General features: G+C 57.9%; 58 protein-coding genes (2 of these 58 running past the window's edge). 38 read left to right on the forward strand and 20 right to left on the reverse strand.

From position 1 onward, the window contains the following. The 5 genes from lpxK to ACTRWH_RS10610 all read right to left on the reverse strand — a co-directional run. Positions 1 to 921: the 5' portion of a tetraacyldisaccharide 4'-kinase gene (gene lpxK / locus ACTRWH_RS10590; protein ID WP_151982475.1), read on the reverse strand. Its footprint begins 90 nt before the window's first position; the window shows 921 of its 1,011 coding nt (coding positions 1-921); the start codon lies at positions 919 to 921; its stop codon lies off the left edge, out of view. After that, on the reverse strand, positions 918 to 2,693 hold the full coding sequence (msbA, locus tag ACTRWH_RS10595) for a lipid A export permease/ATP-binding protein MsbA (RefSeq protein WP_127401503.1): 1,776 nt from the start codon (positions 2,691 to 2,693) through the stop codon (positions 918 to 920). Before msbA ends, lpxK begins: the two co-directional genes overlap by 4 nt. Beyond that, positions 2,686 to 3,111 carry an ExbD/TolR family protein gene (locus ACTRWH_RS10600; protein WP_036205324.1) on the reverse strand — a complete coding sequence of 142 codons (426 nt, stop codon included), beginning with the start codon at positions 3,109 to 3,111 and terminating at the stop codon, positions 2,686 to 2,688. The genes msbA and ACTRWH_RS10600 overlap by 8 nt, the downstream gene beginning before the upstream one ends. A 5-nt stretch (positions 3,112 to 3,116) precedes the next feature. Next, positions 3,117 to 3,743, reverse strand: a complete 627-nt coding sequence (locus ACTRWH_RS10605; RefSeq protein WP_007155358.1) for a MotA/TolQ/ExbB proton channel family protein — start codon at positions 3,741 to 3,743, stop codon at positions 3,117 to 3,119. A gap of 92 nt (positions 3,744 to 3,835) precedes the next feature. Next, positions 3,836 to 6,217: a DNA internalization-related competence protein ComEC/Rec2 gene (locus ACTRWH_RS10610; protein ID WP_462826393.1), complete on the reverse strand. Its 2,382-nt coding sequence runs from the start codon at positions 6,215 to 6,217 to the stop codon at positions 3,836 to 3,838. Between the two features lie 95 nt (positions 6,218 to 6,312). On the opposite strand from ACTRWH_RS10610, the gene ACTRWH_RS10615 reads away from it, so the two are divergent. Then, the gene (locus tag ACTRWH_RS10615) at positions 6,313 to 6,885 is read left to right on the forward strand and encodes a DUF2062 domain-containing protein (RefSeq protein WP_036205322.1); all 573 of its coding nucleotides are present in this window, start codon (positions 6,313 to 6,315) and stop codon (positions 6,883 to 6,885) included. Here ACTRWH_RS10615 and ACTRWH_RS10620 read toward each other — a convergent pair. Further along, positions 6,873 to 7,583, reverse strand: coding sequence for an ABC transporter ATP-binding protein (locus tag ACTRWH_RS10620; RefSeq protein ID WP_036205321.1), 711 nt, complete (start codon positions 7,581 to 7,583; stop codon positions 6,873 to 6,875). The two genes, ACTRWH_RS10615 and ACTRWH_RS10620, sit on opposite strands and share 13 nt — an antisense overlap. Then, positions 7,576 to 8,817, reverse strand: coding sequence for a lipoprotein-releasing ABC transporter permease subunit (locus ACTRWH_RS10625; RefSeq protein WP_036205320.1), 1,242 nt, complete (start codon positions 8,815 to 8,817; stop codon positions 7,576 to 7,578). Before ACTRWH_RS10625 ends, ACTRWH_RS10620 begins: the two co-directional genes overlap by 8 nt. A gap of 114 nt (positions 8,818 to 8,931) precedes the next feature. On the opposite strand from ACTRWH_RS10625, the gene ACTRWH_RS10630 reads away from it, so the two are divergent. From ACTRWH_RS10630 to infA, 9 genes are all read left to right on the forward strand, one after another. After that, a complete protein-coding gene (locus tag ACTRWH_RS10630; RefSeq protein ID WP_036205319.1) occupies positions 8,932 to 9,519 on the forward strand; it encodes a PilZ domain-containing protein in 588 nt (195 codons plus the stop codon). A 156-nt stretch (positions 9,520 to 9,675) separates the two neighbouring features. Beyond that, a complete protein-coding gene (locus ACTRWH_RS10635) occupies positions 9,676 to 9,984 on the forward strand; it encodes a hypothetical protein (RefSeq protein WP_041334275.1) in 309 nt (102 codons plus the stop codon). A gap of 92 nt (positions 9,985 to 10,076) precedes the next feature. Then, entirely contained in the window at positions 10,077 to 11,111 is a 1,035-nt protein-coding gene (locus ACTRWH_RS10640; protein ID WP_136633107.1) for an agmatine deiminase family protein, read from the forward strand. Further along, a complete protein-coding gene (locus ACTRWH_RS10645; RefSeq protein ID WP_085680211.1) occupies positions 11,108 to 12,031 on the forward strand; it encodes a carbon-nitrogen hydrolase in 924 nt (307 codons plus the stop codon). The genes ACTRWH_RS10640 and ACTRWH_RS10645 overlap by 4 nt, the downstream gene beginning before the upstream one ends. Positions 12,032 to 12,038: 7 nt before the next feature. Continuing rightward, positions 12,039 to 12,950, forward strand: a complete 912-nt coding sequence (locus tag ACTRWH_RS10650) for an AAA family ATPase (protein WP_036205316.1) — start codon at positions 12,039 to 12,041, stop codon at positions 12,948 to 12,950. A gap of 164 nt (positions 12,951 to 13,114) precedes the next feature. Next, positions 13,115 to 14,065 (forward strand): thioredoxin-disulfide reductase, encoded by a 951-nt coding sequence (trxB, locus tag ACTRWH_RS10655; RefSeq protein WP_462826394.1) that lies wholly within the window; start codon positions 13,115 to 13,117, stop codon positions 14,063 to 14,065. 201 nt (positions 14,066 to 14,266) lie between these two features. Continuing rightward, the gene (gene aat / locus ACTRWH_RS10660; protein ID WP_036205314.1) at positions 14,267 to 14,980 is read left to right on the forward strand and encodes a leucyl/phenylalanyl-tRNA--protein transferase; all 714 of its coding nucleotides are present in this window, start codon (positions 14,267 to 14,269) and stop codon (positions 14,978 to 14,980) included. Then, a complete protein-coding gene (locus ACTRWH_RS10665) occupies positions 14,981 to 15,694 on the forward strand; it encodes an arginyltransferase (protein ID WP_041334264.1) in 714 nt (237 codons plus the stop codon). Between the two features lie 78 nt (positions 15,695 to 15,772). Beyond that, positions 15,773 to 15,991 carry a translation initiation factor IF-1 gene (gene infA, locus ACTRWH_RS10670; protein ID WP_007153725.1) on the forward strand — a complete coding sequence of 73 codons (219 nt, stop codon included), beginning with the start codon at positions 15,773 to 15,775 and terminating at the stop codon, positions 15,989 to 15,991. Between the two features lie 69 nt (positions 15,992 to 16,060). Here the strand turns inward: infA and ACTRWH_RS10675 are convergent, their stop codons facing one another. The 3 genes from ACTRWH_RS10675 to clpS form a co-directional block, all read right to left on the reverse strand. Continuing rightward, positions 16,061 to 17,092 (reverse strand): putative solute-binding protein, encoded by a 1,032-nt coding sequence (locus ACTRWH_RS10675; RefSeq protein ID WP_051946689.1) that lies wholly within the window; start codon positions 17,090 to 17,092, stop codon positions 16,061 to 16,063. Between the two features lie 231 nt (positions 17,093 to 17,323). Further along, positions 17,324 to 19,594, reverse strand: a complete 2,271-nt coding sequence (gene clpA / locus ACTRWH_RS10680; protein ID WP_036205311.1) for an ATP-dependent Clp protease ATP-binding subunit ClpA — start codon at positions 19,592 to 19,594, stop codon at positions 17,324 to 17,326. An 18-nt stretch (positions 19,595 to 19,612) separates the two neighbouring features. Beyond that, complete coding sequence (gene clpS / locus ACTRWH_RS10685) at positions 19,613 to 19,972, reverse strand: ATP-dependent Clp protease adapter ClpS (RefSeq protein ID WP_036205304.1); 360 nt, start codon at positions 19,970 to 19,972, stop codon at positions 19,613 to 19,615. Positions 19,973 to 20,288: 316 nt separating this feature from the next. Here clpS and ACTRWH_RS10690 point away from each other — a divergent pair, with 316 nt between their 5' ends. The 8 genes from ACTRWH_RS10690 to ACTRWH_RS10725 all read left to right on the forward strand — a co-directional run bounded on the left by ACTRWH_RS10690 (position 20,289) and on the right by ACTRWH_RS10725 (position 27,342). After that, on the forward strand, positions 20,289 to 20,612 hold the full coding sequence (locus ACTRWH_RS10690; protein ID WP_041336669.1) for a cold shock domain-containing protein: 324 nt from the start codon (positions 20,289 to 20,291) through the stop codon (positions 20,610 to 20,612). Between the two features lie 194 nt (positions 20,613 to 20,806). Beyond that, entirely contained in the window at positions 20,807 to 21,448 is a 642-nt protein-coding gene (locus tag ACTRWH_RS10695) for a pseudouridine synthase (protein WP_085681995.1), read from the forward strand. Beyond that, a complete protein-coding gene (locus ACTRWH_RS10700; RefSeq protein ID WP_041334261.1) occupies positions 21,445 to 21,894 on the forward strand; it encodes an NUDIX hydrolase in 450 nt (149 codons plus the stop codon). Before ACTRWH_RS10695 ends, ACTRWH_RS10700 begins: the two co-directional genes overlap by 4 nt. A 48-nt stretch (positions 21,895 to 21,942) precedes the next feature. Beyond that, complete coding sequence (mnmA, locus tag ACTRWH_RS10705) at positions 21,943 to 23,103, forward strand: tRNA 2-thiouridine(34) synthase MnmA (protein ID WP_075196225.1); 1,161 nt, start codon at positions 21,943 to 21,945, stop codon at positions 23,101 to 23,103. Further along, on the forward strand, positions 23,100 to 23,744 hold the full coding sequence (hflD, locus tag ACTRWH_RS10710) for a high frequency lysogenization protein HflD (protein ID WP_036205300.1): 645 nt from the start codon (positions 23,100 to 23,102) through the stop codon (positions 23,742 to 23,744). The genes mnmA and hflD overlap by 4 nt, the downstream gene beginning before the upstream one ends. Before the next feature lie 80 nt (positions 23,745 to 23,824). Beyond that, complete coding sequence (purB, locus tag ACTRWH_RS10715) at positions 23,825 to 25,192, forward strand: adenylosuccinate lyase (RefSeq protein ID WP_041334256.1); 1,368 nt, start codon at positions 23,825 to 23,827, stop codon at positions 25,190 to 25,192. A gap of 3 nt (positions 25,193 to 25,195) precedes the next feature. Further along, a complete protein-coding gene (locus ACTRWH_RS10720) occupies positions 25,196 to 26,347 on the forward strand; it encodes a cupin domain-containing protein (RefSeq protein WP_075196226.1) in 1,152 nt (383 codons plus the stop codon). Between the two features lie 29 nt (positions 26,348 to 26,376). After that, entirely contained in the window at positions 26,377 to 27,342 is a 966-nt protein-coding gene (locus ACTRWH_RS10725) for a GNAT family N-acetyltransferase (protein ID WP_041334251.1), read from the forward strand. Here ACTRWH_RS10725 and ACTRWH_RS10730 read toward each other — a convergent pair. Next, a complete protein-coding gene (locus ACTRWH_RS10730) occupies positions 27,331 to 28,341 on the reverse strand; it encodes a LysR family transcriptional regulator (RefSeq protein WP_085680205.1) in 1,011 nt (336 codons plus the stop codon). The two genes, ACTRWH_RS10725 and ACTRWH_RS10730, sit on opposite strands and share 12 nt — an antisense overlap. A gap of 232 nt (positions 28,342 to 28,573) precedes the next feature. Between ACTRWH_RS10730 and ACTRWH_RS10735 the strand changes: the two genes are divergently transcribed. Then, positions 28,574 to 29,347: a hypothetical protein gene (locus tag ACTRWH_RS10735; RefSeq protein WP_041336667.1), complete on the forward strand. Its 774-nt coding sequence runs from the start codon at positions 28,574 to 28,576 to the stop codon at positions 29,345 to 29,347. Positions 29,348 to 29,469: 122 nt separating this feature from the next. Next, positions 29,470 to 31,740: a hybrid sensor histidine kinase/response regulator gene (locus ACTRWH_RS10740; RefSeq protein ID WP_256713629.1), complete on the forward strand. Its 2,271-nt coding sequence runs from the start codon at positions 29,470 to 29,472 to the stop codon at positions 31,738 to 31,740. Here the strand turns inward: ACTRWH_RS10740 and ACTRWH_RS10745 are convergent. Continuing rightward, positions 31,700 to 32,170, reverse strand: coding sequence for a transcriptional regulator, SarA/Rot family (locus ACTRWH_RS10745; protein WP_462826395.1), 471 nt, complete (start codon positions 32,168 to 32,170; stop codon positions 31,700 to 31,702). The two genes, ACTRWH_RS10740 and ACTRWH_RS10745, sit on opposite strands and share 41 nt — an antisense overlap. 3 nt (positions 32,171 to 32,173) lie before the next feature. Then, positions 32,174 to 32,659: a glutathione peroxidase gene (locus ACTRWH_RS10750; RefSeq protein WP_075196229.1), complete on the reverse strand. Its 486-nt coding sequence runs from the start codon at positions 32,657 to 32,659 to the stop codon at positions 32,174 to 32,176. A gap of 240 nt (positions 32,660 to 32,899) precedes the next feature. Here ACTRWH_RS10750 and ACTRWH_RS10755 point away from each other — a divergent pair, with 240 nt between their 5' ends. The 3 genes from ACTRWH_RS10755 to htpX all read left to right on the forward strand — a co-directional run bounded on the left by ACTRWH_RS10755 (position 32,900) and on the right by htpX (position 35,565). Beyond that, positions 32,900 to 34,114, forward strand: coding sequence for a pyridoxal phosphate-dependent aminotransferase (locus ACTRWH_RS10755; protein WP_036205287.1), 1,215 nt, complete (start codon positions 32,900 to 32,902; stop codon positions 34,112 to 34,114). A gap of 10 nt (positions 34,115 to 34,124) precedes the next feature. Beyond that, complete coding sequence (locus ACTRWH_RS10760) at positions 34,125 to 34,586, forward strand: hypothetical protein (RefSeq protein WP_075196230.1); 462 nt, start codon at positions 34,125 to 34,127, stop codon at positions 34,584 to 34,586. 97 nt (positions 34,587 to 34,683) lie between these two features. Then, on the forward strand, positions 34,684 to 35,565 hold the full coding sequence (htpX, locus tag ACTRWH_RS10765; RefSeq protein ID WP_091641347.1) for a protease HtpX: 882 nt from the start codon (positions 34,684 to 34,686) through the stop codon (positions 35,563 to 35,565). A 30-nt stretch (positions 35,566 to 35,595) separates the two neighbouring features. Here htpX and pdxB read toward each other — a convergent pair whose 3' ends face one another. The 3 genes from pdxB to ACTRWH_RS10780 are packed head-to-tail and all read right to left on the reverse strand — an operon-like array spanning position 35,596 to position 38,641. Then, on the reverse strand, positions 35,596 to 36,750 hold the full coding sequence (pdxB, locus tag ACTRWH_RS10770) for a 4-phosphoerythronate dehydrogenase PdxB (protein ID WP_075196232.1): 1,155 nt from the start codon (positions 36,748 to 36,750) through the stop codon (positions 35,596 to 35,598). A 19-nt stretch (positions 36,751 to 36,769) separates the two neighbouring features. Then, complete coding sequence (locus tag ACTRWH_RS10775) at positions 36,770 to 38,056, reverse strand: DEAD/DEAH box helicase (RefSeq protein WP_041334245.1); 1,287 nt, start codon at positions 38,054 to 38,056, stop codon at positions 36,770 to 36,772. 6 nt (positions 38,057 to 38,062) lie between these two features. Then, the gene (locus tag ACTRWH_RS10780; RefSeq protein WP_041336666.1) at positions 38,063 to 38,641 is read right to left on the reverse strand and encodes an elongation factor P hydroxylase; all 579 of its coding nucleotides are present in this window, start codon (positions 38,639 to 38,641) and stop codon (positions 38,063 to 38,065) included. Positions 38,642 to 38,791: 150 nt separating this feature from the next. On the opposite strand from ACTRWH_RS10780, the gene dsbD reads away from it, so the two are divergent. Then, on the forward strand, positions 38,792 to 40,705 hold the full coding sequence (gene dsbD / locus ACTRWH_RS10785; RefSeq protein WP_075196233.1) for a protein-disulfide reductase DsbD: 1,914 nt from the start codon (positions 38,792 to 38,794) through the stop codon (positions 40,703 to 40,705). Between the two features lie 10 nt (positions 40,706 to 40,715). Here dsbD and tusA read toward each other — a convergent pair whose 3' ends face one another. Next, positions 40,716 to 40,955 carry a sulfurtransferase TusA gene (gene tusA, locus ACTRWH_RS10790; RefSeq protein WP_041334240.1) on the reverse strand — a complete coding sequence of 80 codons (240 nt, stop codon included), beginning with the start codon at positions 40,953 to 40,955 and terminating at the stop codon, positions 40,716 to 40,718. An 89-nt stretch (positions 40,956 to 41,044) separates the two neighbouring features. Here tusA and ACTRWH_RS10795 point away from each other — a divergent pair, with 89 nt between their 5' ends. Continuing rightward, positions 41,045 to 41,329, forward strand: a complete 285-nt coding sequence (locus ACTRWH_RS10795; protein WP_041334237.1) for an antibiotic biosynthesis monooxygenase family protein — start codon at positions 41,045 to 41,047, stop codon at positions 41,327 to 41,329. A 20-nt stretch (positions 41,330 to 41,349) separates the two neighbouring features. Here ACTRWH_RS10795 and rlmM read toward each other — a convergent pair whose 3' ends face one another. Further along, positions 41,350 to 42,426 (reverse strand): 23S rRNA (cytidine(2498)-2'-O)-methyltransferase RlmM, encoded by a 1,077-nt coding sequence (gene rlmM, locus ACTRWH_RS10800; protein WP_199480592.1) that lies wholly within the window; start codon positions 42,424 to 42,426, stop codon positions 41,350 to 41,352. Positions 42,427 to 42,538: 112 nt separating this feature from the next. Between rlmM and ACTRWH_RS10805 the strand changes: the two genes are divergently transcribed. Next, positions 42,539 to 44,380 (forward strand): sensor domain-containing diguanylate cyclase, encoded by a 1,842-nt coding sequence (locus tag ACTRWH_RS10805; protein ID WP_199480591.1) that lies wholly within the window; start codon positions 42,539 to 42,541, stop codon positions 44,378 to 44,380. A 1-nt stretch (position 44,381) separates the two neighbouring features. On the opposite strand, the gene ACTRWH_RS10810 is transcribed toward ACTRWH_RS10805, so the two are convergent. Beyond that, positions 44,382 to 45,044 carry an alpha/beta family hydrolase gene (locus ACTRWH_RS10810; protein WP_052479672.1) on the reverse strand — a complete coding sequence of 221 codons (663 nt, stop codon included), beginning with the start codon at positions 45,042 to 45,044 and terminating at the stop codon, positions 44,382 to 44,384. 228 nt (positions 45,045 to 45,272) lie between these two features. Between ACTRWH_RS10810 and ccoN the strand changes: the two genes are divergently transcribed. The 9 genes from ccoN to ACTRWH_RS10855 all read left to right on the forward strand — a co-directional run bounded on the left by ccoN (position 45,273) and on the right by ACTRWH_RS10855 (position 53,943). After that, positions 45,273 to 46,703, forward strand: coding sequence for a cytochrome-c oxidase, cbb3-type subunit I (gene ccoN, locus ACTRWH_RS10815; protein WP_007153696.1), 1,431 nt, complete (start codon positions 45,273 to 45,275; stop codon positions 46,701 to 46,703). Positions 46,704 to 46,718: 15 nt separating this feature from the next. Then, the gene (ccoO, locus tag ACTRWH_RS10820) at positions 46,719 to 47,327 is read left to right on the forward strand and encodes a cytochrome-c oxidase, cbb3-type subunit II (protein ID WP_007153695.1); all 609 of its coding nucleotides are present in this window, start codon (positions 46,719 to 46,721) and stop codon (positions 47,325 to 47,327) included. Between the two features lie 5 nt (positions 47,328 to 47,332). Continuing rightward, complete coding sequence (locus ACTRWH_RS10825) at positions 47,333 to 47,518, forward strand: CcoQ/FixQ family Cbb3-type cytochrome c oxidase assembly chaperone (protein ID WP_036205261.1); 186 nt, start codon at positions 47,333 to 47,335, stop codon at positions 47,516 to 47,518. Continuing rightward, positions 47,515 to 48,405, forward strand: coding sequence for a cytochrome-c oxidase, cbb3-type subunit III (gene ccoP, locus ACTRWH_RS10830; RefSeq protein WP_041334233.1), 891 nt, complete (start codon positions 47,515 to 47,517; stop codon positions 48,403 to 48,405). The genes ACTRWH_RS10825 and ccoP overlap by 4 nt, the downstream gene beginning before the upstream one ends. A 132-nt stretch (positions 48,406 to 48,537) precedes the next feature. Next, positions 48,538 to 49,971 carry a cytochrome c oxidase accessory protein CcoG gene (ccoG, locus tag ACTRWH_RS10835; protein ID WP_075196237.1) on the forward strand — a complete coding sequence of 478 codons (1,434 nt, stop codon included), beginning with the start codon at positions 48,538 to 48,540 and terminating at the stop codon, positions 49,969 to 49,971. A 44-nt stretch (positions 49,972 to 50,015) separates the two neighbouring features. After that, positions 50,016 to 50,531, forward strand: a complete 516-nt coding sequence (locus ACTRWH_RS10840; RefSeq protein ID WP_075196238.1) for a FixH family protein — start codon at positions 50,016 to 50,018, stop codon at positions 50,529 to 50,531. Next, positions 50,528 to 52,975, forward strand: a complete 2,448-nt coding sequence (locus ACTRWH_RS10845) for a heavy metal translocating P-type ATPase metal-binding domain-containing protein (protein ID WP_462826396.1) — start codon at positions 50,528 to 50,530, stop codon at positions 52,973 to 52,975. Before ACTRWH_RS10840 ends, ACTRWH_RS10845 begins: the two co-directional genes overlap by 4 nt. A gap of 42 nt (positions 52,976 to 53,017) precedes the next feature. After that, positions 53,018 to 53,245, forward strand: a complete 228-nt coding sequence (gene ccoS / locus ACTRWH_RS10850; protein WP_041334231.1) for a cbb3-type cytochrome oxidase assembly protein CcoS — start codon at positions 53,018 to 53,020, stop codon at positions 53,243 to 53,245. Next, entirely contained in the window at positions 53,245 to 53,943 is a 699-nt protein-coding gene (locus ACTRWH_RS10855; RefSeq protein WP_085680187.1) for a sulfite exporter TauE/SafE family protein, read from the forward strand. Before ccoS ends, ACTRWH_RS10855 begins: the two co-directional genes overlap by 1 nt. Before the next feature lie 29 nt (positions 53,944 to 53,972). On the opposite strand, the gene ttcA is transcribed toward ACTRWH_RS10855, so the two are convergent. Then, complete coding sequence (ttcA, locus tag ACTRWH_RS10860; RefSeq protein WP_126812329.1) at positions 53,973 to 54,884, reverse strand: tRNA 2-thiocytidine(32) synthetase TtcA; 912 nt, start codon at positions 54,882 to 54,884, stop codon at positions 53,973 to 53,975. 74 nt (positions 54,885 to 54,958) lie between these two features. Here ttcA and ACTRWH_RS10865 point away from each other — a divergent pair, with 74 nt between their 5' ends. The 3 genes in view from ACTRWH_RS10865 to ACTRWH_RS10875 are tightly spaced (at most 46 nt apart) and all read left to right on the forward strand, a layout consistent with a single transcriptional unit that may run on beyond the window. After that, positions 54,959 to 55,603: a TetR family transcriptional regulator gene (locus ACTRWH_RS10865; protein ID WP_462826397.1), complete on the forward strand. Its 645-nt coding sequence runs from the start codon at positions 54,959 to 54,961 to the stop codon at positions 55,601 to 55,603. Between the two features lie 27 nt (positions 55,604 to 55,630). Then, entirely contained in the window at positions 55,631 to 56,293 is a 663-nt protein-coding gene (locus tag ACTRWH_RS10870) for a DNA-J related domain-containing protein (protein ID WP_462826398.1), read from the forward strand. A 46-nt stretch (positions 56,294 to 56,339) separates the two neighbouring features. Continuing rightward, a protein-coding gene (locus ACTRWH_RS10875) for a polysaccharide deacetylase family protein (protein ID WP_085681993.1) crosses the window boundary here: on the forward strand, positions 56,340 to 56,467 show its 5' portion. The gene runs 895 nt beyond the window's last position; the window shows 128 of its 1,023 coding nt (coding positions 1-128); its start codon is at positions 56,340 to 56,342; its stop codon lies off the right edge, out of view.

Consider the following 56,467-nt stretch of genomic DNA (forward strand, 5'->3'; position numbering starts at 1 on the left):
AGACAGGACCCAGGTGTTGTCAGGGGCGATCCCGCGGCACTTGACCGCATCCTTGGCGGTCATCACCAGCCATTCACCGTCTTCGGAGTGCAGGTCGGCGGGCGTAAAAGGATGATGGTCCGGCAAGGCAAGAGGCCTGACCTGAGCCCCCAGCGCCATCAGTGTATCGAAAAACCGGCTGGGATTACCGATCCCTGCCACTGCCCTCACGCGCCGGCCTTCCAGGCATTCCGGAGACAGCACTTCCCCGGTCACAAGGTTGCGCAGCTCAGTAGGGGCCAGGGTCATGGTGAACTGGCGCTCATGCTCGAGCTCGTCGAGATGGCCGCCATTGGTGATCACGAAGTCGACGGATTCGAGCCGCGCCAGAGGTTCACGCAACGGCCCCACGGGAATCAGGGCGCCGTTGCCGACACCACGGGCCGCATCGAAGACGGCAAGTTCAATATCCCGGGGAAGCCGATAATGCTGGAGCCCGTCGTCGCACACCAGAATGGTACCCAGCCCTTGCTCCAGTGCCCATAAGGCACCCCGTCTGCGATCCGGGTCCACCACAACCGGGCATCCCGATTGCGCGGCCAGCATTACCGGCTCGTCACCGGCGATCCTGGCGTCGGTGTCAGCGTTGACCAACAGCGGATAGCGATCAGACTTGCCACCGTAGCCACGGCTCAGGATCACTGGCTGCCACCCCTGGTCCTTCAGCAGGCTGGTGAGAGCGGCCGTCAGCGGGGATTTTCCTGTGCCCCCGGCGGTGATATTGCCCACCACCACCACGGGAACCGGAATGCGTTCGTTCATCGCCTGCCAGGCCCGGCGGCGACGGTTTTCAGAAATGGTGCGGTAGAGCCAGACCAGCGGATACAACGGCCACAGGGGGCGCCTACCGCTGTACCATACCCGTTCCACCAGCGTGGTCATGCCTGCTCGCTGAACTGCATCTGGTGGAGCTGGGCGTAGGCGCCGCCCTCGGCCAGCAATTCATCATGGCGACCGGACTCGACAATTCTGCCGCCATCCATCACCAGGATGCGATCCGCCTTTTCAATGGTTGATAGCCGGTGGGCAATGACCAACGTTGTACGACCCTGCATGACGGTTTCCAGTGCATCCTGTATGTGCCGTTCCGATTCCGTATCGAGGGCCGATGTTGCCTCGTCCAGGATCAGCACCGGTGCGTTTTTCAGCAGGGCCCTTGCAATGGCCAGTCGCTGGCGCTGGCCGCCGGAAAGCATCACGCCGTTGTCACCAATCATGGTATCCAGACCTTCCGGCATACGCTCGATGAACTCCAGCGCATGGGCCTTGGCCGCTGCATCAGTGATTTGCTCGCGACTGCAGTGGCGGAGTGCGCCATAGGCAATGTTGGCCGCAATGGTGTCGTTGAAAAGAACCACGTTCTGGGTCACCAGCGCAATCTGTGAACGCAGGGCTTCCAGGCTGAATTCTTTCAGGGAGTGGCCGTCCAGACGGACATCCCCACCGGTGTACTCGTAGAAACGAGGCAAAAGACTGACCAGTGTCGACTTGCCACTGCCCGAACGCCCGACCAGGGCAACACTCTGACCGGCGGGTATGTTCAGGGAAATATCCTTGAGAACGTCGTCCAACTGGTCACGATAGCGGAAGGACACGCTTTCAAATTCAATGTTGCCGTTAACCCGTTCCGGCGCGTAGGTGCCCGGATCGTGTTCCGGTTCCTCGTCCATGGTTCCGAAGACGTCGTGGGCAGCGGCAACGCCACGCTGGATCTTGGCATGTACGGACGTTACCTGGCGAATGGGCTTGGCCATGGTTGTTGCGGCGGTAATGAAGGCCACAAGCTGGCCGGTACTCATTTCGCCACGGATCTCCGGCGCCAGCATGGTCCACACCAGTGCCGCGATGGCAATCGCCACCAGCACCTGGATAACCGGGATGCTGATGGCCTGGGTGGAAGCCATCTTCAGGCTCTGCTCCAGGTTTTTCTCACTGACCTTGCGGAAGCGGTCGCGCTCATAGTGCTCGCCGCCAAAGGTACGGACCACCCGATAGCCACTGATGGACTCGGAAGCCGCATGGGTAATATCGCCCATCGACCCCTGGATACGTTTGCTGATTTTGCGGAAGCGCTTACTCGCGTAGCTGACCACCAGGGCAATCAACGGCCCCACGGCCAGGAATACGAGGGTCAACTTCCAGTTGGTGTAAATCATAAAGCCCAGCAGACCCAGGATGGTAAGCCCTTCCCTGAGGGTGATGGTCACGGCGTTGGTCGTGGCATCTGCCACCTGCTCAACATTGTATGTGATCTTCGAAACCAGACGGCCGGAAGCGTTCTCATCGAAATAGCGGGACGGCAGGCTCAGCAAACGGTCGAAGACTTGCTGGCGCAGAGCGTTAATAACCTGCCGCCCAACGTAACTGATGAAATACTGGCTCATGAAGGTGCCGACACCGCGAAAGGCAAACACACCGACAATCAGCAACGTCAGCAGAATCCGGTTCTTGTCGGTGGGGTTTTCCAGTGCCGTGATGACGTATTCCATCGCCGCAGCCATACCGGTGGAGGCCGCTGCGTAGATGATATTGCCAACCACGGCGAGCGAGAACGCCAGCCAGAAAGGCTTTACGTAAGCCAACAGGCGTTTGTAGGTTCCCCAGTTGGATGCCGGCTGGTGTGACTCTTCGGCTGTCGACGTGGCGTCACTCACTGCCTTCCGCCTCTCGTTCGGTGGTGATGCTGAGTTTGGCAAAACCAAGACGACCCGCCACATCCATGGCACGCACGACGAACTCGTGAGGGGTACGGGCATCCGCGGTGATGATGAACGGCAGAGACGTGTTGTCCTGTGCCAGTTCACTAACCGCCCTTTCCAGGGTTTCCCGACGATTATTCACCAGGGTTCGGTCGTTGAGGATGTACTGGCCCTCGGCGTTGATGACCACATCAATCAACTCCGCCTCGGATTCCGACCGCTCACCGTTGGCTTCCGGCAATTCGATATTGAGGTGGCTCTCACGGGTAAACGTGGTGGACACCATAAAGAATATCAGCAGCAGGAAGACCACATCGATCAGTGGCGTCAGGTCTACCCCGACTTCCTGACTTCTCTGACGCTTGAACTTCACAGTGTTCAGGCTCCTTCCACGTCAATTTCGCGGTCGCCATGCACCACTTCCACAAGCTTGATGGCTTCCTGCTCCATGCCGACAACCAACTCATCGACACGTCGAATAAAGTAACGGTGGCAGATCAGTGCTGGTATGGCCACGCTCAGGCCCGAAGCCGTCGTTATCAGTGCTTCCGAAATACCCCCGGCCAGATTACCGGCATCGCCTACACCGGCGAGCTGGATCTCTGCAAACACCTTGATCATGCCGATCACGGTCCCGAGCAGGCCCAGGAGAGGCGTAATGGTCGCAACGGTCCCGAGGGGGTTCAGGAAACGTTCCAGTTCATGAATGACCTGACTCGCCTCGTGCTCAATGCTTTCCTTCATGATCTCGCGACCATGTTTGGCATTCATCAACCCGCCGGCCAGGATCCGCCCCAGGGGAGACGACCCCTGCAGTGCCTTGAGCTTGCGCCCGTTAAGCTCCTTTTTCTTGATCCACCGCCACAGTTCGTTGATGGTGTGCTGAGGCGTTACCCTGGACGGTCTGAGCGTCCAGAAGCGCTCTAGAATGATGGCAAGGGCAAGAATAGAACAGGCAAGAATCGGCACCATGAGGATGCCACCGGCTTTCAAAAGCTCGAACACGCTTGGTCTCCCTGATTGTTTACAAGCCGCGCTACTTTAGCATAGCTGCCGGTGTAGGCCACACCCGGAATGTCACGGTTTTTACACTCTGTTCAGGGAGTTTCGGGTTTACGAATCCAGAACGGGGTCGCGGCCCTTGCCTTTGTGGTTATCACTCCACCCGGCTCCAGAACCAGCCTGATCGCGCCGGAGGTAGCGGTATTGGCGATATCGCTGCCAACGGACTGATACCGTTCAACCACGTCTGCATGGGGATGACCGAAACGGTGCCGGTAGCCAGCACTGACTACGGCGAGATTCGGAGCCATCCAGGCGACCCAAGGTTCCGATGAGGACGTTTTGCTGCCATGGTGGGGTGCCAGCACAACCCGATAGCGGTCGGTATCATTCCGATAATGGTCGGCCCGGGCCATAAACTCCTCTTCCACCCGGCGGGTTATGTCGCCAGGCAACACCACCTCAACGGGCGGGACAACCGACGATACTGTCAGCACACAGGACGCGTCATTACCCTCAACCCTGCCCCGGCTTTGCCAGAGTTCCAGTTCCAGATCGCCCATCTTGACATCCACCTGGCCAGAACAGGGCTCAACCTTTACGCCTACGGGCAACTTGTCGGCAACTCTCCCGGGTTCGCCGGTAACAATCCGCCCGACTTTGAATCGGTCGAACAGCAATGGCAGCCCTCCGGCGTGATCACCATCGCCGTGGCTGATTACCAGGGTATCAATGCGGCGTACGCCCAGAGCATTCAGATTGGGAATCAGAACCGACTCCACCGACGAGTAGACTCCCTCCAGTGCCGGGCCAGTGTCGTAGAGCAGCACCCGGTCCCGCTCGCGAAGCAGGACGGATAGCCCCTGTCCGACATCCCATACCCAGATTTCAGGGTGGGCGACCGTCTCGTTCGTCCCCTCCATCCCCTCGCCCCGAAACACGATCATGGCAATCCATAACGACGTGACACAGGCAGCCGCCTTCCGAAACCCGTTGAAAGGGACCAGCAGAGCCATCAGAACCACCAAGGAAAATCCCGCAACCTGCAATGGGGCGGGCACCGTCAGCACAAGATCAACGTTCGCGAGCCAGGAAAGCCCCTGCCACAGAACCCCAAAAACGGCATCCAGCACGCCAATCACCAGGGCATCCGCAGAGGGGAGCAATACCAGTACAAAAGCTCCCACGACCAATAACGGCATGACCACCAGCGATACCCAGGGAATGGCAAACAGGTTGGCTACCAGACCGAGCACAGGCTGAGGCTGCCCCAGGGTGGATAATATCGGCCAGAGCCCGGCAAAGACGGCCACTTGGGCCAGCAATAGCCCCGTGAGCCAAGCAGTCCTGCCAACACGGAGGGCAAACAGCAACACCAGAACCATCACGGCGCCAAAAGAAAGCCAGAACCCCTGGTCCAGGGGCGAAAACGAATCACTTAACAACACCAGGGCCAGCGCGGTCAGCAGCCCCGTAAAAACCCCGGTTTGCCGAGCGCCAAGGAGAACCCACCCGGCGATGATGACCATAATAAGCGCCCGCCTGGTGGGCACGGAGAACCCGGCCACAAGCGCATACCCGATGCTCGCGCTGGCGACCACAAGGAAAACCAGCATTCTTAGTGCCGCAGGCGATACTCGACGTTCAGGAAGACAAAGCAGCAGGCGGCGGCACAGGAAGCCTGCCCCAGCGGCAATCAACCCCAGATGCAGACCCGAAATAGCAACCAGGTGAATGGTTCCGGTAGCTTTCAGAACGTCCCAGTGTTCGGGCTGCATATGCCCGCGGTAGCCCATCATCAGGGACGTTATTAATGGGAAATGGCGCGCATCAGACAGCCTGCCCGAGACAGCGTCCACCAGTTCTCCCCGCCAGCGGTGATACCGGCAACGAAACGGGCACTCAAGGTGGTCTGAGCGGGAAAGCTCGCGGACTGTGCCGGTGGCACCAAACCCCTTCCGATACAGCCAGGATTCGTAGCGGAACCCCTCCGGATTCACGGCACCGTGGGGGCGCTTGAGCGCAACCGTGAGTATCAGCCGATGACCGGGCCTGGTCGTGGCCTCATCGCCGTACCAGGCGAGTCGCAACCGATCCGGCAAATCCTCATCGGAAAAGGTACTGTCGCCTTCGGGCAGATGCCATTGAGTCACGCAAAAGGCGAAACGGACGCTACCGAAGCTGCCTTCGGATGGGACATCACAAAGATACCCCGAGACGTCCAGCTCCAGGCCTTCCAGTGTCGTCGGTAGCACCGACTGCTGCCGGCCGTCCGCTTGCAGCGCCGCCCAGGCCAGGCCAACAATCCCACCAGCAAGCAGGACTGTGACCGCCCTGAACAGCGGAGACCTGGCGAGAAGTATCGCGACAAACGGGATAGGTGTCGCGGAAATCAGCCAGTGCAAAGGTGGCAAGACCGCCAAGCTATACAGTAAGATAACGCCGCAGGCGAAGCCCACGAGGCCGACCCTGGCCATAAAACTTCCGGACAATCCTTGTCCTCCTGATAGTTGGTCAATTCCGGGAGCCGCCATACCCCGGAACCATTATCCCGAGCAGGCAGAACTTCCCAATGCCAAAGAAGTTCATGAAACGCTATCTACCAACGCCGGAACGGGTGCGCTCGATCGAGTCGCTGCACTTCCTCGGAGATATCCTTCATGAACCCAACTTGTGGCACATCAATCGCCACAGCGTCGCCAGGGCGTTCCTGGTCGGTATTTTCCTGACATTTATACCGATGCCGTTCCAGATGGTTGCCGCTGCCTTCTTCGCCATCTGGTTCAACGCCAACCTGCCGCTTTCGGTAGTGCTCGTCTGGATCAGCAATCCGGTGACCATGCCACCGATGTTCTACTTCAATTACAAGATTGGAGCCTGGATACTGGACAGACCGGTACTGAACTTCGAGATCCAGTTGTCCTGGTCGTGGCTCAGCGGCCGCCTGATGGATATCGGCATCCCTCTCTACCTGGGCTCGGTACTGGTGGCCACCTGCTCGGCCTGCCTTGCCTATCTGGTCATTCAATTCCTGTGGCGGCGCAAGGTCCGCAGCGACTGGCGGGAGCGCCAGCTACTTCGAATACGCCACCGCCGGGCCACCCGCAAGTCCAAGCCGGGCGCCGACGCCCATCAAAGCTCCTGAAACAGTTCACCCTGCTCCAGCCGAAGCACCCGCCCCAGGCTCCTGGCCATGGCCATATCGTGGGTGACCAACACGAACGCAATGCCAATCTGGTCCCTGAGCGACTCGATAAGCTCGCGGACGCTTTCCCCGGTCTGCTCATCCAGATTGCCAGTGGGCTCATCCATCAAGACGCACTCGGGCTCGTTCACCAGGGCGCGGGCAATCGCCACCCGCTGACGCTCACCACCAGACAGTTCTCCGGGTTTATGCCCCAGACGCGCGCCTAACCCGACACGTTCGAGAATGGCGGTTGCCTGTTCCGAGGCCTGGCGAACGCCACGGCCACCCAACGCACCCGGCATCATGACGTTTTCCAGGGCCGAAAATTCCGGCAACAGATGATGGAACTGGTAAACAAACCCCAAGTGACGATTGCGAAAACGCGCCCGGCCGGATTCGCTCATCCGGTGAATATCCTGCCCGCAGATATCAATATGACCCGAAGAAGGTTTATCCAGCCCCCCGAGCAGGTTTAGCAGCGTGGTTTTGCCAGCACCACTGCTGCCAACAATGCCTACCGATTCGCCGGCCGATACCTGAAGCGAAATGTCCGAGAAAATCGTCAGCTTTCCCGGCCCTTCGTTATAGGTTCTGGTTACTTTTTCGCAGTTGATCACCAATGACCTGTCATCGTTCATGGTTGCTGAATCACTCATATCGCAGGGCCTCTGCCGGGTCGACGCGGGATGCTCTCCACGCTGGATAGATCGTTGCCAACAGACTCATGGCGAGGCCGGCACCACTGATGATCCACACGTCCTGCCATTGCAGCTGGGACGGCAGATAACTGATGAAATAGACGTCAGCACTCAGGAACTGATGTCCCATGAACGCCTCCAGCCAGGCAATAAACCCGCTGATGTTGTAGGCACCCAGAATGCCCAGCGCTGTGCCCACCAGGGTGCCGGTAATGCCAATCACCGCGCCCTGAACCATGAAGATCCGCATCACTCGCCCGGGTGTTGCGCCCATCGTGCGCAGGATAGCGATATCAGCTGTCTTGTCGGTAACCACCATCACCAGTGTCGACACAATGTTGAACGCGGCCACCGCGACGATGAACATCAGCAGCAGGCCGATCATGGTCTTCTCCATGCGGATGGCCTGGAACAGATTGCCATGGGTTCGGGTCCAGTCAGATATGAAGTGGCGACCGCTCAGCTGGCGCGCAACTTCTTCTGCCACTTTCGGAGCCTGAAACAGATCGTCCACCAGAAGGCGCACGCCCTGGGCTTTGCCGTCGGTGCGTATGAGCTTTGATGCATCATCCATATGAATCAGGGTGTAGTTGCCATCCAGTTCCGCCCCGACGCTGAATACGCCCTTGACCGTGAATCGCTTCAGTCGCGGCAATACCCCGGCTGGAGTTACCGATGCTTCCGGCAACACCACGGTGACCCGATCACCCAATTGCAGGCGCAGGCTGGCGGCCATCTGCCGGCCAATAATGATGCCAAACTCTCCGGACTTCAGATCGTCCAGCCCGCCTTCGATCATATGGTTTTCAATGATGGAAACGCTCCGCTCCTGCTCTGGCAGTACACCATTGAGCATGACGCCGCGAACGTCACCGCCACCCGTGACCATGCCCTGCCCCTGAATAAAGGGCGCTGCAGCGATCACCGATGGGTGTTGCTCTACTTTCCGGTCCACTTCCTGCCAGTCATCAAGATCAGGGTTACCCTGGATCACAGCGTGAGGCACCATGCCCAGAATCCGCTGCTTGAGCTCACGGTCAAAGCCATTCATCACCGACAACACGATGATGAGGACAGCCACGCCCAGCATCAGGCCAATCATGGAGGTCAGGGAAATGAACGAAATGAAGTGATTACGTCGTTTGGCCGCGGTGTACCGCAAGCCGACATACAGTGATAAGGGTCTGAACATTGGGAGGAGCCTGTCGCTGCCTTCTGGTCTGTCGAAAATCCTGCGGCGATACGGACCGTCAGGAAGCTGCTAAACTGCTATCAGGAAACAATAATACCGCGTTATGGAGCCCAGATGTCTGAAACGACACCCGACAATAACCCGGCGAATAATCCTTCTGATCGCAGGGACTACTTTCGCATCAGTGACCATATTGGCCTGGAAATCCGAACGCTGGGTCCTGGTGAAGCTAATCGGGAAAACCCCTTTAACGGCAATCACATGGAGAGCCTGCGTTCGGAATTCAGACGCCTGGACCAGGATGTCAGGGCACAGCTCGCCAACCTGGCAGAACGTGACCGCCTGCTGACCTCGCTGATCAAGTCTCTGAACGGGAAGCTGGATACGTTGGCGCGCATTATGGCCTTTGAGCAAAATCCGTTGCAACCTGGGGACTGGCAGGACGTCACACTCAGTGAAGGCGGGCTGTCGTTCCACAGCTCCACCAACCGTTTTTCCGCCGGTGACCAACTGGCCCTGAGAATGACGCTGCCACCGGAGCTGTTTCAACCAGTGGCGACTGCCAGAGTCATCGACGTTGTACCTGACAAAAGCGGCGGTGGCAGGGTTCATACGGAATTTACCGACATTCAGGACAGCGACCGACAGCAAATCGCCCGCCACGTGATGCGATGGCAGATCCGCCAGCGACAGAAAGAGTAAACGGTCCACAAATCATCGAATTCGGGCTGACTTTTGTTAGTCTTTGGTGGATATTACGTTTTATCAATGTCTGGCGAGTACCATCCACGGCACTTTCCAGATTTTCCAGGCAACCCCGTTCAATCGGATACGACGATCCCAGGGAGTAAGTCACTGATGAAAAACCGCACCATAAAAGCCGTTTGCGCCGCCGCAGCCCTCTCAGGACTGGCGGTAGCCCCGCTTGCCACCGCGGTGGCGGAAGAGGTTCGGGTTCCAGTGATGTCGCAGGCTGAGCGCGGCGCACAGGAAAACCTTCCACGTACTGGCATGAGTCAGTCCGGCGTTCGCAACGGCTGGGGCAACCCGATCCGCACCTCCGGGCCTGTGGGCAACCCACCCATATCACAATGGCACTACGCGGATTTTGTCGTGTACTTTGAAGCCGATCGGGTGATCCATGCGGTGCTGAAGCCCAGCCGCTAAAAAATCCTCTGCATATCCTGACGCAACCCCGCTCGTTCGTTAGAATGGCGGCTTTTGGATAAGGTGTTCACAACTTGACTTCCAGACCTGTGATGCCCGCCGAGTGGGCACCCCAAAGTGCCATCATGCTTACCTGGCCCCACCCCGGAACGGACTGGAGCGACATCCTTGCCGATGTCGAGCCGGTGTTTATGGAGATCGCGCAGACCGTCTTGCGCTTTCAGCACGTATTACTCAGCTGTGAGCATGTTTTCCGTTTGCAGGAGCTGGAAAGGGAACTTAATCAGTTCGCTCAGGAGAACGGTTTGCCCGGCCGCGTTGCGGCCGTTCCTGCCCCGGCCAACGATACCTGGGCACGCGACCACGGGCCCCTAGCCATTAGCCGTGGCGAGGGCCACGAATTACTGGATTTCAGGTTCAATGCCTGGGGCGGAAAATTCCCTTGGGAAAAGGACAATGCCCTGAACAGCCACCTGTCGAATTTTGGCAGCTTTGGCACGACACCGCTGATACCGGTCGACTTCGTTCTCGAGGGAGGCTCTATCGAATCCGATGGTAAAGGCACCTTGCTGACCACCAGCGAATGCCTGTTGACGCCATCCCGCAATCCGTCCATGGATCGAGCCGGTATTGAACACCTGCTGTCGGAAACACTGGGCGCCGAGCGCATCCTCTGGCTGAACCACGGCTACCTTGCCGGTGACGACACTGACAGCCATATCGACACCCTGGCGCGCTTTTGCGCCCCCGACCATATCTGTTACGTGGCCTGCCCGGACGTCAGCGACGAGCACTACAGCGCCCTGGCGGCCATGGAGGAGGAGCTGCAGCAATTCCACCAGGCTGACGGCCACCCCTACCGCCTGACCCCGCTGCCCTGGCCCGATGCCATCCATGACGAAGACGGCGAGCGCCTTCCCGCAACCTATGCCAATTTCCTGGTTATCAACGGCGCTGTGCTGGTACCGGTTTACGGGGTGCCTCAGGATGAAGACGCCGTGGCCACCCTGTCGAACGTTTTCCCTGAGCGGGAAGTGATTCCGGTGAACTGCCGACCACTGATCACACAGGGAGGCAGCCTGCATTGCGTCACCATGCAGATACCGGCAGGGGTTGTAGGCGCATGACTCAGGTTCCTCAATCCGCCGATCTGGCCATTGCCGCCATTCAGCAGCAATGCAGCGCTGACAAGGATACCAGCCTGGCAACCAGCGAACGTCTGATCCGCCAGGCGGCTACGGACGGCGCCCAGCTCGTCGTCCTGCAGGAATTGCACGCCACGCTTTACTTTTGCCAGACCGAAGACACCTCGGTATTCGAACTCGCCGAGCCGATTCCCGGCCCGACCAGTCGTCGGCTATCCGCTCTGGCGGCGGAACTTGGCATCGTTCTCGTCGGGTCTATCTTTGAACGGAGAATGAACGGCGTCTACCACAACACGGCCGTCGTTTTTGAGCGGGATGGAAACATCGCCGGCCTCTACCGCAAGATGCATATTCCCGACGATCCCGGCTTCTACGAAAAGTTTTATTTCACCCCGGGCGACGCCAGCTTCAACGACGGCCGCAACGGCTTCACCCCCATTGACACCTCCGTGGGTCGGCTGGGTGTGCTGGTGTGTTGGGACCAGTGGTATCCAGAAGCCGCTCGCCTAATGGCCCTGGCCGGCGCAGAGGTATTGATCTATCCCACGGCCATTGGCTGGGACGTCACCGACGACCCGGAGGAACAAGCGCGCCAGTTGGATGCCTGGGTAACCGTTCAACGCGGCCATGCGGTTGCGAACAACCTTCCGGTCATCGCGCCAAACCGAGTCGGCACGGAACCAGACCCTTCAGGCAACTCTGACGGCATTCGTTTCTGGGGCAACAGCTTCATCTGCGGACCCCAGGGAGAATTCCTGGCCCGTGCCGACGACAAGTCGGAAACCCTACTGTCCGCCACCATTAATCGCTCTCGCAGTGAATCGATTCGTCGCATCTGGCCGTATTTCAGGGATCGGCGCATCGACGCCTACGGTGACATTCTCAAGCGGGTAAGGGACTAAACACTTCATGAAAAAACTGACCGACACGGTTATCCGCGAGTTAAACAGCATACTGCTGGGCAAGGATCACCAGGTACGGCTTTCACTCTGCGGCTTGCTGGCCAAGGGCCACCTGCTGATTGAAGACATTCCGGGAATGGGCAAAACCACCCTGTCCCACGCACTGGCCAAGGTCATGGGCCTGACCTACCAGCGCATCCAGTTTACCAATGATCTGTTACCGGCTGACGTGCTTGGCTTCTCCATGTACGACAAACAGGCGGGCAGCCTGGTGTTCCATCCCGGACCGATCTTCGCGCAGGTTGTGCTGGCTGATGAAATCAACCGCGCGTCTCCCAGAACCCAGAGTGCATTGCTGGAAGCCATGGAGGAACGGCAGGTTTCGATCGAAGGCGAAACCCGCCCCCTGCCCCACCCGTTCTTCGTTATCGCCACACAGAACCCCATCGAGCAGGGAGGCACCTACCCGTTACCGGAATCCCAGCTTGACCGGTTTCTGATGCGCATACGGCTGGGCTACCCCGACCCGCGCGCCGAACGGGAACTGCTGGAAGGTGAAGACCGCCGGGTCATGACCGACAGACTGCAATCACTGCTTTCTTCGGAAAACCTGCAAACCCTCCAGGACGCCGTCAACCGGGTGTCCACCAGCCCCGCACTGCTGGACTACGTACAACGCCTGCTGGAACAGAGCCGGCGCATGCCCGGCCTGCTGTACGGACTATCGCCCCGGGCGGGTCTCGGCCTGGTCCGCGCCGCACGGGCATGGGCCCTGATGGATGGGCGCCACCATGTCTTACCGGACGACATCCAGGCGGTCTTTCCGGCGGTCGCCGAACACCGCCTGGAACAGGGCGAGTCCGGAAAGAGCGCGGAGAGAGTAAGGCAACTTCTGACCTCCGTCTCTGTCATTGAATAGATAGCATCACTTAATGGAATGAATTGGGCAAAACAACTGGAAACCAATCCTGTTCATGTTAGCCTTTTGCCCTTTTCCTCCGGGCCAGCCCCCGGACCAACGTACCGATTACGTGAAAACGCGGCCAGCGCAACACGTCCAGATTCGTTAGCGAGAGAACCACAATGAGCGAAACCAAGCACTCCAGACTGATCATCCTAGGCTCCGGCCCCGCCGGCTACACCGCTGCCGTCTATGCCGCCCGTGCCAACCTGAAACCCACGCTGATCACCGGTATCGAAGTGGGCGGACAGCTGACCACCACCACCGACGTGGACAACTGGCCGGGCGACAACGATGGCGTACAGGGCCCTGAGCTGATGCAACGTATGCTCAAACACGCGGAGCGCTTCGAGACCCAGGTGGTCTACGACACCATCAACGAAGCCGACCTGCGTATCCGTCCCTTCCGCCTCAAGGGTGACAGCGGCGAATACACCTGCGATGCATTGATCATCGCCACTGGCGCCTCCGCCATGTACCTGGGCCTGGACTCGGAAGAAAAATTCAAGGGCCAGGGCGTCTCCGCCTGCGCCACCTGCGACGGTTTCTTCTACAAAAAACAGAAAGTCGCCGTCATCGGCGGCGGCAACACCGCCGTCGAAGAAGCGCTGTACCTCTCCAACATCGCCGACGAAGTCACCCTGGTACACCGCCGCGACAGCCTGCGTGCTGAAAAAATCCTGCAGGACAAACTGTTCGAAAAAGCCGAAAACGGCAACGTCAACATCATCTGGGACCACACCCTGGACGAAGTCCTCGGCGACGGCACCGGCGTCACCGGCATGCGCATCAAAAGCACCAAGGGCGAATCCACCCAGGAAATGGACCTGGCCGGCGTCTTCATCGCCATCGGCCACAAACCCAACACCGACCTGTTCCAGGGCCAACTGGATATGGAAAACGGCTACATCAAAATCCGCTCCGGCCTGGAAGGCATGGCCACTCAGAGCAGCATCCCCGGCGTCTTCGCCGCCGGCGACGTAGCCGACCACGTCTACCGCCAGGCCGTGACATCTGCAGGCTTCGGCTGCATGGCAGCACTTGACGCCGAAAAGTTTCTGGACCAAGACTGAGTTTAACCGAGAAACTTATTCGGAAGTGGTTCAGGGCAGGCACCTCCGAGGCCTGAAAGGCGAGTGGTTACGGATGTCTGAAACTGTGCGGAGCCATGGATGGCGGAGCCCAAGCGCCACACGGACGTGCTCGAGCGTGTTTCAAACATCCGTGACCACTCGCCGACTCCACCAACACTCGAGTACTAACTCCGGACCGAGATGACGTCACTACCCTGGCTAGACCCCGACCAACTCTGGTTCCCCCCCGCCGAACAGGCCCTGGACGACCCCGACGGATTGCTGGCACTGGGCGGTGACCTATCCACCGAGCGGCTCAAACTCGCCTACCGCAACGGCATCTTCCCCTGGTTCAGCGACGACCAGCCCATACTCTGGTGGTCCCCCAGCCCCAGATGCGTCCTTTTCCCGGAAGAGATCCACATCTCCAGAAGCCTCCGGCGCACCCTCAACCGCGGCTATTTCACCATCACCGCCGACCAGGCTTTCCCCCGCATCATCCGCCTCTGCGCCAACACCCGTGCCGAAGGCACCTGGATCACCCAGGATATGATTGACAGTTATGGCCAGCTTCACAAACAGGGGGTAGCCCACTCCATAGAAGTATGGAATCCAAAGGGAGAACTGGCCGGGGGAATGTACGGCCTGGCCATTGGCCGCTGCTTTTTTGGTGAGTCCATGTTTTCACTGGAAACCAACGCCTCGAAAGTATTGATGGTCCATCTGGCCAATCAACTCCGGGATTGGGGCTATCAGATTATGGATTGCCAGGTGGAAAGCGGCCATCTGTTGCGAATGGGTGCGCGAAGTATCCCACGCAGCGAATTTTTATCTATACTCAGGACATGCGTCGACAGTAGTCCGGACCACAGCGACTGGGGCTTCCGGTGGCAGTGGCCCGGCCCGGAGGTGTGAATGAGCAATCTCAGGACCCTGGTGTTTTTTGCCACGCCGGCCCACGACTGCAGTTACCTGCCAGATCGCGAAGCAACCACCATGTTCGTCGACCCGAGGGCCCATGTGGACAAGCGGCTGTACAGCCAACTGACCGCCCTGGGCTTCCGTCGAAGTGGCTCGCATTACTATCGCCCCCACTGCGAAAGCTGCAATGCCTGTGTTCCTGTCAGGCTCAAGGTGGAAGAGTTCCAGCCTGACCGCAGCCAACGCAGGGTCATGAAAAAGAACGCCGATCTTAGTTGCCGCATGGTCAAGGCAACCTTTTCGGAACGGTATTACAGCCTCTACGCCCATTACATTGAACAACGGCACTCTGACGGCGACATGTACCCACCCTCCCGTGAACAGTTCATGTCGTTCCTGGTGGAAGGCGCCACCGATTCCTGGTTTGTCGAAATCATGGACGGAGACAACCTGGTGGGCCTGGCCGCCGTGGACATGCTGGACGAAGGCCTGTCCGCCATCTATACCGTATTTGATCCTGCCTACGAAAGCCGAAGCCTGGGCACCTTTGCGGTGCTTTGGCAGATAGAGGAAGCAAAACGGCTGGGGCTTCCGCACCTGTATCTGGGGTATTGGATCGAAGAATGTCGGAAAATGAACTATAAAACACGATTCCGCCCGATCGAAGCGCTTCGGGACGGGCAATGGCACACCATGGAAGTGAACTGATTTTGCCAAATGGCGGCAAATCAGGCAGAATTGCGCAATTTAAAATCACAGCAAGCCAATTTACGAGGTTTTTACTGAATGGCGAAGTCCGATGCTATTGAAATGGAAGGCGTTATTGTTGATACGCTTCCAAACACCATGTTCCGGGTTGAACTCGAAAACGGCCATATTGTGACCGCTCACATTTCTGGCAAGATGCGCAAGAACTATATCCGTATTCTGACAGGCGACAAGGTCAAGGTAGAACTGACCCCCTACGACCTGAGCAAAGGACGCATCGTGTACCGCGCCCGCTGATAGCTGTATGAGACTTGAAAGCCCCGAATATCGGGGCTTTTTATTTTCAGGCCTTTCCATGCCAGGCCGCTACTCCCGATTGTCCGCCGAGCATTCCATCGCGCCTGGATTGGTATAACACCGCACCTTCCGCAGTATCGTCATCATGTCGTCATGGTACACACCCGCAGCCAGCATGCCCGAGTCTTCCGTGGACTGCTGCATATCAATCCTCACGCTGCGCAACATTTCCTGGTAACCCCGGACGGCTTCGGGTGAAATCTTGACCCAGCGCTCCTCGGGAATCGACCGTTCGTACTGCCTCACAATGCGCATGGCCTCGGGGTAGAGCCTGGACATGATCCGCCGTGACTTCCTGACAAAAGCGTCGTCGAACTCATCCGCCCGGGCGATCAACTGAACGGTTACCTGCCCTACCGGATAATCGACAATACCACCTTTGCTGCCCATGCCCCGGAACATCTCCAGCACCTCGTAGGCTGCCGCCGGCGCATAACTGATATCAGCCTCGCCGGAATTGAACAGGCTGGCAAAGTCGGAAATTTTTGCCGCAACCGGCACCGCGCCAACATACTCAACCATATGACGGGCATCGTGGTGCCCCTCGAACACCGTGATGCGCTTTCCCTCCAGAGCCTCCACGTGGTCAATCGCCCGGTCGTTCACGAACAGGTAAGCCGCTCCCATCGGCGTCACACCCAACACCTCGTAACCATTCTGCTCAAGATGACGGTCAACCCTGGGGCTGGCCAGAATATGGAGCAGCACTTTCAGGTCTTCATAATAGGGAATCGCCCCGATGGCACTGATGGAGCCTGAAAAATCGTTGAATTTACGGGCGCCCATATCGGTCACCGCCACAATGTCGCAACGCCCGGCTCTTAGATCTGCGACGGCCTGATCTTCATCGGTGTAGGGACGCATGTTAAGGCCTACGCCGGCCAATGCGGCCTTGCGGTGGTAATCCTGCAACGTACGGTAGACAAATCCACTTGCTCCGGCGACATCAAATACACAGAACTCACGGCGCTCACTCGCGCCGGCATTGCTCCAGCCGGAAAGCCCGAGCACAACCAGCAAAAGCATGGATAACGCTTTCATTTCCCGGTTCTCCTTATCATTGTTGTTTCACGGAAACACAGACCACGGCGCGTACGCGTCAGGTAATCTGACTGTCAGACAACAATTTGACAGAGAAGCGGAGCAATTGGATTGACGACAATGTCAGGGCTGGCCCTTCAACAGAGTCAATTGATGGTCGGCCAGTGACAAAAAAGGCCATGCTGTTTCCAGCATGGCCTTTCCAAGAGGAGAAGAATCGCTCAGGGCTGCTTACACAGCCTCAGCCGGTTCGTCCTCGTACTCGAACTCCAGTTCACCATCCTTGAGGTGAATGTGGACATCACCACCATGCTCCGACAGCCGGCCGAACAGGATCTGTTCCGCCAGGGGCCGCTTGATCTTGTCCTGGATCAGGCGAGCCATCGGGCGTGCCCCCATGGTGACATCGTAGCCCTTCTCGGCCAGCCATTCCTTCGCGGCGTCGTCAACGTGGAGCACCACGTGCTTCTCGTCCAACTGCGCCTGCAATTCCGTGAGGAACTTGTCCACCACGTGGGTGATGGTGGCCGGCTGGAGATCACCGAACTGGATAATGCCATCCAGGCGGTTGCGGAACTCCGGCGTAAAGGTCTTGGATATGATTTCCATACCATCCGTGCTGTGGTCCTGCTCGCTGAAGCCAATGGAACGGCGGGCCATGCTTTCAGCACCGGCGTTGGTGGTCATCACCAGGATCACATGACGGAAATCCGCCTTACGACCGTTGTTATCCGTGAGCGTACCGTGATCCATCACCTGCAGAAGCAGGTTAAAGACCTCCGGATGAGCCTTCTCGATCTCATCCAGCAACAGCACACAATGCGGATGCTTGCTCACGGATTCCGTCAGCAGACCACCCTGGTCATACCCGACATAGCCCGGAGGCGCACCGATCAACCTGGACACGGTATGCCGCTCCATGTACTCGGACATGTCGAAGCGCACCAGCTCGATACCCAACACCTTGGCCAGTTGCTTGGTGACTTCGGTTTTGCCCACACCCGTGGGGCCGGCAAACAGGAAGGCACCTTCCGGCTTCTCCGGCGCCTTCAGGCCGGCACGGGCCAGCTTGATGGCGGTGGACAATGACTCGATAGCCGGATCCTGCCCGAAGACCACCATCTTGAGATCCCGCTCCAGATTGCGCAGCAGGTCCTTGTCGCTGGTGGATACGTTCTTCGGCGGGATGCGGGCGATATTGGCCACCACATCCTCGATTTCCGACACGTCGATTGTCTTCTTGCGTTTGGCCACCGCCAGCAGACGCTGATGGGCACCGGCTTCGTCGATTACGTCAATCGCCTTGTCCGGCAGGTGGCGATCGGTGATGTAGCGTTCAGACAGCTCAGCCGCCACACGCAGTGCCTGATCGGTGTACTTCAGGTCATGGTGCTTCTCGAAATGGGACTTCAGCCCCTTGAGGATCTGGTAGGTATCCTCAACGCTGGGTTCGTTCACATCAATCTTCTGGAAGCGGCGAGCCAGCGCGCTGTCCTTCTCGAAAATGCCACGGAATTCCTGGAAGGTGGTGGAGCCAATGCACCGGATTTCCCCTGAGCTCAGCATGGGCTTGAGCAGGTTGGAGGCATCCATCACACCGCCGGATGCGGAACCGGCACCGATGATGGTATGGATTTCATCGATGAACAGAATCGCGTGCTTCTCTTTCTTCAATTCTGCAAGCAGCCCCTTCAGCCGCTTCTCGAAATCACCCCGGTACTTGGTGCCAGCCAGCAGGGCACCGAGATCAAGTGAATAGACCACCGCGTCAGAAATGATCTCCGGCACCTGGCTATCCACAATGCGCTTGGCAAGGCCTTCGGCAATCGCGGTCTTGCCCACACCCGCTTCGCCCACCAGCAGCGGATTGTTCTTGCGACGGCGAACCAGTATCTGAACCACCCGCTCGACTTCGTGTTCACGTCCGATCAGCGGGTCAATGCGGCCCTGGCGGGCCTGGTCATTCAGGTTGGTTGCGTAGCTTTCCAGCGGACGTGATGCACCGCCTTCTTCTGCGGCTTCATCATGAGACGCCTGATCGTGACCCTCCTGATCTTCGGCACCCTGAACGCGAGAGATGCCATGGGAAACAAAATTCACCACGTCAATGCGGGCGATGCTCTGTTTCTTGAGCACATACACCGCCTGGCTCTCCTGCTCACTGAAGATGGCCACCAGCACATTGGCACCGGTTACCTCCTTCTTGCCAGAGGATTGTACGTGAAATACAGCACGTTGTAGCACGCGCTGGAATCCGAGCGTGGGTTGTGTTTCCCGCTCGCTGTCGTTGCTGGGGATCAGTGGTGTGGTTGAATCCACAAACTCTACGAGTTCTTCCTGAAGCCGGGCCAGGTCTGCACCGCATGCTTTCAGGACGCCCACTGCCGATTCGTTGTCGAGCAAGGCCAGCAAAAGGTGCTCGACGGTCATGAATTCATGACGCTTGTCGCGGGCACTTTTGAAAGCCGCATTCAATGTAATTTCAAGATCTTTGCTCAGCATGGGCCACCCCAAGGTCTATCAGTCCGCACGTTCAATCTCGCAAAGGAGCGGATGTTCGCATTCCGAGGAATACTGGTTCACCTGTGCCGCCTTTGTTTCCGCGATGTCCCGGGTATATACCCCGCATACAGCCTTTCCCTGCGTATGGACGAGCAGCATCACCTGCGTCGCCTTTTCTTCGTTCATTCCGAAGAACTTCATCAACACATCCACTACAAAGTCCATGGGTGTGTAGTCATCGTTCAGAAGCAGAACCCTGAAGCGCGCGGGGCGCTTGAGGGCGGGCTTCTCGGGAGCAACACTGACATCGTCCTGACGTCCTGGCTGTTCGTCCTCCCCCTGATTTAATACTAGTAGAGAATTCTGGATAGTCCGCATGATTCTTTACCGGAAATCGGTGCCTCTGCTTAAAGATGGTTGTCTGCCGCCCGGTTTTCAAGGTACCTCCGGTAACCGGACGTGCGCTGGTTATCAATCTCGCCATGATACAGGCTCCGGCCCCGGTTCAACCATACATTCCGGCTATAACTGCTATTGACTCTGAGCGAATATTGGTCAACAGTACGATAGCAATGTAAAATATTGTAAATTGGCGTAAGAAGCCTATAACAGGCTGCAATCCGTGCAAGGCAAAACGCTCGGCAATAACATCAATAACAAAGACACTGACAGTGAAAGAACAGGGGAGTTCATCATGCCAAGAGGCAAAGTAAAGTGGTTTAACAATGCCAAGGGTTATGGCTTCATTATCGAGGAAGGCTGCAGTGACGATCTGTTTGCTCACTTCTCTTCAGTGCAAATGGAAGGTTACAAAACCTTAAAGGCCGGCCAGGCCGTCACCTTCGATAAAAAGCCCAGCGACAAGGGGATCCACGCGGTCAACATCGTTCCGGAGGAGCAGCCACAGAAGCAGAGTTCCCAAGAGAACGCTTCTGAGAAAACGTCCGGCAGTGACGACGACGTGGAACAGAATCAGGACAGTGGATACCAGGATCAGCCCCGCGCGGCAAACGCTTGACGGCTGACGCCACCACTGCCCAGGCAGATAACACCGGCCCACAATGACCGGCCAGTTAGCCTGTGTCCGGACGTTCGGTCGTTCCGCAACCAGATGGGGCGACCGGGCCCTCCTCCCCAACCCCCTCTCTCCCTACTTCTGGCATAATGCGCCTGTTCAAATTCGATTCCCTAAATCAAGGTTCATTTGCCACCATGGCAACGCTGATTCTGTTCAACAAACCGTTCCGGGTGCTTTGCCAGTTCACCGACGAGAAAGGCGGCACGGATGGCACCCTCCGCGCCACCCTTGCCGACTGGCTCAAGATCCCCGCTGTCTACCCTGCCGGGCGGCTTGACTATGATTCGGAAGGTCTCTTGCTGCTAACGGACAACGGGCAACTGCAGCATCAAATTGCCTCTCCCCGGCTGAAAATGCCAAAGACATATTGGGTTCAGGTTGAAGGCGAGATCAGCGAAACGGCACTGAAGAAACTGCGCGAAGGCGTGGAACTCAAAGACGGTAAGACTCGCCCAGCCGAAGTTACGACGATGGCTCCGCCGGAGATCTGGCCCAGAAACCCGCCAGTACGCTACAGAGCATCGATCCCCACGAGCTGGGTGAAGATCACCATCACCGAAGGTAAAAATCGGCAGGTCCGTCGCATGACGGCGGCAGTCGGCTTCCCTACCCTACGATTGGTTCGCTATGGTATTGGAGACTGGACCCTGGACGGGCTTTCGCCCGGCGAATACAGGGCAACATCCGTACATGCGCCTTCGCCCCCGCCTGGAACCGCGGCGCGGAAGGCGGCGAAACCCCGCAAATACGCACCCCGGAGGCGACCCCGCCCATGACCTGGACACCCCACGCCACAGTTGCCGTTATTGTTGAAGATGACCATGGCCGTTTTTTGCTGGTTGAGGAACTCAGCCATGGTCAGGTGGTGCTCAACCAGCCCGCGGGCCACGTAGAGGAAGGCGAAAGGATCCTTGACGCAGCGCAGCGGGAAACCCTGGAGGAGACTGGCTGGGAGGTGGTCCCTGAACACTTTCTTGGCGTCTATACCTACAAGGCCCCCGCCAACGGCGTTACCTACTACCGGTTTTGCTTCTCAGCCAGGGCCCTGGGCCGCGTGACCGATGAGCTGGACGACGGCATTATCGCTGCCCACTGGTTAACACCCGGTGAAATCCGCTCACAGGCCGACAAACTTCGGAGCCCTCTGGTCATGCAATGCATAGAAGATTACCGAAACGGACGCCGCTTTCCCCTGGATGTCATTGTCGAGCCGCAGACGTAACCTGGCTTAAATGCTAGAATCCGCCCCTTTGACCCGACAGACCCAGACATGACTAAAGCACCTGAAAATACCCGAGTGATTGTCGGCATGTCCGGCGGCGTAGACTCTTCCGTGGCAGCCTGGCTCCTGAAGGACCAGGGTTACCAGGTGGAAGGCCTGTTCATGAAAAACTGGGACGAGGATGACGGCACCGAATACTGCACCGCCATGACCGACCTAGCGGACGCTCAGGCGGTGGCGGAAACCATCGGTATTACGCTGCACACCGCCAGCTTTGCGGCGGAATACTGGGATCGGGTATTCGAGCACTTCCTGTCGGAATACAAGGCTGGCCGGACCCCGAATCCCGATATCCTCTGCAACAAGGAAGTGAAGTTCCGGGCGTTTCTCGATTACGCCATTACCCTGGGCGCTGACTACATTGCCACCGGCCACTACACCCGCCAGCGCCCTCTGAACGACGGCAGTGGCGGAGCCGAACTGCTCAAGGGCCTTGACCCCAACAAGGACCAGAGCTACTTCCTGCACGCCGTCTCTGGCGAACGTATTGCCCGTACGCTCTTTCCGGTGGGCGAGCTTGAAAAACCGGAAGTACGGCGCATTGCCGCCGAACAGGGCTTTATCACCCACGACAAGAAAGACTCCACCGGTATCTGCTTTATCGGGGAACGCAAATTCCGGGATTTCCTCAAACAGTACATTCCCGCGCAGCCCGGAAATATCGAGACCCCCGATGGCCAGGTGATCGGCCGCCATCAGGGCCTGATGTACCACACCATTGGCCAGCGTCAGGGCCTCGGCATTGGTGGCTTGAGTGAGTTTGGCGACGAGCCCTGGTACGTCGCGGAAAAAGACCTGTCCCGCAACGTACTGGTTGCCGTTCAGGGCAAGCATCACCCCCTGCTGTTTTCTCGCGGACTGATCAGCGGACCGGTGGATTGGATTGCCGGCGAAGCTCCGGCTGCGGAGTTCCGCTGCAAAGCCAAGACCCGCTACCGCCAACCGGACCAGGACTGCACGGTAACAGCCCTGGACAACGGGTTCAGGGTTGTCTTTGACGACGCACAGCGCGCCGTCACTCCGGGTCAGTCTGTCGTGTTTTACCGCGACGAGGTCTGCCTTGGTGGCGGCGTTATCGAACAAACCTGGCGGGACGGTGAGCAGACGCCCACAGGAACTGACAACAAGGCGGAAGGAGCCGGCGCATGAGCCGATCGATACACGACCAGACCCTGGCTCTGGCGGGCGTCTTCCAGGCCTCTGCTCTGGTCCAGCAAATAGCCCATTCCGGCCAGTGCGCGGAGTCCAGCTTTGAAACCTGCCTGCGCTCACTGTTCGCCACGCAACCTGAAACGACCCTGGATGTGTTCGGCGGTGAACTGAAGGACCTGCGTGAAGGCCTTTCCACCCTCGCCAGCGTAATGAGCCAACAGAGCAAACAGCAGGACATTGAAGTACTGCGTTACGCCCTGAACCTGATCAACCTCTCTTCCAAGCTTCGTCAAAACAGCGACATGCTGGATGTAATCGGCAGCCGGATCGACCAGGCCCGGCACACCGCAAGCCATTTCGGCTACAGCCACAGCAACCTGATTGCCAACGTGGCGTCGATTTACACGGACACCATCAGCACCTTCCGCCAGCGTATCCAGGTCAGCGGTGAGCCCACGATTCTTCAACGCGAGGAGAATGCGGCCAAAGTACGTGCCCTGTTACTGGCTGGTATTCGCTCCGCCGTCCTTTGGCACCAGACCGGCGGCCGCCGCTGGCAGCTTATCTTCACTCGTCGCAAGGTCATCATGACCGCCCGGGAATTGGCGGAGAAGGCAAACCGCTCGGTTTACGACTGAATCCCGGCCACCACTGGTGTATCATATGCGCCCCCAGTTTTTTCTTTTGACCGTATCTTTGATGACTTGAGAGGTTTTCGATGGAACTCAACGCCCTGACCGCCATTTCCCCGGTCGATGGACGCTATGGCAGTAAAGTCAGCGTTTTTCGTGACATTTTCAGTGAATATGGCCTGATCAGGAACCGCGTGACCGTTGAGCTCCGCTGGCTGCAGAAACTGGCGGCCCATCCCGGCATCACCGAAGTGCCTGCCTTCTCCGCCGACGCCAACCAGTTTCTGGATCGCATGATCTCGGAGTTCAAGCTGGCAGACGCGGAACGGATCAAGGGCATTGAACGCACCACCAACCATGACGTAAAGGCGGTGGAATACTTCATCAAGGAAAAGATCTCCGAGGTTCCGGAACTGCACGCCGTTACTGAATTCGTGCATTTTGCCTGTACCTCCGAGGACATCAACAACCTCTCCCATGCCCTGATGTTGCGCGAAGGTCTGGACCACGGCCTGCTGCCGGCCATGGAGCGCATCGTTGACCGGCTGGCGGAGCTGGCCCATGAGCACGCGGAACAACCCATGCTGTCCCGCACCCATGGCCAGACGGCCTCGCCCTCCACCGTCGGCAAGGAACTGGCCAACGTGGTTCACCGCTTACGCCGGCAGGTGAAACAGATTCGCGCCGTGGAGTTGATGGGCAAGATCAACGGGGCCGTAGGCAACTACAATGCCCACCTGTCTGCCTACCCATCAATCGACTGGGCCCAGAACGCCAAGGAATTCATTGAAAGCCTGGGCCTGGACTGGAACCCGTACACCACCCAGATTGAACCCCACGATTACATCGCCGAGCTCTACGACGCCATTGCTCGATTCAACACCATTCTGATCGATCTGGACCGGGATATCTGGGGTTATATTTCCCTGGGCTACTTCAAGCAGAAAACCGTGGAAGGCGAAGTAGGCTCGTCCACCATGCCCCATAAGGTCAATCCAATTGATTTCGAGAACTCTGAAGGCAACCTGGGCATTGCCAACGCCCTGTTCAGCCACCTGTCTGCCAAGCTGCCGATTTCCCGCTGGCAGCGTGACCTGACCGACTCAACCGTTCTGCGCAACCTCGGCGTGGGTTTCGCACACAGCCTGATTGCCTACGAGGCCTCCCTGAAAGGCCTGGGCAAGCTGGAAATCAACCCGGCACGCCTGGACGAGGACCTGGATCACGCCTGGGAAGTCCTGGCGGAGCCGATCCAGACCGTTATGCGCCGGTACAACATCGAGAAGCCCTACGAAAAGTTGAAGGCGCTGACCCGTGGCAAAGCCATGACACCGGATGTGATCAAGGCCTTTGTGGAGTCACTGGACATTCCCGATGCCGCCAAGGCGGAACTGATGGAACTCACTCCCGGCTCTTACATTGGCAACGCCACGCAACAGGCACGGGATATCTGAACCATGCAACTGCCCGGCGGAATGCCCGCCCAGGAATTCCTGCGGGACTACTGGCAAAAAAAACCACTGGTCATCCGCCAGGCCTTTGCGGGCTTTGAGTGCCCTGTCTCGGCCGACGAGTTGGCAGGACTGGCCTGTGAGGACGCTGTTGAATCGCGGATTGTGATCGAGGACGACAACGGCAAACCCTGGCAGTTGCACAACGGCCCTTTCGAGCCCGAGCGTTTCAGCAAACTGCCAGACAGCCACTGGACACTCCTGGTTCAGGGTCTTGACCACTGGGTTCCTGACTTTGCGGACCTGCTGGACGAATTCCGCTTCGTACCCAACTGGCGGCTGGATGACATTATGGCCAGCTACGCGCCAAAAGGTGGCAGCGTAGGCCCCCACTACGATCAGTACGATGTCTTCCTTCTGCAAGCCGAGGGGCACCGTCGTTGGACCTTTGGCGGCCATTGTGACCACACCTCGCCGCGCGTGGACGGTACGCCGCTACGAATCCTGAGCAGTTGGGACGGCGAGGAAACGGTAACCCTGGCACCGGGAGACATGCTGTACCTGCCGCCGGGCGTTGGCCACCACGGGGTCGCCGAGGACGACTGCATCACCCTGTCTATCGGGTTCCGCGCGCCTACGGTCGACGATGTACTGACAGGCTTCACCGACTTCCTGTGCAGCCGCTCCGATGCCTCTGAACACCTGGATGATCCGGACCTGAAGGTCCAGGACAACCCCGGCGCCATCAAGCCCGACGTTATCCATCGGCTTGACCGCCTCATCCGCGACCAACTCAGTGATCAACGCCAGTTGGCACTCTGGTTCGGCCAGTACTCAACGGCACCCAAGAGTCTGGAAATCGTTGTGCCCGCGGAAGAACCGGTCACACCAGAGTTGCTGGGCGAGTTGATTGCGGCCGGCAACCCATTGCGCTGGAACGAGGGCTCACGTTTCGCCTACCATGACTTCGAGGACGAAACCGCCCTGTTCGTGGACGGTGAGCAGTTCCTGCTTCGGGGCGACGCACGGCCCCTGGCACCCCTTCTTTGTGCCAGCGCTCGCCCGGACATGGGCGCACTGGCCAGCTTTGCCGGTGACGATGCCATACAGGGTCTTCTGAGCACACTCGTCAACCAGGGCTCTCTGTACTTTGACTGACATCTGACTGAAACCTGGGTGAAGGCAGCATGAACGTACGGGTTCGAAAATACAGCTGGCAACTGGCGCCGGCCGATGTCCGGAACATCCGCCAGTCCGTATTCGTGGACGAGCAAAAAGTCCCACCGGAACTGGAGTGGGACGACACCGACGAAATTGCCGACCACTACCTGATGGTATTACCCGACAACACCCCCGTTGGCGTCGCCCGCCTGTTCTCCACGTTGGAGGAAACGGCACACATCGGCCGCATGGCTATTCTTCCGGCACACCGGGGCAAGGGTCTGGGTGAAGTCCTGCTACGCCATCTTGTCTCCGAAGCCGCAGAGCGTTTCACCGAGCTGCAACTTTCCGCCCAGGAACACGCCATCCCCTTCTACCAACGCTCGGGCTTTCACGTGTGTTCCGACCTCTACGACGACGCCGGAATCCCCCATGTCGACATGCGCTGCCTCGCTCCGAAGCTGGTGAACGACGCCTATTCAACCCGTGAGAATCCCATGTTGTTGGGTGAAGATCGGGACGCCTGGCTGTTTGACCGCGAGAGCACCATGGTAGATTTGATCGACTCCCTGACTGGCCAGGCGCGTCAGCGGATCTGGCTGTATGACCGGGTGCTGGACCATGATCTCTATGACCGCCTGCGCTTCCGGGAACTGATATCCGGCCTGGCCCGTCGACATCGGCTCAGTGACGTGCGGCTTCTGATTCACGATGACAAGCCGCTGGTCCAACGCCGTCACCAGATTGTTGAATTGATGCGCCGCCTGCCCAGCCGGATTGAACTGAGGCTGGTGAACGAGGATTATCCGGTGGACGACCAGCCCTTCCTGCTCGCGGACCGCGAGGGCGTGGTTTACCGGCATGACTTCTACAAGCCGGAAGGCTTTGCAACGTTTGCAAACAGCGGCCGGGTAAAACTTCTCGCTGAGTCGTTCCAGCGCATGTGGGATGCAGGAAGGAGTTCTCTGGAACTGCGAGAACTACCGCTCTGAGTGGCGGATACCGGGCACCCCGGTGGATTCAAACTGTGCTCCGAACGGGGCAAATTCCGCGTCTACCTCTTCCGCCACTTCGGCAATCAGCTTACGTAACCACTGGTGATCCGTGTTGTGTTGCAACAGCGGGCTCCAGGCCATTTTGAGCTCGAACGGCGGTATCTCGAACGGTGGCACTTTAACCACCAGGTTGGCGTTGTCTTTCTGCAACCAGGCCGCCCGGCATGGCAGCGTGGCGATCAGGTCGTGCTGCTCCGCCAGCAGCATCGCCACCTGGTAATGCCGCGTAAACACGGAAATCTGGCGTTTTCGGCCCATCAGTGACAAGGCCTCGTCCACCCACCCCAGGCGCTGGACGTCTTTCGGGTTCACCCCCACCCCGACACCAAACCCGGTCTTGCTGACCCAGATATGACTGGCGTCCAGGTAGGTATCGAGGGTAAACGGCTCCTTGAGTATCGGGTTACGTGCGTTCATCAGGCAGGCAAAGTGCTCCGTCCACAGAGTTTTCTGGTGGAACGACTGGGGGATCTTGTCAAAACGGTTGATCGCCATATCGAGGCGCCCCTGCTCCACGTCGAGGAAGCTCACGTCACTGGGGGTAAGAACATCCAGAGTCACATGAGGCGCTTCCTGACGAATCCGGCGAAGTACCCGTGGCATCAGGCAGGATTCCGCGTAGTCACTGGCCATGATCCGAAACACGCGCTGACTTTCCATAGCCGCGAACGCGGTTTTCTCATGAACCGCCTGCTCAATATCGGACAGAATGCTCCGCACCAGTGGCTGTAGCTCAGTGGCACGCTCGGTTGCGGTCATCCCCTCACTGGTACGAACCAGCAGCGGGTCTCCGAACAGGTCCCGCAGTCGGCGCAGGCCGTTGCTCATCGCGGGCTGGGTAATCCCAAGATGATTGGCGGCTTTGGTGACGTTCCGCTCCCTCAACAGTACATCGAGATAAACAAGCAGATTGAGGTCTACCCGGGAAATGTCCATGACGTGGCCCCTATCGGAAGTAACACGTAAAAACGGCTTTTATTCACTAGAATAATGGTCAACAGGGTATCAATTCATCGGATTGATATGAAGCTGCAATCTTTCACATTTCAGAACGGAATCATCCGGGGTTTTCTGCTAATCTTCCGTATACTTGCTGGATTTCTCCGGATTTTTTCTGTGGCCGGAGCTGCCAGTGGCCTGTCCATTCAGCCGGAGTGTTTGCAACAAGATGGATACCACAATGATTGTGCTGCTACTGGCGGCTGTCGTTACCGTTTCGATCATTATTATTGTGGCCAGTCAGATGCGAGAGCGCGCACGTATCGAGCGTATTCGTAAAACAACGGCTCTGGAAGACAGCTACAAAAGAGCCGGCCGCCTGCTCTCCGAAATCCCGGGCCAGTATTTCACTGCAGATTTGAAACTGCTATTGATCAAGCGGATGGAGGAGTCTTGCAAAGACCTCCAGGCCCTGAAATCTGATCAGCCCGTTGAAGAACGACTGAGTGCTGTACAACAGCTGAAAAAGTCCGTAATGGACGGCGAAGACAAGCGCACTCCGATCAAGATCGACTCCCCCGAAAAGTCCACCTATGTCCAGGAGCTGCTGCAAAATCTGTTCAAGATGATCGAGGGCATGCACAAGGCCGGCAAGATTGATAGCGCCACCGCCAAGAAAAACCTGAAGTTCGTGTTGTTCCTGGTGCACAAGACCCACGCCGACCTGCATGTGTTCCAGGCACGCGATTATGTGAAGCAGAACCAGATTCGAAAGGCCATTCACGCCTATCATCTGGCCAGTACCGAAATGGGCAAGTCCAGGGACAACCCGATGGCCATGAAAGCCGTGAAAAGTTTCCGTACCCGCATCAAGGAACTGGAAGCCATCAAGGGGGACGAAGAACACAGTGCCGCGGCCGCGGGCCAGTCAAGCCTGGACAAGGAATGGGATACGTTCCTCCACGACGATGAGTGGCGCAAGAAAGCCGACTACGACGACTAGGCGCCAACTGGCGCCCCGCGAAAACCACCGAAACGTTACAACAGGGACCGTGAAACGCCGTGACAACTGCATTCCAAAAGCGGCTATCCTATCGCCTGACCCGTGACACCGTTTTAATCGCAATGGTATTGGGCCTTGTGCTCAACATTGTCCAGGTCACTCTCGATTATTTCAGCGCCAGGGACTCCATGGAGCAGGAGATCCGTGCGCTCATCGAAATCAGTCACAGCCCCGCTTCGCAGATCGCCTACAACATCGACATCCGGCTTGCGGAAGAGCTTCTTGATGGCTTGCTTCGCCATCCCGCAACCATCGACGCCCGTATTATCGATAACAATGGCCAAACCATGGCTGCGGCGAGCCAAAGCAGCCCGGATTCGCGCTATCGGTGGATCAGCGACCTGCTCTTTGGTGACAGCCGCGTATTCAGTCAGGAACTGGTGGTACCGCAGCTGAGTGACCTCTCCCTCGGGAGCCTCACGGTCACCATCGACACCTACCACTACGGCCTGCTGTTCCTCCAACGCGCGGGCTATACCGTCATCAGCGGCCTGCTGAAAAGCCTGGTGCTGACTGCTGCACTGCTGTTCATTTTCTTCTTTGTGCTGACCCGGCCCATGCTGAACGTCATCGGTGCTCTGAGCCGGGTCAAAGCTGAAACGCCTGAGAAGGTCCGGCTTCCTGTGCCGGAGAATCATCGTGAAGATGAGATCGGGCTGATGGTGGGTGTCATCAACCAGCATCTGGAAACCATCGATTCCAGCCTCGCACAGCTCAGGATGGCCGAAAGTGCGATGAAGAACTACTCCAGCCAGCTGGAACAGGAGGTGGAAGACCGCACTCGGGAAATTTCCGAGAAGAACGATGCCTTGCAGCGAGGCAACCGCGCCCTGGTTCGCGCCAAAGAGGACGCTGTACGCCGTGCCAGGGCCCGTGCCAATTTCCTCGCCAGCATGAGCCATGAGATACGCACACCACTCAACGGTGTTCTGGGGATGTTGGGCCTGGCGCTGGAAGGCGACATGGAACAGGCACAACGAAACCGGTTGGAAATTGCGCTCAATGCCGGCCAGAGCTTGCTCGGTCTGTTAAACGACATCCTGGACATCTCCAAGGTCGAAGCCGGGAAATTGAGCCTGGAGAACATCCCGTTTTCACTCCGCAACCTGGTGGAAGAATGTGCGACACTGCATGCCCAACAAGCCAGGCGCAAGAATATTGACGTTGTGGCGGACATCGACTGTGACCTGCCCGAAAGCTTTCTTGGCGATCCCACCCGAACTCGGCAGATCCTGAACAACCTGCTCAGTAACGCTATTAAATTCACCGAGCAAGGCTTCGTCCGCATCCACGCCACCCGCTACAACGGCAACGTACGCATTGACGTTGTCGACACCGGTATCGGCATGTCCAAGGAAGGGCTGCACAGGATATTCTCACCCTTCTCACAGGCTGACAGTGACACTACCCGGCTCTATGGCGGCACTGGTCTGGGCCTGACACTGTGTCGTCAACTGGTGGAGCGGATGCATGGCCAGATCCTGGTAGATTCCGAGGAGCACGAAGGCACGCACTTCACCGTGAACCTGCCCCTGCCGGTTCACGATGAGCAGGAGAGCCAACCGTCGATGCCGGCTATTCCAGGCCTACTTCAGCAGGTAGGCGTCGATATCGGGATGCCCCGGGACTATCCGCACCGCACGCCCATCGAGCATCAACTGAGAGCCTGGGGCATTCCACTGCGCGAGGCGGCACCCGACGGAGAGGGAATTCTGATGATCGCCGCCAACGAAAGCGACGAGACCGCGGCACAACTGGCATCGTCCTGGTCCGGCACCGGCATTATTCTGGTGGACCGGGACGGCTCCGCCCATCCCACCAAAGATCGTCAGATACTGTCGATGCCACTCAGACGTGAGCAGTTGTACCGAACACTGTGCAGGGCAGCTGGGCTGGACACCGGGGACAGGGCAAGAATCATCGAAACCCCGGCTGGCGTGTCACGCACGCTGAATCTTCTTCTGGTCGAAGACAATCAGGTTAATCAGGTGGTCGCCAGCAGCATGCTGAAAAAGCTGGGCCACACTGTCACCCTGGCCGAAAACGGCAAGCAGGCACTGGAAGCCTTGCAGCAAAGCGAAAGGAGATTCGATATTGTACTGATGGATTGCCAGATGCCGGTGATGGACGGCTATGAGGCCACCCGCAATATTCGTGAAAACCCTGAGTGGCAGGATCTGCCAGTGATCGCGGTCACCGCCAACGTCATGCAGGGAGACCGGGACGACTGCCTCGAGTCCGGCATGAATGACTACATCACCAAACCTTACAATCGTGCCGACCTGAAATCCATTATTGACCGCTGGGCGCCTCCCCAGCCTCCAGAAGACTGAGGACAGATCGCAGCTCTTCCCTCAATTCCACAATGCGCTCCTGATCAATGCCCGTACCACACAGCAGGCGGCCGGGAATGTCCCGAGCCTGCTGGTGCATGGCACTGCCCTTCTCAGTGGGGGCGACCGTAACCACTCGCTCATCGGTGGTATCCCGCAAACGGGTGACCAGATCACGCTCAGCCAGACGTTTGAGCAGCGGCGTCAGGGTTCCGGAATCCAGGCGCAGTCGTTTACCCAGGTCAGACACCCTGACCGTCTGTCCGTTCTCCCCGGCTTCCCACAACACCAACATGACCAGATACTGCGGATAGGTCAGATTCAGTTCCGCCAGCAGCGGACGATAGCGGGCGGTTATTGCCCGGTTGGCGGCGTAGAGGGCAAAACAGAGCTGATTATCCAGCGCCAGGACGTCGTCTTCGTCAGTCATGGTTCACAGTAACGCTTCAATGTCGGCGCGAATGGCAGACGGCTTGGTGGTCGGCGGGTAACGACGCACCACCTCACCCTCACGATTCACCAGGAACTTGGTGAAGTTCCATTTTACAGCTTCCGATCCCAACAGCCCCTTGGCACTGTGCTTCAGGTACTCAAACAGCGGGTGGGCATTAGGGCCGTTGACGTCAATCTTTGCGAACATGGGAAAGTCCACGCCGTAGTTAAGGCTACAGAATTCGCTGATGGCCTTGTCGTCCGCCGGGTCCTGATTCCGGAACTGGTTGCAGGGGAAACCGAGCACTTCGAGGCCTTTTTCTTTCAGCTCGACGTACAGGGACTGCAAACCCTCAAACTGGGGAGTGAAACCGCATTTGCTAGCCGTGTTTACGATCAACAGAACTTTGCCACGGAACTCATCCAGGGAATGCTCCTCACCGCGAATATCGGCCGCGTTAAAGTCGTAGATGCTTTGGGTGCTCATTACATTCCTCCCTTGTATTTTTCGCTATTATATTTTGCACAACCCTATTTACAACTGATTCCGTCACGGTTGCCACGCTCAGTTCATGGAATCTGTGAGCTTTGGGCGTTAAATCTCCGCATTTGTGCCACAATTCATCACAATTGGCCTGTTGCCGCCGGCCGTTGCTCCGCTAGAATACAGGCTTGTCTTTGAAACATGGCACTTGTCATCTTACCGATCTAAGGAAATACCGGGCTTATGCAGAACTATCTCAAATCCGCCAAACTGGATAACGTGTGTTACGAGATACGTGGCGTGGTTCTGCGTGAAGCCCGTCGGCTGGAGGAAGAGGGCCACCGGGTTCTCAAGCTCAATATCGGCAACCCAGCGGCTTTCGAACTGGACGTTCCCGAGGAAATCCAGCAGGACGTTATTCACAACATGCCCCTGGCCCAGGGGTATGTGGAATCAAAGGGGTTGTTCTCTGCGCGTAAGGCGGTGATGCACTATTGCCAGCAACGTGGCATCGACAAGGTGGATATCGACGATATCTACCTGGGCAACGGCGTCAGCGAAATGATCGTGATGTCCATGCAGGCCATGCTCAATACCGGCGACGAGGTTCTGATCCCGGCCCCTGACTATCCGCTCTGGACGGCCGCCGTGACCCTGTCCAGTGGCAAGCCGGTTCACTACCGATGCGACGAGCAACAGGACTGGTTCCCGGATATCGACGATATCCGCAAAAAAATCACCCGCCGCACCCGGGCTATCGTGCTTATCAACCCCAACAACCCCACCGGCGCCGTGTACTCCCGCGAATTGCTGGAACAGGTGGTGGAACTGGCGCGGCAGCACAACCTGATCGTGCTGTCAGATGAGATCTACGACAAAATCCTGTACGACGGTACTGAACACGTCCCCACCGCGTCACTGGCGGATGACGTGCTGTTCTTTACCTATAACGGCCTGTCCAAGAACTATCGTGCCGCCGGTTACCGTTCCGGCTGGATGATTATCAGCGGCGCCAAACACCGCGCGCGGGACCTGATCGAGGGCATCGAAATGCTCTCCAACATGCGCCTGTGTGCCAACGTACCGGCACAGCTGGCCATCCAGACCGCACTTGGGGGCTACCAGTCAATTGAAGACCTGGTGGCACCGGGCGGTCGCCTGTTCGAACAACGGGAAACCGCCTGGAACCTGCTCAATGATATTCCAGGCGTCAGCTGTGTGAAGCCCAAAGGCGCTCTATATCTGTTTCCAAAGCTGGACCCGAAGCGCTTCCCCATCGTCAATGACGAAAAGCTGGTACTGGACCTGCTGCTGCAGGAGCGCATCCTCCTGGTTCAGGGTTCCGCCTTCAACATCGACGACAAGCAACACCTGCGCGTGGTCTTCCTACCCCGCGAGGACGCCCTTGAGGATGCCATGAAGCGTTTGGCACACTTCCTGTCGTCTTACCAGTTGTGAAGGGGGCTTGATGGCGGACATTCATATCGAAGAGTTCTACAAGGACGCCGCAATCGCCCTGGTTCAGCTCTACAATGCCTTTCCCCGCCGGGTGAACCTGTTTGTGGAAGACATTGCTGGCCCCGACGAACCAGACGAGTTCGGGCTCCACAGCAAGCGGCACATGGCCTGCTTCGGCACCCTGCTCTGGTTAGCTGAGGAAGGCCTGCTCCGCTACGTGGATACCATCCGCCAGGAAGCCCTGGACCAGGCCGTTCTGACCCAGCGGGCGTTCGTGCGCCTGAGTTCGCCTGCCAGCCCAGATCTGCATGAAGAAAACAACTCTGAAAGCAGCCAGAACCTGCCACCGGCTATCCGCGAGGATTTTTCCACGCACATACACATGCTTCGCAACGCCCTCCGAAGCGGTAGCTCCGCAAAAATCAGCCGCGTAATGCAGGCGACGTTCTTTTGCGACCGGTCCGATCATTAAATTGGCGTAAACCTGTTGAACATGGCCACACTGGCCACATATAAATACCCAGACACAAACCGCGGTCTGCGGCCGACGATTCAACAAGGGATTCAAGATGCGTATTCTGCTGTTTCTTGCCACCAACCTGGCCGTCATTCTTGTCGCCAGTTTTACCCTGAAACTTCTGGGTGTTGACAGCTATCTCGCCCAGAACGGTATCCAGTACGGTTCGCTGCTTGCCTTCGCTGCGGTCTTCGGCTTTGCCGGCGCCATTGTATCGCTGCTGATTTCCAAGCCCGTGGCTAAGTGGAGCACCAAGGCAAAGGTGATCGAGTCGCCGCGTACGCCGGCTGAGCGCTGGCTGGTAGACACCGTTCGCGAGCTTTCAGAAAATGCCGGCATCGGTATGCCGGAAGTCGCCATTTTCCCGGCTTCACAATCCAATGCTTTTGCCACCGGTTGGAACAAGAACAACTCGCTGGTAGCCGTCAGCGAGGGGCTGCTGCACCGCTTTAACAAGGAGGAAATTCGTGCGGTCCTGGGCCACGAAATAGGCCACGTGGCCAACGGCGACATGGTAACCCTCGCGCTGATTCAGGGTGTGGTGAACACGTTCGTGATTTTTGCGTCCCGCGTGATCGGCTCGTTTGTTGACCGCGTGGTGTTCAAGAACGAAAGCGGGCATGGTATCGGCTTCTTCGTGGTCAGTATCGTGGCGGAAATCGTGCTGGGCATTCTTGCCAGTACCATTGTGTTCTGGTTCTCGCGTCGCCGGGAATACCGTGCCGACATCGCTGGCGCGCAACTGGCAGGCCGTGGCGCCATGATCAACGCCCTGGCGCGGCTGAAACAGGAAAGCGAAGTGCCTGATCAAATGCCCGACAGCCTGCAGGCGTTTGGCATCAATCGAGGTGCAAGGGCGGGCATCAGCGCCCTGTTCATGACACACCCGCCGCTGGACAGCCGGATCGAGGCTCTGAAGAGCGCGCAGCTGTAATCGGCGCGAACAGGCGCGTTCGAAGGAACGTCAGAGCTTCAGTTTGAAGCCAAGGGCCCGGAAAGTATCCTGCATGGATTTACTGGTGCCCTTGAGCTGGATCTTCAAACTGGAAAACTCCCGCCGGACCGGATAATCCCGGCGCAACCGGTCAAAGGCCTGCGCCCGATCCTCCGGCGGCAACGCCATTGCCAGCCGCATGCGAGCGTCATCCTGGCGCGGATCGTAGCAGGACCGTATGGCAATATTGGCTGACGCCATTTCTTCTGCAGCACTGGTAAAGGAGAGTTTGCTCAACGCTGGTTCTGGCAGGAACTGACCAGCCTTCTTGCGGGCGGGCAGTCCCATATAGCGACTCAGCGCCTGGTACACCACCTCACTACCCTGCACCTTGCCCTCCAGGCTATAGCCTGCGATATGGGGAGTGACAAGCCATACTTTTTCCACCAGTTCAGCGTTAACCCGGGGCTCATGCTCAAAGACATCCAGTACCACTGTAGGCGCGTTTGGCGCTTCCAGACGCGCCAGCAAGGAGGAGGTTTCAATAACTTCGCCCCGGCTGGTATTGATCAGCAACTGGTCTTCAGTCAACGAAGACAATCGTTCCTGCCCGAACATATGAAGCGTTGCATGCTCTCCCTCGCGGGTCAGTGGCGTGTGCAGTGTTACCACGTCGCACGCCATGGCCTCGTCAAGACTGACAAATTTCTCGCCTTCGTCGCCTTCCCTTTCGGCCCGTGGCGGGTCACAAAGGCGCACATTGAAACCGAGCCTGTCCAGCTTGCGTGCAAGCTCTCCACCTACATTGCCGGCACCCACGATACCAACACTGAGTTTTGACCAATCCGCCACGCCACGCTTTTCCGCGTGCAGTGAGATCACTGACAGCACGTACTCAACCACACTGTTGGCGTTGCAGCCGGGCGCCGCCGAAAACGCGATCCCACTGGATTCAAGCCATTTCTGATCAACATGGTCGGTACCGATGGTACAGGTTCCAACGAAGCGGACCCGGCTTCCTTCAAGCAACGCCTGATTGACCCGAGTGACTGAACGCACCAGCAGGATATCCGCATTCTGAACATCCGCAGCAGACATCGTGCGCCCGGACACTGGTCGTATCTCGCCGATATCGCCAAAAAACGATTCCAGTAAGGGTATGTTCTCGTCCGCTACTATCCGCATGATCCTGCTTCCCAACCTGTTAGTTCCTGCGTTGACGCTGGTTTCCGCCACGTCCACCCTGGCTGCGGTTGCCTTGGGGACGCCGGCCACCACGCTTGCGAGTGATCGGCGGTTTGGCGAGTTCGGTCATCAGCGCTTCATCCGGCACCGCCGTGGTCAGTTTCTGGCTGATGTAGGACTCGATAGCCGGCAGTGAAAAGGCATCGTCCTCACTGGCAAAGCTGACAGAGACACCGTGCTTCCCTGCCCGACCGGTGCGTCCGATACGGTGAACGTAATCCTCAGCGTTGTCCGGCAGATTATAGTTGAATACGTGGGTTACACCGTCAACGTGGATACCACGACCGGCGACATCCGTGGCAACCAGCACCTGAATGCTGCCATTCTTGAACTGTTCCAATGTCTTCAGCCGCTTGTTCTGGGCGATTTCCCCTGACATCAGCGCGACCTTTACGCCCTGGTTGCGAAGGTCCTCATCCAGGTCACGACACTGGTCACGACGGTTCGCAAAGACGATGGCTTTTTCCACCTCGGGGCGCTGAAGATAGTTGACCAGTACCGGCAGTTTTTCATCCTCGCCCACCAGGTAGACAGTCTGCTTAACTCGCTCGGCGGTCTTCTGTTCCGGTTCGATCTCGACGAATTCCGCACTTTTGGTCCACATCGAGGCGAGGTTGAGGACGTCCTGGTTAAAGGTGGCGCTGAACAGCAAGGTCTGACGCTCTTCCTTTGGCGTGCACTTGCGGATAATGCGCTTCACATCAGGAATAAAGCCCATGTCCAGCATCCGATCCGCTTCATCCAGAATCAGGATGTCGAGCTGGTCGAGAAAAACGTCCTGAGAGCCCAGGAAATCAATCAGCCGGCCCGGGGTTGCCACCAGTATGTCAACGATCTCGTTCTGGAGCTGATCGCGCTGTTTATCGTAGTTCATACCACCCACCACGGTGACCACATTATGGCCCGTGTAGCCGCATAGTTGCTCGGCGTCCTTGGCGATCTGCATGGCCAGTTCACGGGTTGGCGCCAGGGCCAGAACCCGGGGTTCCGAGGCGAACCGGTCCTCTTTCGGAATCGGCGTTTCCAGCATGCTCTGGATAGCAGTGATCAGGAATGCGGCGGTTTTACCGGTGCCAGTTTGAGCCTGGCCGATCAGGTCCTGGCACGCCAGGGTGAACGGAAGAGTCTCTGCCTGGATGGGTGTGCAATGCTCAAAACCGATATCGGTGATGGCATCGAGCACTCGCTGGTCAAGGTTGAGATCCTTGAAGAAGGTTTTGCCGGCTTCGGGTGCGTCAGATGTCATGTTGCTTCAATCTACCTCAGTGTCTGTGGCGGAATCGTCGGGCATCAGGCGCCTGGTCTCTTTCTTCCAGACTTCGTTAAAATCAGCCGCGGTTCCGTAAAATGTCTTGAGCGTCTCGAAAAACAGGCCCGCGCGGGCCGGCATGCCGTGCTCAAGGTAATAATCTGCCTGCGCCCGCACATTCCTGCGAAAGGCGTTCTCATCCCATGCCCCGCAACCGGAGAGATTGTCGACGCTGATGTGGAAACGTGTGCCCGATGCGGCAGAGAACAGCCATTCCAGGGCCTGCGGCTTGATTTCAGCCTTTTCAAAGGCTTGCTGCTGCGCCTCGTCGCGGCCATCGGGACAGTACCAGTAGCCAAAGTCCCGAAGTGTGCGCCGGTGCTCACCGGCGATACACCAATGACTGATTTCATGCAGAGCACTGGCATAATAACCGTGAGCAAAGATAATCTGTGCGTAACTGCCAGACGCCGTTGCGGGCAGGTATTCAGGCTCATCGCTGCCCTTGACCAGAACGGTCCGGTAATCCTCCCGGAACAGGTCACTGAACAGCATGATAAGATCATCAGGATCGTGTTTCATGGGACGGCTATTGTGCGACTTTAGACCGTTCAATACCAGAGGGAACTTTTGCCTGACAAATGAGTCCATTGCAACCTTGGGATGCAGGGTTTCAACAGACACTGAGACCACGCAGATATTTCCAGAACCAGCTACGGTAATCCATTGACTATGACCGGCAACAACACAGCCTCACGCAGTAGTGCTCTCCATCGGGTGCTGAGCCGCTTTTTAGTGTTTCTGGCACTGTCCGCCGTATCGCTGTTCGCGTCCGCGGCAGGCAATTCGCTGTTCGGCGGCAGCAACGATTTCCTTCCGGTGGACGAAGCCCTGCCGTTCAATTACACCGTCGATACCGGCGCTATTGTGCTGTCCTGGGACGTCACCCCTGAACACTACCTCTATAAAGGCCGCATCCAGGTAAGCAGCAAAACAGACGGCGTCACCCTGGGTGAACCTGATTTCTCCTACACAGGTACCGATACGGAGGATGAGTTCTTCGGCAAGGTCACGGTCTTCTACGACCCGGTTCAGGCACGCGTCCCGGTCAATCTTCCGGAAGGCGTCCGCGAGGCGGAGCTTCAGGTTACCTACCAGGGCTGTGCCAAGGCAGGCCTGTGCTACCCGCCGCAAAGCCGTGACGCGCTGTACTACGCCAGCGCCGGAAGCAACGACGCCCCCGTTCCTGCCGGCATGTCCGGCTCTTCGGGGTCATCAGGCAATGCCCAGTCATCGTCAACAAATGCACCCACGGATACATCCTCGGCGACTGGGCTCGCCGGCTTTTTGGCCAACCAGTCTGTCCTGGTCATCGCGGCCCTGTTTCTGCTACTTGGGCTGGGGCTGACCTTTACACCCTGCGTCCTACCCATGGTGCCAATCATTTCCTCACTGGTGTCCAGTCGCAACACCAGCACCACCGCCCACGCGCTGCTGCTTTCCGGCAGCTATGTCCTGGGTATGGCACTGACTTATGCCGCAGCGGGTGTGATTACCGGGTTACTGGGTGCCAGTTTCAACCTTCAGGCACACCTGCAGTCGCCGTGGGTGCTGAGCGTTTTCGCGGCACTGTTCGTGGTATTTGCCCTCTCCATGTTCAACCTGTTTGAGATCCAGCTTCCCCGGTTTATCCGGGAACCGCTCAACGATGCCAGCCATCGCCTGACCGGCAGCCGCGTGGTCAGCATCTTCGGCATCGGCGCGCTGTCAGCACTGATCGTTTCACCCTGCGTGTCGGCACCGCTTGCTGGCAGCCTGCTTTACATCAGTACCACCCAGGATGCCGTCATTGGAGGCGTTGCCCTGTTCGCCCTTGGGCTCGGCATGGGCATTCCCCTGATACTCGTGGCGGTGGGTGGCCGCAAACTGTTGCCTTCCACCGGTCCCTGGATGAACGTGGTTAAGGCCTTCTACGGCGTCATGCTGCTGGCGGTTGCAATCTGGTTGGTGGAACGGCTGGTACCAGCCTGGCTGGCGCTGACACTCTGGGGGTTACTGATTGCCGTGACTGGCGTGCAGCTCGGAGCCTTCGATGCCGCAAAGGCTGGCTGGGAGCGCACTCGCAAAGGCCTCGGCCTGGTGATGTTTGCCTACGGTATTGCGCTCTTGGCCGGCGCGGTGTCTGGCGCCAATGATCCAATGAAGCCATTAGCGCCGTTCACGGCAGCCAACCCGGCGGTTGCGGGTGGCTCTGCCTCCCAGATGGCCCACGCCCAGTTCCTCCGCCTGGAATCGCCCGCCGATATTCGCAATCAACTGGCCCAGGCCAAACGAAACGGCACCCCGGTCATGCTGGACTTCTACGCCGACTGGTGTATCTCCTGCAAGGTTATGGAGCGGAACGTTTTCAGCAATGACTCTGTGATCCAGGCGCTGTCACCCTACACACTGCTGCAACTGGACATGACGGACAACACGCCCGCCCAGCAGGCACTGCTTGAGGAACTGGGGCTGTTCGGCCCGCCAGCCATTCTGTTCTATGGCAACGATGGGGCTGAGCTGGAAACCGCCCGGATACTGGGCGAAATGGACCGCGAACAGTTCCTCGGCCATCTGAACGCACTGGACATGTCGGGCGGCTCCTGACAGCCTTCAGTCACTCCCCTCGTCGGATGAAGTAAACAAACTCCTGGTCATCCTCGGCGCTGTACACCAGCTCGTGATTCAGGAACTGGCAGAACCTCGGTATATCCCGGGTTGTTGACGGGTCCGTGGCAACCACCTTCAAGACGCCCCCTATACTGATATCCACGATTCTATTATGCAGCAGCATGACGGGTTCGGGGCAAAACAGTCCCCGGGCGTCCAGCTCTGCATCGTGTTCCGGTTGTCCCAATGTTCTTCCTCCTGCGATTCCACCTGAATTTTGGAAAATACGTGCTAAATTATTGTTTATAGATGTCAAAAAACAAAACGAGGTAAACAATGATCCGGGTGCTGATTGAACGTCATATTGCTGAAACACTCGAATCCGCCTACGAGGACAGATCCCGCAAGGTCCTTCAGAACGCCGTAAGCGCCCCCGGCTTCGTTTCCGGTGAAACGCTGGTCGATACCCACGACTCCAACCATCGCCTTACCCTCTCCAACTGGCGCTCCGAAGCCGACTGGCAGCGCTGGTTCCTCTCAGAGGAACGCCGGGAACTGATGGCGGAGCTGATTCCAATGATGGACCGGGACGAGATTATCACCGTGTGGCAGCATAGCTAAAGCACGCTATTTACAGGCGCTCAGTCCCTGCGTTCTATGAAGCAGGTGATCTCCTCACGATCGTGGTAGAGGTGACGGGCCCTCAGCAGGAAGTTCATTTCCGTCTGTGCAAGGCCTTCTTCCAGGATGTCCTTGCACACCAACCACTCGTCGTATCGTTTTTTCATCGGTAGTTTCAGATTGAAAACGGTATAGCGACAAAGCTTGGCAGACAGCCAATGCACGACCATCTCCGAGGTTCGGCGTGGATGGTCGACGATATCGCACACCATCCAGTCCACACCGCGCCGGGGCCTCCATTGATAACCATCTGCCTCAACATGCTCTACGTGTCCGGAAGCCATCAACTCAACATTCATGGGCCCATTATCAACGGCGGTCACCATCATACCCTGCCGGACCAGTTGCCAGGTCCAGCCACCGGGAGCAGCGCCCAGATCCACAGCCTGCTTGCCGCTTCCCAGGTAGTCCAGTTCCTGGCCCGGGGGCAGGAACACCTTCCACGCTTCTTCCAGTTTCAGCGCCGATCGGCTGGGGGCGGACGCGGGCAGTCGAAGCCTTGGTATACCACTGACGTAACGCGCACGATTGCCGGCCAGGCTGAACCCGACGATGGCGCGTTCAAACCCCGTCAGCAACACTTCAAGCCGTGCCGGCGACTCAGCTTTCGAATCCTTCTCCAGTAACCCGGCGCCCCTGAGCGCTTTCGACAGTGGGGAAACCCATTTGCGGGCGAAGTTGCCGAGGTCTGCGTCAGCGTTGTTTTCGGGAAGACGAATTTCAATACGGGCACAGACAGGAATCGCCCCATCAACGGACCGCAATGCGTCAATAACGGCGCCGACGCGATCCGACGTGGGCAGGGCTACGTCCGCTAAAACCACAAACCAGTCCCTGACAAACACCAGCTGGTCGATGGACAGCCGCTGGACCAGCATCTCCACCTGCCCGGGCCCCGGGCAGTGAAAGGTCAGAAATCCCTGGTTTACAGAGGGCTCGAAGTAACCATAGACCCCGCCGCTGGCAGCCGAGTCGGTTAACTCCCGCCCCGCTTCCGTCTCGAACCCGGGACGACAAATTGCAATCAGTTGTTCCATTAGGCACCTGGACAGGGCTTCTCACCAGAAACCCCAAATTTGAATCTGTTTAACATATACACAGCCCGCATTTGTCTACACTATTGGGCTTTCCGCTGGCAGGAATACCTTAATGCCGCTGTACCTGCGCTTTCTGTTCCCACTGATCGGGCTATTACTGGTCACGGACCTGTCACTGGCGACCCATCCGGGAACGACACCTCATTGCCCGGCGCTGGACGCCATCGATCCGGTGCAACGGGAAGCGCTGATGAACCATGTCTGCTTCCTGAGCGCAGCACCCGACACGCCCGCACATCGGGCCGAATCCCCCCGTGAACTGCCGGCGGATATTCAATGGACATCCGCCAGGGGACACGATCTGGTATTCAGCCACACCGATTCGGTGTACTGGGTTCGCCTCAATGTTCGGAATTCCGGCGATAGCCAGAAGCTCTGGTACCTGAAGCTCAATTACCCACTGCTGGATGAAGTAACGTTCTGGCGCTCCAGCGAACTCGTTGAACCAGCCTTGACCACGGGGGACCAGCACCCCTTTCTCTCGCGGGGCATAGATTACCGGTATTTCCTGCTCCCCGTCACGCTCGGCGCTGGCGAAACCCAAACCATCACCTTGCGGATTCAGAGCAGCGGGGCATTGAACGTTCCGCTGTCGCTGAAAACGCCGGAAACGACGATCGCGGAAAGCAACCACCTTACCCTCCTGCACGGCTTCTTCTATGGGGCGTTGCTGGTCTTTGCGGTATTCAACCTGCTGCTCTTTTTCAGTTCCGGCACCGGCTACTACTTCTACAACGCCTTTTACATGGCATCCCTTGGGCTGTTCCTGTTCGCCATGGGCGGTTTCGCCAACCAGTATTTCTGGCCCGACAGTACCGGTTTCGCCAATACATCGATTCCCATGCTGATGTCGATCAGTTCGCTGGCCATGACCCTGTTCGGGCGCTCATTCCTCGAAATCCCCACCAACACGATTGCGAACAAGGTGTTGACGGGGCTTGCCCTGACCAGCGCAGGCCTGTTCATCATGGCATTCCTGTTGCCCTACAACAGATCCATCGTATTGAATACCGGGATTGCACTGCTGATCATTGCCTGCCTGTTTATCATTGGCATCATCCGCTGGCGCCAGGGATATTCTCCCGCCAAGTGGTACGTAGTGGCATGGTCTGGCATGTTGGCAGGCGCCCTGATCTATTCAATGGCTGCCTTTGGTTACCTGGCTGACTTCCTGGCACGGGAAATCTTTATGCAGGCCGCCGTTGGAGCGCAGGTTATTCTGCTCAATTACGCCATGGTGCAGCGTTGGCGGCTATTGAATAAAAAGCTTCTGGACGTAGAGCATAACGCCAGAACCGAGCTCGAGTTAAAGGTGCATGAACGCACCGCGCAGCTTCGCAGCACCATGAGAGAGCTGGAAAAGGCAAACCGGCAGCTGGCAACCCTAAGCCTCAATGACGCTCTGACCGGGCTCCATAATCGCCGTCATATGGACAACCTGCTGCCGGAACTCTGTGCCGAAGCCCGACGTACTGGTCAACCCCTGACCATTGCTCTATTGGATGCCGACCACTTCAAGGCTGTCAACGACTCCTGGGGGCACGAGTTTGGTGATCGTTGCCTGCAACACATTGCCGACATTCTCAGGCGCCACGTCAAACGACCCCGTGATGTTGCTATCCGCTTTGGCGGAGAGGAATTCGCCATCCTGTTACCCGGCACCGACGCGAATGGCGCTCTGGGTGTCTGTGAAGGGATTCTTGAGGATATCGCTGCGATACGCGTGCCTGCGGACGATGGCACACCGGTTACGCTGACCATGAGCGCCGGTACCGCCACGTTATCCCAGGGGGATGATGAGCGAGATCTGTTCCGGCGTGCCGATGAGGCGCTCTATCGTGCCAAAGCGTGCGGTCGAAACCGGACTGAGCAAGCGACGCCCGAGGTCTCCTGACTCATTCCTGCCCGATCATAAACCTCGCAGCTGCTGCCGCCGCCTGCTGAATCAGATCTTCCCGGCTCTCACTCTGTCGCGCCAGGGGCCGATAATCGTGGTCTCCACCTTCCAGCCACGCCAAATTTACGTTATCCAGGGTGTCCAGTGCACGCGCCTCAACCTCTGCCTGTTTGCCGAAAGGGTCCCGCGTTCCCTGAATGATCTGTATTGGCCGGCACAGTGACTGGAAATGATCCGTCCGCCACCGATCATTTTTGCCAGGAGGATGAAAGGGATAGCCGAAACACACAGCACCACGCACCGCGTCGTCAATGCCGGGCTCAGCAGCCAGAATGCTGGCCATTCTTCCCCCCATGGACTTGCCTCCGACAAAAACGCCGGCCTGCCCGTCGATGCCGGCGCAAGTTTCTGCAATGACCGTGCGGAAATGCCCAAGTAGTGTTGGCTGGCGGTCTGGTGGCCGCTTTTTGCCATCCTCCCGCCGCTTCTCCATATAGGGGAACTCAAACCTGACGGTCGTCACGCCCTGCGCTGAAAGCGCTGCCGCCAGGAGCTCCATGAACGGCGAATCGGCGGGTGCACCTGCGCCATGTGCAAGGACAAGCACCGGCGCTGCCACACTACTTTTCGCCCTGGTTTTGAATACGGTTACAGAATTCACCAAACCTCCGAATTATGACTATCATTAGTGTTCCGGGAAGCAATGCATCAACCGAACATCAAAAACCGCTTTTGGAGCATTCGTGATTACCCTTGTAGATTCGCCATGTTACTGATTTAGACCCAGTTGACAGAGTTTCAGAGTTGATCTACGTCATTGCAAACAGCTAATCGTTTCTCCATACTTGCGCCCGCATATTTTCCCCACTCTAAACCCATTGGTAAGGCTATGAGCACAGTAAATGCTAACCTGACATACAACTACAAGGTGGTGAGACAGTTTGCCATCATGACGTTGGTCTGGGGCATTGTTGGCATGGGCATGGGTGTGCTGATCGCATCCCAGCTTGTTTGGCCCTCGATGAACCTGGATTTCTCCTGGACTCACTTCGGTCGTTTACGGCCGCTCCACACAAACCTCGTCATCTTCGGGTTTGGTGGTTCGGCACTGTTTGCCACCTCCTATTACGTTGTTCAGCGTACCTGTCAGGCGCGACTGATCTCCGATGGGCTCGCGGCGTTCACCTTCTGGGGCTGGCAAGCCGTGATGGTTGCGGCGATCATTACCCTGCCAATGGGCCTCACCTCTTCCAAGGAATACGCAGAACTCGAGTGGCCAATTGATATCCTTATCGCCATTGTCTGGGTGTCCTACGCACTGGTTTTCTTTGGCACAATCATGCGGCGCGCCACTGCCCACATCTATGTGGCCAACTGGTTCTACGGCGGTTTCATCCTGACCGTGGCCATTCTGCACATTGGTAACAACCTGGCCTTACCGGCGGGCGCCTTCAAATCCTACTCCGCCTACGCGGGCGTGACAGACGCGATGATGCAGTGGTGGTGGGGCCACAACGCGGTCGGTTTCTTCCTGACTGCAGGCTTCCTGGGGATGATGTATTACTTTGTTCCCAAACAGGCCAACCGCCCTATCTACTCTTATCGCCTGTCCATCGTTCACTTCTGGGCGCTGATTGCGACCTACGTATGGGCGGGTGGCCACCACCTGCACTACTCGGCGTTACCGGACTGGGCCCAAACCGCGGGCATGGTAATGTCTCTGATCCTGCTTGCACCCTCCTGGGGCGGCATGATCAACGGTATGATGACGCTGTCGGGTGCCTGGCACAAACTGCGTACCGACCCGATCCTCCGCTTCCTCGTGGTGTCTCTGTCGTTCTACGGCATGTCCACGTTTGAAGGCCCGATGATGGCCATCAAGACGGTTAACGCGCTGTCGCACAACACGGACTGGACCATTGGCCACGTACACTCCGGTGCACTGGGCTGGGTTGCCATGATCAGTATCGGCGCCATCTATCACCTGATTCCCAAGCTGTGGGGCCTTCAGGCCATGTACAGCGTCAGCCTGATCAACGTCCACTTCTGGCTGGCCACCGTGGGCACCGTACTCTACATCGTTGCCATGTGGGTGAACGGTATTATGCAGGGGCTTATGTGGCGCGCCGTCAACGAAGACGGAACCCTGACCTACAGTTTTGTCGAAGCCCTTGAAGCGTCCGAATCAGGCTATTTCGTGCGATTCCTTGGCGGTGTGATTTTCCTGACCGGTATGCTGGTGATGGCATACAACGTATACATGACCGTGCGTCAGAAGGAAGCCGTTGCTCAGGACAATACAGCAGCGCAAGCGGCGTAACGGGAGACAGAATCAATGAAACACGAAATTGTTGAAAAGAACCTGGGGCTGATGATCGTACTGATCATCTTCACCATCAGTGGTGGTTTCCTGGCAGAAGTGGTTCCGCTGTTCTTCCTGGACGAGACCAACGAGCCGGTTGAAGGCCTTGAGCCCCTGTCAGCACTGGAACTGGAAGGCCGGGACATCTATATCCGTGAAGGCTGTCACGTCTGCCACACCCAGCAGATCCGTCCGTTCCGCGCTGAAACCGAGCGCTACGGCCACTACTCCGTTGCGGGCGAGTTTGTCTACGATCGTCCGTTCCTGTGGGGCTCCAAGCGTACCGGTCCTGACCTGGCGCGTGTCGGTGGTCGCTACTCCGACGCCTGGCAGCGCCAGCACCTGTACGATCCCCGCAGCGTTGTGCCTGAATCCAACATGCCCGCTTTCCCGTGGCTGTTCGAGAATCGCATCGATCACACCAGCACCGAGTCCAAGCTGGAAACGCTCCAGACCCTGGGCGTGCCCTATACCGACGAGCAGGTTGCCGGTGCGGCCGACGAAGTCAGGGGCAAATTCGAAATCGAAGCCCTGGTGGCGTACCTGCAGCAGCTTGGTACCGTGATTTCAGATAAACGGTGATCCCCATGGATATTAACGAGTTACGCGGCATTCACTCACTGGTCATTATGGCCATGTTCCTTGGCATCATCTGGTGGGCCTACAGCGCCCACCGGAAGAAGCCCAACGACGAGGCGGCCCACCTGCCCTTCGAGGATGACGACGTGGAAAAGCGTACTCTTGAACAGGAACAAACGGAGAAAAAGCAATGAGTACCTTCTGGAGCATCTGGATCAGCGTGATCGTGCTCGGTACCGTGTTTGGCTGTTGGTGGCTTCTGTATGCCACCCGCAAGGGCCAGACCACCGATACTGAAACCAACAAAACCGTTGGTCATTCGTTCGATGGCATTGAAGAATACGACAACCCGCTGCCAAAGTGGTGGTACTACCTCTTTATCGCGACCTGTGTTTTCGCACTGGGCTATCTCGCCCTGTACCCGGGCCTGGGTAACTACAAGGGGCTGCTGGGATGGACCGCTGAGAACCAGTGGCAGGCCGAAATGCAGCAGGCCGATGCCCGTTACGGCGAGCTCTACGCCAAGTTTGGTGACACACCGGTGGCCGAGCTGGCAGAGAACGACGACGCCATGAAAATGGGCCAGCGGCTGTTCGCCAACAACTGTGCCGTCTGCCACGGTTCCGCAGGGCGCGGCTCCCTCGGGTTTCCCAACCTGACGGATGACGACTGGCTGTATGGCGGCGACCCGGACACCATCCTGACCACCCTGCACCAGGGGCGTAACGGCAACATGCCCGCGAAGGGCACCATGCCGGGCATGACCTCTGAGCAGGTCGATCAGGTTGTAAACTACGTGCTCAGTTTCAGCGACCGGGCAAAAGACGAAGAAGCCGCTGCCAAGGGCGAGCAGGTGTTTGCACAGGCCTGCGTGGCCTGTCACGGTCAGGACGGCAAGGGCAACCAGGCTATGGGCGCCCCGAACCTCACCGACAATACCTGGCTGTACGGCTCCACCTACGAGTGGATCAAGGAAACCGTGGTAAACGGTCGTGCGAACCAGATGCCCGCACAGGGTGACCGGCTCTCCGACGATCAGATCCAGATCCTGGCTGCGTACGTCTACAGCCTGTCCAACTGAGTACCCGGCCGGGATTCTGTCCCGGCCCGGTCTGCTCAACCCTTGGCCTGCCACCTGCGGACCAAGGCTTGAGAAGATCGACTGCCCCACAGTCCACTGTGAATCAGGGCGCCACATCATCGGGAGGTAACGATGAGCAGTGAGATTCCGGTCAAACAGATTGACCCATCCTCTGACACCTCCGACAACAATAAAAACACCGGAACTGTCGAGCTATACGCCAGCCGCAAAAAGATCTACGTCAAAGGGGTCAAGAAGGGCTTCTTTCAGCGTATCCGGAATGTCAGCCTGACAGCTCTGATGGGCATGTACTTCCTGTTCGTCTGGTTTACCGTGGATGGTCAGCCGCTGATTCATTTCGATCTCCCGGCGCGGGAATTCCACCTCTACGGAACCACGTTCTATCCCCAGGATTTTATCCTGCTATCGGGTATGCTGATCATCGCCGCTTTTGGCCTGTTTTTTATCACCACGCTGTTCGGCCGGGTGTGGTGTGGCTACACATGCCCCCAAACCGTTTGGACATTTATCTTCATGTGGGTGGAGGAGCGTATAGAGGGCAGCCGCAATAAGCGGATGAAGCTGGACAAGGCGCCCCGTTCCGCTGAGAAAATCGCCAAAAAATCCGCAAAGCACTCCGCGTGGCTACTGATTGCGCTCGCCACCGGCCTGACCTTTGTTGGTTACTTCTACCCCATCCGTGAACTCATCACCGACCTGTTCACCCTGCAGGCCAACGGTTGGGCCTATTTCTGGGTCGCCTTCTTTACGGCCGCCACCTACCTGAACGCCGGCTGGCTGCGTGAGCAGGTATGTCTGTATATGTGCCCCTACGCCCGCTTCCAGTCCGTCATGTTCGACCCCGATACCCGCGTGGTGTCCTATGATCCCAACCGGGGGGAGCCCCGCGGCGGGCGCAAGAAAGGCATTGAACCCTCGGAACTGGGCCTTGGTGACTGCATCGACTGTGGCCAGTGTGTTCAGGTATGCCCTACCGGCATCGACATTCGAGACGGGCTGCAGTACGAGTGTATTGGCTGCGCGCTGTGCATTGATGCGTGTGACGAAGTCATGGACAAGATGGAATATCCGCGCGGCCTGATTCGCTATACCACTGAAAACGAACTGGAAGGCAAAACCTCGAAGCTGATGAGACCGCGCACCTTTGGTTACGGGCTGGTATTGCTGCTGATGGTTGGCGCGATTGTATTCACAATTGCCACCCGGGTTCCGGCACAGCTTGATGTCCTGAGGGATCGAGGCGCCCTCTTCAGCTTCAACGGTGAAGGCCGGGTAGAGAATACCTACACCCTCAAAGTCGCCAATATGTCGGAAGTGCCGCAGACCTTTACGATCTCGGTTTCAGGCCTGGAAGGCATCCGGTTGCTGACCGAGAACACCCTGACGGTGGCGAGCAGTGAGAACCGGGCACTGCCGACGGTGGTGGATGTCGCGCCCGAGAAACTCTCGGAAAGCAACAATGCCATTGTCTTCACGCTTGAATCACAATCCGACGAATCGCTCGTTCTTGAAACCGAAAGCCGGTTTGTCGGTCCAAATCGCTGATCCCCTGACACCAACCAGGGAGACCAGCCTTGAGAGACAGCACTATGAATGAAAACGCACCCGTCGTTCCCTGGTACCGGCAACCCTGGCTCTGGTTCCTGCTGATATTTCCCGGCGCCGCCATTATCTGGTGCTCCATCGCCATTACGGTCGCGATAAACACCGACAACTCCATGGTAACCGACGACTATTCCAAGGAGGGTCGCGGGATCAACATGGCAATTGCACGCGACCAGAAAGCCCAAGACCTGGGCCTGACGGCAGATATGACATTTGGCGAACGGGAAATCACCCTCTCCATGGATACTGCCGACGGCCCTGCGAACTACCCTTACCTGATACTGAGCCTGTATCACCCGACCATGTCGGAGTACGACCGCACCATACAATTCCGGGCAATCGGCGAGGGACTATACAGCGCCACCCTGAATCAGCCGATTGAAGGCCGCTGGTACTTTGACCTGCGTGGCCCGGACAACCAATGGCGACTGAAAGGTGAGTCCAGCCTGCCATCGCAACGCTCCCTGAGCCTCGGTGCGGTCACAGAAGACCGCGGGTGATCACCTTGGATTGTTATCATTGTGGTGAGCCGGCCACTGGAACGCCACCCATCACCCTGGAACTTGAAGGAGCGTTGCGACACTTCTGCTGCGTTGGGTGCAAGGCGGTCTGTGAGACCATTCGCGCCGAAGGCCTCACCGGGTTCTACCAGTTCCGCACCGAGCCGGCCGTCACCCCGAAGGCACTCAGCGATTCCGAACGGAACCGTATCCTCGAAGTGGACCATCCCCTGGTTCAGAAGTCGTTTGTATCTCCCGTTACCGCTGGCCAGGAAGCCACACTGCTTGTAAGCGGCATCACCTGCGCCGCTTGCATATGGTTGCTGGAAAACCACATGGCCAGGCAACCGGGCGTGGTGTCATTTTCCGTCAATCACAGCACCCAGCGCGCGCGACTGGTCTGGAACCCGGAGCACTCAAAACTCAGCCAGCTACTGATTGCCGTCCATGAACTGGGCTATCGAGCCCGCCCCTATCAGGCCGATGAGGCCGAGAAAGCCCTGAAAGCCGAACATCGCTCTGCACTGATCCGCCTGGCTGTCGCGGGGATAGGCTCGTTCCAGAGCATGATGCTGGCCTTTCCGCTTTATTTCGAACTGGTGAATGACCTGTCGCCAGAGTTTGTCAGTTTTTTCCGCTGGTTCAGTCTTCTGGTCGCCACCCCCGTAGTCCTTTACAGCGCTCGTCCGTTCTTCACAAACGCATTCAGGGATCTTCGCAGCCGTCACCTGACTATGGACGTACCGGTGGCCACCGCGATTGGCCTGGCCTATGTCGCCAGCGCATGGGTGACGGTATTCGGCGGCGAGGAAGTCTATTTCGAGTCCGTCTGTATGTTTACCTTTTTCCTGCAGCTTGGCCGCTACATTGAGATGCAGGCCCGTTACCGCGCCGGGCTGACAGGCAACGCGCTGGCCGGCTTCCAGCCCATGGTCGCCAACCGCATCCAGGGGAACGGCAGTGATATCGTCGCCACCCATGACCTGGCTGCCGGCGACGTTATTCGCATCCGGCCTGGCGAAACATTGCCCGCAGACGGCGTCATCGTCAGCGGCCACTCCACCCTTAACGAAGCGGCTTTGACCGGTGAATATCTGCCGGAAACCCGTAGCGAGGGTGACCCCGTCCATGCTGGCAGCATCAACGGCGAGAACCCGTTGGAGGTTGAGGTTCGCCGCGCCGGCACACAGACCAGACTGTCCGGCATTTTGCGGGTGCTGGATCGGGTGCAGGCTGAGAAGCCACCCGTTGCGCTGGCGGCCGATCGAATTGCCGGCGTGTTTGTCAGCCGTGTGCTGATCCTGGCCCCACTCATCTGGATTGGCTGGTGGATGGCCGGCGCCGATAATGCCTTCGACATTACGCTCTCGGTACTGGTAGTGACTTGCCCCTGCGCCCTGTCGCTCGCCACTCCAACGGCAATAACGTCGGCAACCATGAGACTTCGCAAGCTGGGCTTCCTTCCAACACGCGGACACACTCTGGAATCCCTGAACACCATCGACACGGTGATTTTCGATAAAACCGGCACCCTGACCCGAGGTGAACTCAGCCTGGTGGATACCCGAACCTTCGGCAACCTTGATGCGGATCGATGCCGGCAACTGGCAGCCAGCCTGGAGAAACATTCGGAACACCCGATCGCCAGGGTATTCCACCAGATACCCGGTTACGCCGCCAGGCAGGTACAAAACCACTTGGGCGGTGGTCTCTCGGGACAGGTAGACGGGGCACCCCTCTACATTGGCCACCGGGATTTTGTGGAAGATAAGGTGGGTAGCCCGGCGCCGGAAGCCGACACCTCCAAAGGCATGGAGATATGGCTGGCCACGGACCGTGGCTGGATGGCCAGGTTCACACTGGACGACGAGCCCAGACCGGATGCAAGAGAAGCCGTCCAGGCCCTGCAAAATGCAGGACTGCGCACCATTCTGCTCAGCGGCGACCGCTCAGGACACGTTGAGCAGATAGCAGGCAGACTCGGCATTGATGAAGCCATCGGCCAGGCCTCACCGGAAGAGAAACTCCGCGTACTGGAGAACCTCCGCGACCAGGGCCACCAGATCATGATGGTGGGTGATGGCCTCAACGACCTGCCCTCCATGGCCGGTGCTGGTGTGTCCGTGGCCATGGGAAGCGCTGCCGATCTGACCCAACTCAAGGCCGATGCAGTGCTGTTGAGCGGGCAGTTAACGCAACTGTCCGAAGCCCTGAAAGCCAGCCAGGACACACGCCGCGTTATCCGCCAGAACATGGCCTGGGCACTGGCCTACAACGTCTGCGCCCTGCCCCTGGCGGCAGCGGGTCTGGTTCCACCCTGGCTGGCGGCCATCGGCATGTCCCTCAGCTCACTGGTGGTGGTACTCAATGCCATGCGGCTAGGTAGGCAGCGAGGCAACCCGGTATCCCACGCCCCGGCGGTTGGCGCCGAAGCAACGTCCTGATACCGTGAACACTGAATCACCCAACACGTTTGAGGTAGCCCTGTGCAAATCGTAATGATCCTGGTTCCGGTCATGCTGATCCTGGTGGCACTAGGCATCCTGCTGTTCTCCTGGGCCGTCAAGAACGGCCAATACGATGATCTTGATGGACCTGCCCATCGCATCCTTTATGACGATGACAAAGACATGATCCCGGACGACGCCAAACAACCCAAGCAGGATGCCAACTCCAACTCTGCCGAGGAGCCGGGCGACAGCCACAAATCCTGATGGGCGAAGAACTTTACCTGAGTTATTCCAGCGCCTTCCTGATTGGCCTGCTCGGCAGCACCCATTGCCTGAGTATGTGCGGAGGGATCAGCGCGTCACTGTCCATGGCACTGCCTGTTGGCCGGGGCTTCCGTGTTCGCCAGACCGCCATGCTGCTCGCCTTCAATGGCGGGCGGATTGGCAGCTATGCAGCGATTGCGGCCCTGATCGCGCTGCTGAGCACCAGCGCCTCGGCCTATTGGACGCAACTTGGCCCGATACTTCGAACAATGGCAGGGATACTGCTGATCCTGATGGGACTGTCCATGGGGCAGTGGTGGCAAGGCATCCGCTACGTGGAACGCATCGGTGCCCCGGTCTGGAAACGTCTGTCACCGCTCACCGCCCGAGTGCTCCCGGTGCATCATTTCCACCAGGCGCTCATCCTTGGCGCACTCTGGGGCTGGTTGCCCTGCGGGCTGGTCTACAGCACCCTGGGCTGGGCTGCCCTGCAACCCTCGGTGGGCAGCGCGGCCACCACCATGTTGTTCTTCGGCCTCGGTACCCTGCCATCCATGCTGGCCACCGGTTACGCCGCCACCTGGATCCGAAAACTGCGGGAACACCAACGCTTTCGGCAGATCGCCGGACTGCTGCTGATTGGTTTCGGTATCTGGACCCTTCCTGTCACCGCCTTTTTGCATACCGGTCACGGATAGACAAGGGCTGGACTACCGGCTCGAACCGATCAGATATTAAGCACGTCCAACCGTCCGAAATCGGGTGTTTGGGGCTCGACCGTCCCGGCACTTTGGCCCGGTTCGGAATGGCGGTGACCCTCACGGAAGTTGTACAGGGAGGTATCGGCGAGGTGTGACGGCTCAACGTTACACATGGCCCGAAACATGGTTTCCAGGCGCCCCGGGTGCTGCTTGTCCCAGGTCTGGAACATGTCCTTGATCACCTGACGCTGCAGGTTTTCCTGGGAACCGCAGAGGTTGCAGGGAATGATCGGGAACTGGCGCAAGCTGGCGTAGCGCGCAATGTCTTTCTCCCGGCTGTATGCCAACGGGCGAATCACCGTGTTCCGGCCGTCGTCGCTGTGCAGAACCGGCGGCATGGATTTCAGCTTGCCACCATAGAACATGTTCAGGAACAGCGTTTCCAGCAGGTCATCCCGATGGTGCCCCAAAGCAATCTTGGTAACGCCGTGTTCTTCTGCAAAATTATAGAGAATTCCGCGACGTAGGCGGGAACAAAGTCCGCAGGTGGTCTTCCCTTCCGGTACTTTTTCCTTAACAATACTGTAGGTGTCCTTCTCGATGATGTGATACTCAATATCAAGAGCCGAAAGGTACTCAGGCAGCACTTCTTCCGGGAAGCCGGGCTGCTTCTGATCCAGGTTCACAGCAATCAGCTCAAAGCGCACCGGCGCGCTTTTCTGGAGATTCAGCAGGATATCGAGCATGGCGTAGGAGTCCTTGCCGCCAGACAGGCAGCACATGACTTTGTCACCAGCCTCGATCATCGAGAAATCAGCAATCGCCTGCCCCATTTCCCGGCGCAGGCGCTTCTGCAGCTTGTTCAGTTCCAGTTTCTGCTTGCGCTCCGCTTCAGGAGCCTGGGCGGTTTCGGAGTTGGCAGTTATTGCTTCGGGCATAGGAAAACGTCGTTCATAAGGTCAGTGAGCGTCGGATTATACGCGTGCAAAAGTTCCAGGGACAGGATACAGACATGGATATGTTAGACACAAAACCGGAAGCCACCGGTAAACGGGAATTCAACCGTATTCGCAACCGCAGTGCCATTCTTGACGCGGCGCGGGAGTGCTTTCGGGAACGGGGGTACGACAACTCCACCATCCGCGATATCGTACGCCGTACCGGCCTGGCGGCAGGCACCTTCTACAATTATTTTTCCAGCAAACAGGACATTTTTGCAGCTCTGCTGACAGATTTCCTAAGCGGCCTCAATCACAACCTTACCGAGTGCCGAAAGTCCGCCAGTTCCGCTGAAGACTTCATCTACTTTGCATACCTTTCGCTGTTCCGGGCCACCGCCAGCGACCCCCTGGTTTACGAGCTGGCGCATCGTAACGATCGTGCCATCCGTGAACTGTTCGGCTCAGACATTCTCGGGCTTGCCATGCTCTCCCTGGAGGACGATGTCAGGAACGCCGTTGAGCGTGGCCTGTTGCCGGAGATGGACGAAGAGTACCTGTGCGCCGCTTTCTTCGGGGTAGGCTACGAACTCAGCTTGCGCCTGGCCTACCGTGCCCACAATCGGCCCGCCGAGGCCGAGGCCGAAGCCAGGAATGCCACCCGGTTCGCGACCAACCTGTTCCTGAAGGGGTTGGAGCGGGACATGCCTCTTCCGTAACGGCGCCCTGTCGCCTACCATTGGGGCATGAATCAACCCGATACCGCAACACAGGGCGCCAAGGCGCTGGATGGTGACGCGCCCAATGAGACGCTGAATTTTCAGATTCAGCACCTGCTGGTTGCCACCGAGCATATTCTTCGTCGGCACCCAGCCGGAATCAACGAGCTGGGCCTTATCAAAACCCTGCAAAAGCCGCCCTGGGAGCTGATTGGCGAGGTCAACTTTGGCGAACCGGACAAGCTCTATCCGGTCCATTTCCTGCTGTTCCATGTGCTGTACCGGCTACGGGATCAGCTCGCCACCGGCGGAGAAACCCTGACCATTTCGCCACTGGTGATTCAACTCCGCAAGAGTTCTGTGGTGGCGGGCGCAGGTGTGCCCGACCGCATGGACGAACTGCGGAATTTTTACCTGGACCTGTCCAAGTACGAACTGCCGGAAGACGCCATAAACCGGATGATGGACGATTTCTGGGCCGGGCGCAGCGGCAACCGACCCGCCGCCACAGAAGCGAGTGAAGCCGCAGCCGTACTCGGTTTTGATGCCATTCCCCCTGGCTTTGACGACGTCAAACAACGCTTCCGGCGGGCAGTTATGCATGCGCATCCGGACCGGGGTGGCGAAACCGAAACCATCCAGGACCTAAACCAGGCCTTCGCCGTGCTCAAGGCACACTTTCGGACCTGATTGCACCGGAATTCCCGATTTCAAGGACACTCCAATGGCACCAAGAATGATGACCCGATCTCTCCTTCTCCTGCCCATCACGGCATTCACGCTGACTGCCAATGCCGATCTGGTAGTGCTTCAGTACCACCATGTCAGTGACTCGACGCCGTCCTCCACCAGTACGTCAGTGTC

It is taken from the genome of Marinobacter sp. G5_S1_61_S3, assembly GCF_054968585.1.

Bases quoted from the DNA above. Each gene is read 5' to 3' on its own strand.
- ccoN (WP_007153696.1), top strand. From the start codon at position 45,273: ATGAGCACAGTAAATGCTAACCTGACATACAACTACAAGGTGGTGAGA.
- purB (WP_041334256.1), top strand. From the start codon at position 23,825: ATGGAACTCAACGCCCTGACCGCCATTTCCCCGGTCGATGGACGCTAT.
- ccoO (WP_007153695.1), top strand. From the start codon at position 46,719: ATGAAACACGAAATTGTTGAAAAGAACCTGGGGCTGATGATCGTACTG.
- ACTRWH_RS10805 (WP_199480591.1), top strand. From the start codon at position 42,539: ATGCCGCTGTACCTGCGCTTTCTGTTCCCACTGATCGGGCTATTACTG.
- ACTRWH_RS10795 (WP_041334237.1), top strand. From the start codon at position 41,045: ATGATCCGGGTGCTGATTGAACGTCATATTGCTGAAACACTCGAATCC.
- ACTRWH_RS10870 (WP_462826398.1), top strand. From the start codon at position 55,631: ATGAATCAACCCGATACCGCAACACAGGGCGCCAAGGCGCTGGATGGT.
- ACTRWH_RS10720 (WP_075196226.1), top strand. From the start codon at position 25,196: ATGCAACTGCCCGGCGGAATGCCCGCCCAGGAATTCCTGCGGGACTAC.
- ACTRWH_RS10640 (WP_136633107.1), top strand. From the start codon at position 10,077: ATGCCCGCCGAGTGGGCACCCCAAAGTGCCATCATGCTTACCTGGCCC.
- ACTRWH_RS10730 (WP_085680205.1), bottom strand. From the start codon at position 28,341: ATGGACATTTCCCGGGTAGACCTCAATCTGCTTGTTTATCTCGATGTA.
- ACTRWH_RS10725 (WP_041334251.1), top strand. From the start codon at position 26,377: ATGAACGTACGGGTTCGAAAATACAGCTGGCAACTGGCGCCGGCCGAT.
- pdxB (WP_075196232.1), bottom strand. From the start codon at position 36,750: ATGCGGATAGTAGCGGACGAGAACATACCCTTACTGGAATCGTTTTTT.
- dsbD (WP_075196233.1), top strand. From the start codon at position 38,792: ATGACCGGCAACAACACAGCCTCACGCAGTAGTGCTCTCCATCGGGTG.
- ACTRWH_RS10625 (WP_036205320.1), bottom strand. From the start codon at position 8,817: ATGTTCAGACCCTTATCACTGTATGTCGGCTTGCGGTACACCGCGGCC.
- ACTRWH_RS10645 (WP_085680211.1), top strand. From the start codon at position 11,108: ATGACTCAGGTTCCTCAATCCGCCGATCTGGCCATTGCCGCCATTCAG.
- ACTRWH_RS10620 (WP_036205321.1), bottom strand. From the start codon at position 7,583: ATGAGTGATTCAGCAACCATGAACGATGACAGGTCATTGGTGATCAAC.
- ACTRWH_RS10750 (WP_075196229.1), bottom strand. From the start codon at position 32,659: ATGAGCACCCAAAGCATCTACGACTTTAACGCGGCCGATATTCGCGGT.
- ACTRWH_RS10780 (WP_041336666.1), bottom strand. From the start codon at position 38,641: ATGAAACACGATCCTGATGATCTTATCATGCTGTTCAGTGACCTGTTC.
- ACTRWH_RS10675 (WP_051946689.1), bottom strand. From the start codon at position 17,092: ATGAAAGCGTTATCCATGCTTTTGCTGGTTGTGCTCGGGCTTTCCGGC.
- ACTRWH_RS10825 (WP_036205261.1), top strand. From the start codon at position 47,333: ATGGATATTAACGAGTTACGCGGCATTCACTCACTGGTCATTATGGCC.
- mnmA (WP_075196225.1), top strand. From the start codon at position 21,943: ATGACTAAAGCACCTGAAAATACCCGAGTGATTGTCGGCATGTCCGGC.
- ACTRWH_RS10865 (WP_462826397.1), top strand. From the start codon at position 54,959: ATGGATATGTTAGACACAAAACCGGAAGCCACCGGTAAACGGGAATTC.
- ACTRWH_RS10740 (WP_256713629.1), top strand. From the start codon at position 29,470: ATGGTATTGGGCCTTGTGCTCAACATTGTCCAGGTCACTCTCGATTAT.
- ACTRWH_RS10695 (WP_085681995.1), top strand. From the start codon at position 20,807: ATGGCAACGCTGATTCTGTTCAACAAACCGTTCCGGGTGCTTTGCCAG.
- ACTRWH_RS10690 (WP_041336669.1), top strand. From the start codon at position 20,289: ATGCCAAGAGGCAAAGTAAAGTGGTTTAACAATGCCAAGGGTTATGGC.
- ACTRWH_RS10775 (WP_041334245.1), bottom strand. From the start codon at position 38,056: ATGACATCTGACGCACCCGAAGCCGGCAAAACCTTCTTCAAGGATCTC.
- ttcA (WP_126812329.1), bottom strand. From the start codon at position 54,884: ATGCCCGAAGCAATAACTGCCAACTCCGAAACCGCCCAGGCTCCTGAA.
- ACTRWH_RS10745 (WP_462826395.1), bottom strand. From the start codon at position 32,170: ATGACTGACGAAGACGACGTCCTGGCGCTGGATAATCAGCTCTGTTTT.
- clpA (WP_036205311.1), bottom strand. From the start codon at position 19,594: ATGCTGAGCAAAGATCTTGAAATTACATTGAATGCGGCTTTCAAAAGT.
- ACTRWH_RS10615 (WP_036205322.1), top strand. From the start codon at position 6,313: ATGCCAAAGAAGTTCATGAAACGCTATCTACCAACGCCGGAACGGGTG.
- ACTRWH_RS10735 (WP_041336667.1), top strand. From the start codon at position 28,574: ATGGATACCACAATGATTGTGCTGCTACTGGCGGCTGTCGTTACCGTT.
- htpX (WP_091641347.1), top strand. From the start codon at position 34,684: ATGCGTATTCTGCTGTTTCTTGCCACCAACCTGGCCGTCATTCTTGTC.
- rlmM (WP_199480592.1), bottom strand. From the start codon at position 42,426: ATGGAACAACTGATTGCAATTTGTCGTCCCGGGTTCGAGACGGAAGCG.
- ACTRWH_RS10760 (WP_075196230.1), top strand. From the start codon at position 34,125: ATGGCGGACATTCATATCGAAGAGTTCTACAAGGACGCCGCAATCGCC.
- ACTRWH_RS10665 (WP_041334264.1), top strand. From the start codon at position 14,981: ATGAGCAATCTCAGGACCCTGGTGTTTTTTGCCACGCCGGCCCACGAC.
- ccoP (WP_041334233.1), top strand. From the start codon at position 47,515: ATGAGTACCTTCTGGAGCATCTGGATCAGCGTGATCGTGCTCGGTACC.
- ACTRWH_RS10635 (WP_041334275.1), top strand. From the start codon at position 9,676: ATGAAAAACCGCACCATAAAAGCCGTTTGCGCCGCCGCAGCCCTCTCA.
- hflD (WP_036205300.1), top strand. From the start codon at position 23,100: ATGAGCCGATCGATACACGACCAGACCCTGGCTCTGGCGGGCGTCTTC.
- ACTRWH_RS10650 (WP_036205316.1), top strand. From the start codon at position 12,039: ATGAAAAAACTGACCGACACGGTTATCCGCGAGTTAAACAGCATACTG.
- infA (WP_007153725.1), top strand. From the start codon at position 15,773: ATGGCGAAGTCCGATGCTATTGAAATGGAAGGCGTTATTGTTGATACG.
- ACTRWH_RS10630 (WP_036205319.1), top strand. From the start codon at position 8,932: ATGTCTGAAACGACACCCGACAATAACCCGGCGAATAATCCTTCTGAT.
- ACTRWH_RS10700 (WP_041334261.1), top strand. From the start codon at position 21,445: ATGACCTGGACACCCCACGCCACAGTTGCCGTTATTGTTGAAGATGAC.
- clpS (WP_036205304.1), bottom strand. From the start codon at position 19,972: ATGCGGACTATCCAGAATTCTCTACTAGTATTAAATCAGGGGGAGGAC.
- ACTRWH_RS10755 (WP_036205287.1), top strand. From the start codon at position 32,900: ATGCAGAACTATCTCAAATCCGCCAAACTGGATAACGTGTGTTACGAG.
- ACTRWH_RS10610 (WP_462826393.1), bottom strand. From the start codon at position 6,217: ATGGCCAGGGTCGGCCTCGTGGGCTTCGCCTGCGGCGTTATCTTACTG.
- trxB (WP_462826394.1), top strand. From the start codon at position 13,115: ATGAGCGAAACCAAGCACTCCAGACTGATCATCCTAGGCTCCGGCCCC.
- aat (WP_036205314.1), top strand. From the start codon at position 14,267: ATGACGTCACTACCCTGGCTAGACCCCGACCAACTCTGGTTCCCCCCC.
- ACTRWH_RS10855 (WP_085680187.1), top strand. From the start codon at position 53,245: ATGGGCGAAGAACTTTACCTGAGTTATTCCAGCGCCTTCCTGATTGGC.
- ACTRWH_RS10840 (WP_075196238.1), top strand. From the start codon at position 50,016: ATGAATGAAAACGCACCCGTCGTTCCCTGGTACCGGCAACCCTGGCTC.
- ccoG (WP_075196237.1), top strand. From the start codon at position 48,538: ATGAGCAGTGAGATTCCGGTCAAACAGATTGACCCATCCTCTGACACC.